The 57671-nt window shown below is 41.5% G+C and carries 57 protein-coding genes, 2 other RNA genes and 3 pseudogenes (1 of these 62 cut by a window edge); 17 read left to right on the forward strand and 45 right to left on the reverse strand.

The features are described from left to right. The 14 genes and pseudogenes from pduL to DFO73_RS01210 form a co-directional block, all read right to left on the reverse strand. Positions 1-445 carry the 5' portion of a phosphate propanoyltransferase gene (pduL, locus tag DFO73_RS01145; RefSeq protein ID WP_110062957.1) on the reverse strand. It extends 209 nt beyond the left edge of the window, so the window shows 445 of its 654 coding nt (coding positions 1-445); its start codon is at positions 443-445; its stop codon lies beyond the left edge, outside the window. A 27-nt stretch (positions 446-472) separates the two neighbouring features. Continuing rightward, positions 473-769, reverse strand: coding sequence for a BMC domain-containing protein (locus DFO73_RS01150; RefSeq protein ID WP_110062958.1), 297 nt, complete (start codon positions 767-769; stop codon positions 473-475). Positions 770-785: 16 nt separating this feature from the next. Next, complete coding sequence (locus DFO73_RS01155) at positions 786-2315, reverse strand: acetaldehyde dehydrogenase (acetylating) (RefSeq protein WP_110062959.1); 1530 nt, start codon at positions 2313-2315, stop codon at positions 786-788. Between the two features lie 69 nt (positions 2316-2384). Then, positions 2385-3038 (reverse strand): ethanolamine utilization microcompartment protein EutL, encoded by a 654-nt coding sequence (eutL, locus tag DFO73_RS01160; protein WP_110062960.1) that lies wholly within the window; start codon positions 3036-3038, stop codon positions 2385-2387. A gap of 12 nt (positions 3039-3050) precedes the next feature. Beyond that, a complete protein-coding gene (gene eutC / locus DFO73_RS01165) occupies positions 3051-4076 on the reverse strand; it encodes an ethanolamine ammonia-lyase subunit EutC (protein WP_110062961.1) in 1026 nt (341 codons plus the stop codon). 12 nt (positions 4077-4088) lie between these two features. Next, entirely contained in the window at positions 4089-5453 is a 1365-nt protein-coding gene (locus tag DFO73_RS01170) for an ethanolamine ammonia-lyase subunit EutB (protein ID WP_110062962.1), read from the reverse strand. A 16-nt stretch (positions 5454-5469) separates the two neighbouring features. Continuing rightward, complete coding sequence (locus tag DFO73_RS01175; RefSeq protein ID WP_110062963.1) at positions 5470-6918, reverse strand: ethanolamine ammonia-lyase reactivating factor EutA; 1449 nt, start codon at positions 6916-6918, stop codon at positions 5470-5472. A gap of 166 nt (positions 6919-7084) precedes the next feature. After that, positions 7085-7585, reverse strand: a complete 501-nt coding sequence (locus DFO73_RS01180) for a EutP/PduV family microcompartment system protein (RefSeq protein ID WP_110062964.1) — start codon at positions 7583-7585, stop codon at positions 7085-7087. Positions 7586-7597: 12 nt separating this feature from the next. Next, entirely contained in the window at positions 7598-7939 is a 342-nt protein-coding gene (eutS, locus tag DFO73_RS01185; protein ID WP_110062965.1) for an ethanolamine utilization microcompartment protein EutS, read from the reverse strand. Between the two features lie 28 nt (positions 7940-7967). Continuing rightward, positions 7968-9227 (reverse strand): ethanolamine utilization protein EutH, encoded by a 1260-nt coding sequence (eutH, locus tag DFO73_RS01190; RefSeq protein WP_110062966.1) that lies wholly within the window; start codon positions 9225-9227, stop codon positions 7968-7970. A gap of 174 nt (positions 9228-9401) precedes the next feature. Next, entirely contained in the window at positions 9402-9974 is a 573-nt protein-coding gene (locus DFO73_RS01195) for an ANTAR domain-containing response regulator (RefSeq protein WP_110063521.1), read from the reverse strand. Continuing rightward, on the reverse strand, positions 9971-11401 hold the full coding sequence (locus DFO73_RS01200; protein ID WP_110062967.1) for a sensor histidine kinase: 1431 nt from the start codon (positions 11399-11401) through the stop codon (positions 9971-9973). Before DFO73_RS01200 ends, DFO73_RS01195 begins: the two co-directional genes overlap by 4 nt. A 195-nt stretch (positions 11402-11596) precedes the next feature. After that, positions 11597-12006, reverse strand: a pseudogene (locus DFO73_RS01205) (ethanolamine ammonia-lyase light chain EutC); the annotation flags it as partial. Positions 12007-12048: 42 nt separating this feature from the next. Beyond that, a complete protein-coding gene (locus tag DFO73_RS01210) occupies positions 12049-13098 on the reverse strand; it encodes a DmpA family aminopeptidase (protein ID WP_110062968.1) in 1050 nt (349 codons plus the stop codon). A 167-nt stretch (positions 13099-13265) separates the two neighbouring features. Between DFO73_RS01210 and DFO73_RS01215 the strand changes: the two genes are divergently transcribed. Then, the gene (locus tag DFO73_RS01215) at positions 13266-14450 is read left to right on the forward strand and encodes an MFS transporter (RefSeq protein WP_110062969.1); all 1185 of its coding nucleotides are present in this window, start codon (positions 13266-13268) and stop codon (positions 14448-14450) included. Between the two features lie 54 nt (positions 14451-14504). On the opposite strand, the gene DFO73_RS01220 is transcribed toward DFO73_RS01215, so the two are convergent. From DFO73_RS01220 to DFO73_RS01270, 11 genes and pseudogenes are all read right to left on the reverse strand, one after another. Then, complete coding sequence (locus DFO73_RS01220; protein ID WP_110062970.1) at positions 14505-15287, reverse strand: SDR family oxidoreductase; 783 nt, start codon at positions 15285-15287, stop codon at positions 14505-14507. Between the two features lie 129 nt (positions 15288-15416). After that, positions 15417-15857 (reverse strand): SRPBCC family protein, encoded by a 441-nt coding sequence (locus DFO73_RS01225; protein ID WP_110062971.1) that lies wholly within the window; start codon positions 15855-15857, stop codon positions 15417-15419. A 15-nt stretch (positions 15858-15872) separates the two neighbouring features. Next, on the reverse strand, positions 15873-16667 hold the full coding sequence (locus DFO73_RS01230; protein ID WP_110062972.1) for an SRPBCC domain-containing protein: 795 nt from the start codon (positions 16665-16667) through the stop codon (positions 15873-15875). 150 nt (positions 16668-16817) lie between these two features. Then, positions 16818-17603: an enoyl-CoA hydratase/isomerase family protein gene (locus tag DFO73_RS01235; protein WP_110062973.1), complete on the reverse strand. Its 786-nt coding sequence runs from the start codon at positions 17601-17603 to the stop codon at positions 16818-16820. Between the two features lie 116 nt (positions 17604-17719). After that, positions 17720-18697 (reverse strand): quinone oxidoreductase family protein, encoded by a 978-nt coding sequence (locus DFO73_RS01240; RefSeq protein WP_110062974.1) that lies wholly within the window; start codon positions 18695-18697, stop codon positions 17720-17722. Between the two features lie 320 nt (positions 18698-19017). Next, entirely contained in the window at positions 19018-19200 is a 183-nt protein-coding gene (locus DFO73_RS29090) for a hypothetical protein (protein ID WP_258309138.1), read from the reverse strand. Positions 19201-19324: 124 nt separating this feature from the next. Further along, entirely contained in the window at positions 19325-19726 is a 402-nt protein-coding gene (locus tag DFO73_RS01250; RefSeq protein WP_110062975.1) for an acyl-CoA thioesterase, read from the reverse strand. A 65-nt stretch (positions 19727-19791) separates the two neighbouring features. Beyond that, positions 19792-20355: a TetR/AcrR family transcriptional regulator gene (locus tag DFO73_RS01255; RefSeq protein ID WP_110062976.1), complete on the reverse strand. Its 564-nt coding sequence runs from the start codon at positions 20353-20355 to the stop codon at positions 19792-19794. 51 nt (positions 20356-20406) lie between these two features. Then, positions 20407-22020 carry a long-chain-fatty-acid--CoA ligase gene (locus DFO73_RS01260; protein WP_110062977.1) on the reverse strand — a complete coding sequence of 538 codons (1614 nt, stop codon included), beginning with the start codon at positions 22018-22020 and terminating at the stop codon, positions 20407-20409. A 93-nt stretch (positions 22021-22113) separates the two neighbouring features. Continuing rightward, positions 22114-22621, reverse strand: a pseudogene (locus tag DFO73_RS01265) (hypothetical protein); the annotation flags it as partial. A 374-nt stretch (positions 22622-22995) separates the two neighbouring features. Further along, a complete protein-coding gene (locus DFO73_RS01270; RefSeq protein ID WP_110062978.1) occupies positions 22996-23475 on the reverse strand; it encodes an SRPBCC family protein in 480 nt (159 codons plus the stop codon). A 158-nt stretch (positions 23476-23633) separates the two neighbouring features. Here DFO73_RS01270 and DFO73_RS01275 point away from each other — a divergent pair, with 158 nt between their 5' ends. Beyond that, positions 23634-24638, forward strand: coding sequence for a DUF3231 family protein (locus DFO73_RS01275; RefSeq protein ID WP_110062979.1), 1005 nt, complete (start codon positions 23634-23636; stop codon positions 24636-24638). Positions 24639-24683: 45 nt separating this feature from the next. On the opposite strand, the gene DFO73_RS01280 is transcribed toward DFO73_RS01275, so the two are convergent. From DFO73_RS01280 to ssrS (DFO73_RS01290), 4 genes are all read right to left on the reverse strand, one after another. Further along, positions 24684-25937, reverse strand: coding sequence for an MFS transporter (locus DFO73_RS01280; RefSeq protein ID WP_110062980.1), 1254 nt, complete (start codon positions 25935-25937; stop codon positions 24684-24686). A gap of 115 nt (positions 25938-26052) precedes the next feature. Further along, positions 26053-27030 (reverse strand): ring-cleaving dioxygenase, encoded by a 978-nt coding sequence (locus DFO73_RS01285; RefSeq protein ID WP_110062981.1) that lies wholly within the window; start codon positions 27028-27030, stop codon positions 26053-26055. A 153-nt stretch (positions 27031-27183) separates the two neighbouring features. Further along, positions 27184-27324 carry a hypothetical protein gene (locus tag DFO73_RS28380; protein WP_181395874.1) on the reverse strand — a complete coding sequence of 47 codons (141 nt, stop codon included), beginning with the start codon at positions 27322-27324 and terminating at the stop codon, positions 27184-27186. Positions 27325-27430: 106 nt separating this feature from the next. Next, a non-coding RNA gene (gene ssrS, locus DFO73_RS01290) (6S RNA) lies at positions 27431-27627 on the reverse strand. A 566-nt stretch (positions 27628-28193) separates the two neighbouring features. Between ssrS (DFO73_RS01290) and fdhF the strand changes: the two genes are divergently transcribed. From fdhF to DFO73_RS28385, 4 genes are read left to right on the forward strand one after another with little or no spacing between them, the layout of a single operon-like run. After that, positions 28194-31184 carry a formate dehydrogenase subunit alpha gene (gene fdhF / locus DFO73_RS01295; protein WP_110062982.1) on the forward strand — a complete coding sequence of 997 codons (2991 nt, stop codon included), beginning with the start codon at positions 28194-28196 and terminating at the stop codon, positions 31182-31184. Then, entirely contained in the window at positions 31159-31665 is a 507-nt protein-coding gene (locus DFO73_RS01300; protein ID WP_110062983.1) for a DUF1641 domain-containing protein, read from the forward strand. Before fdhF ends, DFO73_RS01300 begins: the two co-directional genes overlap by 26 nt. Positions 31666-31673: 8 nt before the next feature. Then, positions 31674-31889, forward strand: coding sequence for a heavy-metal-associated domain-containing protein (locus DFO73_RS01305; RefSeq protein WP_181395875.1), 216 nt, complete (start codon positions 31674-31676; stop codon positions 31887-31889). Between the two features lie 41 nt (positions 31890-31930). After that, positions 31931-32071, forward strand: coding sequence for a hypothetical protein (locus tag DFO73_RS28385; protein ID WP_181395876.1), 141 nt, complete (start codon positions 31931-31933; stop codon positions 32069-32071). Positions 32072-32287: 216 nt separating this feature from the next. Here the strand turns inward: DFO73_RS28385 and DFO73_RS01310 are convergent, their stop codons facing one another. From DFO73_RS01310 to DFO73_RS01325, 4 genes are all read right to left on the reverse strand, one after another. Beyond that, the gene (locus tag DFO73_RS01310) at positions 32288-33553 is read right to left on the reverse strand and encodes an L-lactate MFS transporter (RefSeq protein ID WP_110062985.1); all 1266 of its coding nucleotides are present in this window, start codon (positions 33551-33553) and stop codon (positions 32288-32290) included. Between the two features lie 125 nt (positions 33554-33678). Next, positions 33679-34287 carry a TetR/AcrR family transcriptional regulator gene (locus DFO73_RS01315; protein ID WP_110062986.1) on the reverse strand — a complete coding sequence of 203 codons (609 nt, stop codon included), beginning with the start codon at positions 34285-34287 and terminating at the stop codon, positions 33679-33681. 13 nt (positions 34288-34300) lie between these two features. Beyond that, entirely contained in the window at positions 34301-34726 is a 426-nt protein-coding gene (locus tag DFO73_RS01320) for a DUF5392 family protein (RefSeq protein WP_110062987.1), read from the reverse strand. A gap of 14 nt (positions 34727-34740) precedes the next feature. Beyond that, on the reverse strand, positions 34741-35475 hold the full coding sequence (locus DFO73_RS01325; protein ID WP_110062988.1) for a GTP pyrophosphokinase: 735 nt from the start codon (positions 35473-35475) through the stop codon (positions 34741-34743). Positions 35476-35804: 329 nt separating this feature from the next. Here DFO73_RS01325 and DFO73_RS01330 point away from each other — a divergent pair, with 329 nt between their 5' ends. The 3 genes from DFO73_RS01330 (at position 35805) to DFO73_RS01340 (ending at position 38868) form a co-directional block, all read left to right on the forward strand. Continuing rightward, positions 35805-37076, forward strand: coding sequence for an MFS transporter (locus tag DFO73_RS01330; RefSeq protein ID WP_181395877.1), 1272 nt, complete (start codon positions 35805-35807; stop codon positions 37074-37076). 216 nt (positions 37077-37292) lie between these two features. Next, positions 37293-37652: a MarR family winged helix-turn-helix transcriptional regulator gene (locus tag DFO73_RS01335; protein ID WP_309042957.1), complete on the forward strand. Its 360-nt coding sequence runs from the start codon at positions 37293-37295 to the stop codon at positions 37650-37652. Positions 37653-37656: 4 nt separating this feature from the next. Next, complete coding sequence (locus tag DFO73_RS01340; RefSeq protein ID WP_110062991.1) at positions 37657-38868, forward strand: MFS transporter; 1212 nt, start codon at positions 37657-37659, stop codon at positions 38866-38868. 255 nt (positions 38869-39123) lie between these two features. Here DFO73_RS01340 and DFO73_RS01345 read toward each other — a convergent pair whose 3' ends face one another. Beyond that, positions 39124-39675: a hypothetical protein gene (locus DFO73_RS01345; protein ID WP_110062992.1), complete on the reverse strand. Its 552-nt coding sequence runs from the start codon at positions 39673-39675 to the stop codon at positions 39124-39126. A gap of 13 nt (positions 39676-39688) precedes the next feature. Further along, a pseudogene (locus DFO73_RS29095) lies at positions 39689-39825 on the reverse strand (sulfite exporter TauE/SafE family protein); the annotation flags it as partial. Between the two features lie 77 nt (positions 39826-39902). Here DFO73_RS29095 and DFO73_RS01350 point away from each other — a divergent pair. From DFO73_RS01350 to DFO73_RS01365, 4 genes are all read left to right on the forward strand, one after another. Next, positions 39903-40598, forward strand: coding sequence for a response regulator transcription factor (locus DFO73_RS01350; protein ID WP_110062993.1), 696 nt, complete (start codon positions 39903-39905; stop codon positions 40596-40598). After that, positions 40591-41595: a sensor histidine kinase gene (locus DFO73_RS01355; protein WP_110062994.1), complete on the forward strand. Its 1005-nt coding sequence runs from the start codon at positions 40591-40593 to the stop codon at positions 41593-41595. The genes DFO73_RS01350 and DFO73_RS01355 overlap by 8 nt, the downstream gene beginning before the upstream one ends. 348 nt (positions 41596-41943) lie before the next feature. Beyond that, positions 41944-42705, forward strand: a complete 762-nt coding sequence (locus DFO73_RS01360; RefSeq protein ID WP_110062995.1) for an ABC transporter ATP-binding protein — start codon at positions 41944-41946, stop codon at positions 42703-42705. Further along, a complete protein-coding gene (locus DFO73_RS01365; RefSeq protein WP_110062996.1) occupies positions 42695-44635 on the forward strand; it encodes an ABC transporter permease in 1941 nt (646 codons plus the stop codon). Before DFO73_RS01360 ends, DFO73_RS01365 begins: the two co-directional genes overlap by 11 nt. Before the next feature lie 40 nt (positions 44636-44675). Here DFO73_RS01365 and DFO73_RS01370 read toward each other — a convergent pair whose 3' ends face one another. The 3 genes from DFO73_RS01370 to nagB are packed head-to-tail and all read right to left on the reverse strand — an operon-like array spanning position 44676 to position 46363. Then, on the reverse strand, positions 44676-44849 hold the full coding sequence (locus DFO73_RS01370; protein WP_258309139.1) for an aspartyl-phosphate phosphatase Spo0E family protein: 174 nt from the start codon (positions 44847-44849) through the stop codon (positions 44676-44678). Positions 44850-44869: 20 nt separating this feature from the next. Continuing rightward, a complete protein-coding gene (locus DFO73_RS01375; RefSeq protein ID WP_110062997.1) occupies positions 44870-45607 on the reverse strand; it encodes an SIS domain-containing protein in 738 nt (245 codons plus the stop codon). Between the two features lie 18 nt (positions 45608-45625). Continuing rightward, positions 45626-46363, reverse strand: a complete 738-nt coding sequence (gene nagB / locus DFO73_RS01380; protein ID WP_181395914.1) for a glucosamine-6-phosphate deaminase — start codon at positions 46361-46363, stop codon at positions 45626-45628. Between the two features lie 445 nt (positions 46364-46808). Between nagB and nagE the strand changes: the two genes are divergently transcribed. Next, the gene (gene nagE / locus DFO73_RS01385) at positions 46809-48182 is read left to right on the forward strand and encodes an N-acetylglucosamine-specific PTS transporter subunit IIBC (RefSeq protein WP_110062999.1); all 1374 of its coding nucleotides are present in this window, start codon (positions 46809-46811) and stop codon (positions 48180-48182) included. Positions 48183-48334: 152 nt separating this feature from the next. Here nagE and DFO73_RS28390 read toward each other — a convergent pair whose 3' ends face one another. Both DFO73_RS28390 and DFO73_RS01390 read right to left on the reverse strand, forming a co-directional pair. Next, positions 48335-48475, reverse strand: a complete 141-nt coding sequence (locus DFO73_RS28390; RefSeq protein ID WP_181395878.1) for a hypothetical protein — start codon at positions 48473-48475, stop codon at positions 48335-48337. Between the two features lie 11 nt (positions 48476-48486). Continuing rightward, positions 48487-48699: a hypothetical protein gene (locus DFO73_RS01390; RefSeq protein WP_110063000.1), complete on the reverse strand. Its 213-nt coding sequence runs from the start codon at positions 48697-48699 to the stop codon at positions 48487-48489. A 159-nt stretch (positions 48700-48858) separates the two neighbouring features. Between DFO73_RS01390 and DFO73_RS01395 the strand changes: the two genes are divergently transcribed. Continuing rightward, complete coding sequence (locus DFO73_RS01395; protein WP_110063001.1) at positions 48859-49134, forward strand: YqhV family protein; 276 nt, start codon at positions 48859-48861, stop codon at positions 49132-49134. A gap of 74 nt (positions 49135-49208) precedes the next feature. Here the strand turns inward: DFO73_RS01395 and ssrS (DFO73_RS01400) are convergent. Then, a non-coding RNA gene (gene ssrS, locus DFO73_RS01400) (6S RNA) lies at positions 49209-49405 on the reverse strand. Positions 49406-49645: 240 nt separating this feature from the next. Between ssrS (DFO73_RS01400) and DFO73_RS29565 the strand changes: the two genes are divergently transcribed. Beyond that, on the forward strand, positions 49646-49975 hold the full coding sequence (locus DFO73_RS29565; protein WP_309043008.1) for a CBO0543 family protein: 330 nt from the start codon (positions 49646-49648) through the stop codon (positions 49973-49975). A 15-nt stretch (positions 49976-49990) separates the two neighbouring features. On the opposite strand, the gene DFO73_RS01410 is transcribed toward DFO73_RS29565, so the two are convergent. From DFO73_RS01410 to DFO73_RS01425, 4 genes are all read right to left on the reverse strand, one after another. Further along, the gene (locus DFO73_RS01410; protein ID WP_110063002.1) at positions 49991-50872 is read right to left on the reverse strand and encodes a LysM peptidoglycan-binding domain-containing protein; all 882 of its coding nucleotides are present in this window, start codon (positions 50870-50872) and stop codon (positions 49991-49993) included. Between the two features lie 691 nt (positions 50873-51563). Next, entirely contained in the window at positions 51564-53924 is a 2361-nt protein-coding gene (locus DFO73_RS01415; RefSeq protein WP_110063003.1) for an FdhF/YdeP family oxidoreductase, read from the reverse strand. Between the two features lie 437 nt (positions 53925-54361). Beyond that, positions 54362-55624, reverse strand: coding sequence for an L-lactate MFS transporter (locus tag DFO73_RS01420; RefSeq protein ID WP_110063004.1), 1263 nt, complete (start codon positions 55622-55624; stop codon positions 54362-54364). 528 nt (positions 55625-56152) lie between these two features. Further along, positions 56153-57007, reverse strand: a complete 855-nt coding sequence (locus DFO73_RS01425; protein WP_110063005.1) for a glycerophosphodiester phosphodiesterase — start codon at positions 57005-57007, stop codon at positions 56153-56155. 269 nt (positions 57008-57276) lie between these two features. On the opposite strand from DFO73_RS01425, the gene DFO73_RS01430 reads away from it, so the two are divergent. Beyond that, the gene (locus DFO73_RS01430) at positions 57277-57450 is read left to right on the forward strand and encodes an aspartyl-phosphate phosphatase Spo0E family protein (RefSeq protein ID WP_110063006.1); all 174 of its coding nucleotides are present in this window, start codon (positions 57277-57279) and stop codon (positions 57448-57450) included. Positions 57451-57671: the final 221 nt, after the last annotated feature.

Raw genomic sequence — 57671 nt, forward strand, 5'->3', positions numbered from 1 at the left:
GCGCCATATGAATGTGTGCCTGCGCGATAATTAAACCTTCTTTTTTATAGAGGCTGCCATTTGGCCCGATAAGGGTAATAGGCGCAGAGCCCTCAATTTTGCCAGATTCCCGTAATGGCGGTTTTAATCCCAGCTTAACTGAATCCGTTTGGCTGACCTCAACCTGGGTAATATTACGCGCAGGACCAAGAATGCGCACTTTTTCAAGGCTTCCTCTTGGTCCTGCAATGGTAATGGTTTCGTTAGCAGCAAATTGACCTGGCTGTGATAAATCTGCTTTTTTTGTAAGCTGATAGCCTGTGCCGAAAAGGACTTCCAAATCTCCTTGACTTAAATGACAATGCCGGGCAGAAACAGCAATTGGGATAGAATGTTTTCTCCCAGAAGATCCCTTCAGCCGGGATACAACTTCCTCAACAATGGTTTGAATGGATTGCTCATTCATGTTTCATGCTCCTAACATAGTAGTCTTCTATTCTAGTTCAATGTCAATTTTAGGAAGAATACTCTCCAATTCGTTATGAGGACGTGGGATAACATGTACAGATTTAAGTTCGCCAACACGCTGCGCTGCTGCAGCCCCAGCATCTGTAGCAGCTTTAACTGCTCCAACATCGCCACGAACAAGAACAGTAACAATTCCTCCCCCAACATGAACCTTTCCAACAAGGTGAACGTTTGCAGCTTTTACCATTGCGTCAGCGGCTTCAACAGAAGCTACCAATCCTTTCGTTTCAATCATTCCTAATGCAGTTAATTCTCTAGCCATTTTTATTTCCTCCTAATTAGTTAGTTTGATATTTTTGCATTACCTGATCAACCATTTCTGCAATCATCTTTGCGTCAACCTCGCCTGTTGGCGAAATTTGCTGCAGTACCTGGTCAACAATATGATCAACATCCTGTTTTCCGGTATCTTCTTTTTCAGTTAAAAAAGATGAAGGGGACGGTTTTGGGATGGAGACTTCCTTAATTCCATAAGCTAATCTTTTTATATTAATCAAATGGCGGGCTGTGACATTATCTGAAGTGATATTCCCTCCAAACGAACCGCAGCCAAGTGTAAGTGATGGCATTAAACCTGTTGTTGCCCCTACCGCTCCAATCGAAGAGAGAGTATTGACCATCAGCCTTGATACGGGCATTTCAAGTGCAAAATCCTTTGCAACTTCCTCATCATTAGTATGAAGAGATAAGCTGTGCCCTCTTCCGCCAAGATTTAGAAGCTTTAAGCAAATTTCTTTCGCTTCCTGATAGCTCTCTGCCGTATAAAGTGCAAAGATTGGCGACAATTTTTCAATCGAAAAAGGTATATCTTTTCCAACCCTTGTTTCTTCCGCAACCAGAACTCTTGTACTCTCAGGCACTGCAATGCCGGCCATTTCAGCAATCTTCCTTGCATACTGGCCAACAATATCAGGGTTTAATTTTCCAGGTGCAGGTGAAATCACTTTTTCCAACCGTGCTTTTTCTTCATTATTTAGAAGATATGCACCGTTATTTCTCATCTCTCTCATTGTCATTTCCTTAATATTTCTGTCTACTACGATGGATTGCTCGGTTGCACAAATAGTACCATTATCAAAAGATTTACTGTCTATAATCATGCTTACCGACTTGGCAACTTTAGCTGTTTTCTCAATGTAGCAAGGTACATTTCCCGGACCTACTCCATAAGCTGGCTTCCCGGAGCTGTAGGCTGCTCGTACTAATCCGCCTCCACCTGTTGCCAAGATGAGATTTACATCCCGGTGCTTCATTAATTCGTTTGTGGCACCCATTGAAGGCTGGGATATCCAGCCGATCAGCCCTTCTGGTGCGCCTGCCTGTACAGCAGCCTCACTGCAGATCTTCAAAGCTTCAACTGTACATTTTACAGCGCGCGGATGCGGGCTCACCACGATAGCATTTCTCGTTTTTAAAGCAATCAAGGCTTTAAATATAGCTGTTGATGTAGGGTTTGTGGTTGGAATAATGCCGGCAATAATCCCGTATGGGTAGGCAACCTCAGTCACCTTGCTGACGCGGTCCTCCCGTATAATACCTACAGTTTTTTCATCTTTGATTGATTCGTAAACAGCCATTGAACCGACTTCGTTTTTAATTTTTTTATGTTCCACGATACCCATGCCTGTTTCTTTGACTGCCATTTGGGCTAGCTGAAGCGACTTTGCATAAGCGGCAGCTGCTGCCTTTTGCACAATTTCATCAACCTGTTCCTGAGAAAAGGTCATATACTTTAATTGCGCTTCTTTAGCCCGCTCAACCGCACCGCGCATTTCTTGAACCGATTGGAGATCATGATCTAACTGCACGATTCCACACTCCTTTCAGATAGAGTAAAATTACGAAATTGGCTCGCTACAACTTAAACTTCGGTAAAGTTAATACTTAATTGGGTTTTGTGCGATTTCCATAATCGCATCACGAAAAGCATCTGCTGCTGCTTGACAGGCTGATTGTGAACCAGTAAGCAGCCCTCCGCCAAAATTAGTTTCGGATGGAGGCCCGAAGAATTTAACCAATTCCACATCAGCCGCCTTTAGTGCTGCATCAAGGCCATAAACGGCTTCAAGCGGCGGCGCAATTAAATAGGCAAGAGGTTCGCCTATTTGGATTCCTGCTTCCTTTGAAAGATAAGAACCTGTACGGGAAACCACGTGTGCATAAATAGCATGAGTCTTTTCCGTATCTAGCGCTTCAAAAAAGGCATCCGATTCGGCCGTCTGAAATACAGCTTCCATTCCGCTTTTCACTTCATCAGGTGATGGGCCTGCTATGATGCCAATCATTTCCCCTGATAAAGGCCCCGAAGCATGGGAAACACCAGCATAAAAGGAACGGGCGTACACTACTTCTACATCAGCTCTCTTGGTTGCCTCATCCAGGGCGGTATAGCCAACATCATCCACTGTAGAGGTGAAAATGGCTAAACTTCTATGATAAGGCTTCAGCTGAAATTGCTTAGCAAGGTCCCGGTCTACATTTGGAATGACGCGAACAGCTATGATGTCGGCATAAATACGTTCTAATCCCATTCCTCCACCCTCCTAACTTTCCTTTTGGACAAGCGATACACCGCTGGCTTCATATTTTAGTATTTTTTGAATGACAGTTCCGAGATAAGCTCCAGCCTCTACTGGCGGGATTCCGCCTTTATGGATATTGGATATGACCATTCGGTCAGCTTCAATGGTCCCTTTTCTTGGTTCATAGCATAGATAGGCGCTTAAAGATTCCGCACTTACCAGTCCTGGGCGTTCTCCTATTAATAAAACGACAACCTTGGGATTAAGCAATTCGCCTACATCATCCATAACGGCTACCCTGCCTTTTTCGATATAAAAAGGCGTACCTATATCAAGGTTCAGGCTTTTTAAGGATTGCTTAAGGGATAAGTAGACATCCTCTGCATTTTCTTCAATTGCACTTGAGCTTAATCCATCAGACAAAATGATCTGTACAGTCGGCTTCTTTGCGCATTTCTCTGTGATAAGCTTTTTAGCTTCATCCGAAAGCTTTCTTCCATAATCAGGACGGCGAATGTATACTTCCTTATCGTTCACCATCGTGTTGACTTTAAATAGACCAAGACGCTGTAATAATTCTTCGTTTACATTCCCATATACGGCATCAACAGCAGCTGCGTGATCAAAACGGAATTTTAGCCAAGTTTCTGTTTTTGGACGCAAGCCCGCTCTTCCTACTCCAATTCGAGCAGGAGTTTTATTCATAAGTTCTTTAAGCTCTTCTGGATCAGCTGGATTGACAATACCGGCAGCCTTAAGAGGTTCACTTGCCGAATCTATTTCTCTCCTCTTGCCAGAAGGGGCGCGTGTTTTTGTTTTTGCTTCCTGGTAATTTGTTATTGTTACAAGGTCTCCGGTTTGCTCCGTGTTTTCTAAAACTTCAGCAGCTGGCCTATATGTATAATCCTTTTTGGAGCCTGTGGCATGATCCCAAAATTTCACGGCAGAAGAAGTTCTGCTATTTGACCCAGCTGCTTCCTGCTTTTTTTGAGATTGCAGTTTTTCAACCACTAAACGTGTAACCTTCTCAATCAAATCTGGATTCACTTTCTTCAACTCCTATCGTGAAAAAATGGTTGGATCACCTGCTATTTTGCTCAGCTTTCCATTTTCGAAGATTCCCATTTTCTCCAGCCACTCATTAAAATGTGGTGATGGGCTCTTCCCCATTGTCTGCCTTAAAGTGGCAACATCATGGTAACTCATTGATTGGTAGTTAAGCATGCAATCATCACCCATTGGCGTTGCAATGATGAAGTTAACGCCAGCCGCACTCAGCAAAATACCCAAGTCTTCAATATCGTTCTGGTCTGCTTTAATATGGTTTGTGTAACAGATATCGACACCCATTGGGATGCCTTGCATCTTGCCCATAAAATGGTCTTCCAGGCCTGCCCTTACTACTTGTTTATTGTTGTACAAATACTCAGGGCCGATAAAGCCGACAACTGTATTAACGATATAAGGATCATAATATCTGGCAAATCCATAATTTCTTGATTCCAGAGTCATCTGGTCTATTCCGAAATGAGCTTCCGCTGAAAGCTCCGATCCCTGGCCGGTTTCAAAGTACAACCGCTGGGGTCCAGTTCCTGTTCCCAGCGTTTTTGCCATATCATTTGCTTCTTCAAGCAATGAGGCCGTAATTCCAAAAGAACGGTTGGCCGCTTCCGTTCCTGCGATACTTTGGAAAATCATATCAGCAGGTGCTCCTTGTTCAATAGCCTTCATTTGTGCTGTTACATGGGCCAAAACACAATTTTGAGTTGGAATTTCCCAGTCCTGAATAAACGAGTGTGTTGCATGGAGCAGCCTTTTTACACTTTCTACTGAATCATCCACAGGGTTAATCCCGATCACTGCATCTCCCATTCCGTAAGACAAACCTTCCTTGAGGGAGGCAATCATTCCCTCGACATTATCTGTCGGATGGTTTGGCTGAAGACGTGATGCCAAAGTTCCTTTATATCCAATGGTTATATTGCATTTCGTTAAAATTTCAATTTTATTAGCAGCATGAACAAGATCCAGGTTGGACATGATTTTTGCAACCGCTGCAATCATCTCACTGTTCAGCCCTCTGCTTAGTCTCTTCAGGTCCTCGCCAGTAGTTCTATCGTCAAGGATGTATTCACGCAGTTCAGCAACTGTCCAATTCTTAATTGATTGATATACAGGTTCATTAATCTGGCTTTCGATAATCCTGGATACTTCATCCTCGTCGGGAGAGAGCATCGGATTTTCACGTATTTCAGATAATGTTAATAAACTTAAAACCAACTTAGCCGCAATACGTTCCTGGACTGTTTCTGCAGCTATGCCAGCCAGCCGGTCACCTGATTTTTCTTCATTTGCTTTAGCAAACAAATCTTTAAGATTTGAAAACTGATAAACAGCTCCTAAATAATTGGTTTGCAGTTTCATAAGCAATCCCCCTTTCTTATTGATGGAATGTCAAGGTTTTTACTACTACCGGCACAACATTTGTTTGCAGAAGATGGCCTATATCGATATAATCGCCGTGCTCGACTCGAATTTGGTCGATGCATATAAGGCTTTGTTCCGGTTTTTGAACTTTTATGGTCTGGCCAAGAACTTTGGCATGATCACTTTCCAATACGATGACCATAGGTTGATCGTGTCTGGGCTTTAATTGCATGGAATCTAGCAAAACGCCTGTTAACTCTTGTACATCTCGAAATCCCAGATATGGAATCTCAGTTAAGTACAGGGCGAAATTTTGACCTTCTCTCAGCGGATCATATATTTCGATAGCTTGCTTTATCGCTTTAGACAACTTTTTAAGGCCGCCTGACAAGTCATGTCCAAAACGAACCTGAAAAACAGGAAGATTCCGAATGGGTAAATCATGGATTTCCACATGTATGGTTGAACCGCTTATTTCCGTCGTTTGGGTACCGGCTCCAAGTACAGTGGCCCTAACAGTTTCATCCGGCTTCACCCAGGTCCAATAAGAAAGTTCACTGTTTTCCCTGAGTGACATTGCCAGCATTTCTCCAATATCGTCGTACTCCGCAGGAGAAGATACAGGCTCCTCATAATGGTAAATGCATTCACTAATACCTCCGGAAAACATGATTGCTTCAATTTCCTCTTGCCAATTCGGCTCATTCCCTAAAAGCAGAGGAGAATCGTGATCATTCAATTCTTTCTTAAGCATTCTCGCAATAACTGCTGCCATGTAGTCTGTCAGCTCCTTAATCACGGTATGGCTGCGGCTATCCCCTTCTCTAACGGAAGCATCCCATTGCTGAAAAATCTTATGCACTGGCGGGGAAATGCTTTTAATGGTGCTGTCTTCAAATTCAATTAGCCTGCCGCCGATATGTAATGTACAGGTACCGCAAAGCTTACCTGATTTGTAAACTGCAACATTCGCTGTGCCGCCGCCGATATCTATATTGGCAACTGTTTTCCCTGTTTTTTTTGAATGTTCATAGGCTCCAGAGCCTTTTGCTGCAATAATCCCCTCTAAATCTGGACCAGCCGTTGCTACAAGAAAATCCCCAGCATGATCTGATAAATAATGAACCATTTCCTCTGCATTTTGCTTGGTTGCTGTTTCTCCCGTAATAATAACCGCTCCTGTTTTAATATCCTTTGGCTCAATTCCTGCTTTCACATACTCTTGTCTGACAAGGCTCTCTACAGCCTGGATATCAATATCAGCAGAAGACTTTAAAGGAGTACGATAGATTGGACTTCGGTATAGTACTTCTTTATCAATAATTTCAATTCGAGGCATGTGCGTCCCGCCAGCCATATTCATAAGAGAAAATCTGCTTATTACGATTTTGGTCGTACTCGTCCCAATATCAATTCCTGCACTGAGAAAATCCTCTTTTTGCGCCTCATAGCGTGTCATCATGTTCCCCACCTATTAATGAATTGCGGAAGCTTTTTCTGCCGGCAAAATAAAAAAGGCACCCCATACGAGCCATCAATAGATTGATGGATCGTACAAGGCGCCTTTGCCTGATAAATTCTTTTGTATAATTAGAATATATTCTATTATCTTAATTTTGTAAAGGATTTCATACGAAAAAAACAACATCATCCGGCAGGGTCTCTGCATATTCTTTCATTTCTTCCAAGGAATTGCATTTTAATAGATTCCTTATTTCATTAAGCCCCTTACGCGTTAGAGAAGAGGAGATTACAATAGGTCCTTTTGGGATTGAATTTTTCAGCTGTTTAACGGCTGAATCTATATTAGCATCTTCAGAATCGCTTTTCGTAATTACGCCAATGGGCAGTTTATTAAAACCGGTGCTGAACCCAGGAGGGAATATGTTTTTCTGCCTTGTTGCATCCTGCACATATAATATATGGGTCACTTCGAGTGCGGTAGCCATAATATTTTTATAGAAAAAAGGATTCTCTGTGTACTCTCCGGGTGTATCTATTATCCAATCAAAATAGTTTAGTGCCTGGGTTTTTACCGCTTTCACTTTCCGACCCAGAAGTGCATTTGTGAGTGTGGATTTCCCCGCTCCGATGGATCCTATAAGCATGGCTTTATTCATTTTTTCCATATTTTCATCTCCTTAAGATTTCGTAATATCCGAAGGAGTGTACCTTAATGTTTCAGACAAGAAGCGGTTAATTTCCTCCATCGCCATTTGGACTGCTGATACAGTACCGACGATGACTAGGCTGCCCGTAAACCGGTCCAGGAAACCAATTTGGACATCTGCCGCCTTCGTAGCCAAATCTCCAGCTATAATAACAGTTTCGCTTGGCGTCAAGGTTAGTATTCCTAATGCTCCGGCCTGCTGAATTCCTAGTTTATCAAACATATCAGGATCTGGGTTTGCGATTAAATGACTTAATGTTACTTGTTTTCCTGGCACAAACTCTTGAATAAATCGTTTTTTCTCTTCACTCATTGCTTTGACCCTCCTAGGTGACTGCTGCTTAAATTGCTTTTTTTACTTCATGATTTTTTGATAGGTACTCATCTTTACCAATAATGCCAGCTTCCCTGTCTTTCTTCTCCAATTCAATTGCTTTAGGTACAGAAAGCCAATAAGCAAGACCAATGCCGATTATTCCGGCAGAAATTTTCCCAACTATGATTGGAAGAATTAGTGTTGGCTGGAAGTTGGCTGTAAAAGATAGATGGTCTCCAAGCAAGAAAGCTGCACATACCGCAAAAGAAATATTGATTACTTTATCTTTTGGAGGCATTGTACGAACCAATTTAAACATTGCTAGAATGTTAGCGATGGTTGCAACAATACCTGCGCTGCCTTCTTTGCTTAAACCAACTTTGCGGCCAAGCGCTTCAAGCGGTCCTCCTGCATATTTTTGCAGTAAATAGACCATCGGGAATGCACCAGCCAGCATGATTCCAATGTAACCAGCAGTTTCAAGCGCACGGAATTGATCCTCTGAATCTGCCATAATGGGGTGGAAGCCCCATCCACCAAATACGGTAGAGAATAAACCTGTGAAAATTTCCACGATTGAGAATACAAGCACAAGCTTAATTCCTGCATCCAAAATACGGCCAAACCACATGAACGCATTGATCATTAAATCTGGCATGAAGTATAATCCCAGCGCAATGATGACTACAAATATGAGCAAAGGGCTTAAATTCAATAAAATTTGTCCAAGGCCTAATGCAAATTGGTATTTAGCGTCTCCGGTAGTAGAAATGAAATCACGGAAATTGGAACTTGATAGTGCGATTATCACACTCGATATAAAAGCTCCGATTGGGATTGTTAATACCCCTGACATAACTCCGAGAGCCATATATTTATGGTCGCGTTTATCAAGCATAGCAAGTCCCATCGGGATGGAGAATACAATGGTTGCGCCAGCCATGAAGCCGACAATCATAGCCATGATCCAGCCTTCCTGTGTTTCCTTTAACACCTCTGCTAATTGGTAACCTCCCATGTCAGTAGCAAGTATTGCAGTGGCAGCAATCGCAGGGTCAGCTCCTATAGCTGCAAAAAACGGACCGCATACCTTATCAATAAACCATGAAAGATATGGGATAGATGCCATAATACCTGCAGCCGGCACAAAAATATGACCCACTGCATGAAGACCTTCCATAAATTGCTTACCCAATCCCTCATCACTGTTTCGGATTGCTGCAAAAGCTCCCGCTACTGCGCAAGCCATGATAATGTAGATAACAATCTTACCTACCATCTCCATAAAAACCCCTCCTTGAATTTTTCTATATGTTAACGGACCATGTGCAAATCTTTTTCAAGCGAATAAAGTGAATATAATAGTTTAATGCGCAATAAAAAGACAAAAAGGTGCCGTACGGTTATTTTTTATAACCGCTTGGCACCTTTGCCTAGTCTATTCACTTGTCCGAGATTTTTAAGCGTTATATTTTAATATAATACGCTTTGCCACATTCTCCAGTGTAACCTGTTTATTCATGCTGATTTTTCGCATTTTCTTAAATGCATCATCTTCTGGCATGTTAAATTTTTTCATTAAAATGCCTTTTGCTTTTTCAACCATTTTTCTCTCATTTAGCTGCTGGTTCATAGATTCCACTTGTTCCCGAAAAGCATTTGCATTTTCGGCCTGCCTTAGGGCAATTTCTACTGCTGGAATTAAACTAGCTTCATTGACAGGCTTTACTAAATAGCCCATGATATTAGCCTGTTTGGCCTTGTCGATATACTCACGCTGGCTGTAAGCTGTCAGCAGCAATATCGGTGTATTGTATTTCTTGGAGATAATTTCACTCGCTTTGAGTCCATTTAATATCGGCATTTTAATATCCATAATGATCAGGTCTGGTTTTAATGAAAACGCTTGTTCAACCGCTTTTTCACCATCCCCTGCCTGGCCGACAACATCATACCCTGCTTCCTCTAGCATCATTGTTAGATCCAAGCGGACAATTGATTCGTCCTCTACTACCATAATTCGCTTTTTCACGCCCATTCTGCCTTCCTTTCCAAGGGAAATTGGACTGTGGCAATTGTCCCCGTTTCAGCTTTTTCAATTAAAAAATGACCAGATAGATCATGTTCGATCATCATTTTCACAATATCTAAGCCTAAAGAAGGTTTTGCATTTGGTGAGTATCCTTCACCGTTGTCTTTGACCTGAACGATTATTGCATTTTCTTTAAGCTGGAAGCGAACGTCAATTTGCCCTTCACTCTCCATTTTAAAGGCATGCTTCATGCAGTTCTGAATAAGTTCATTAATTACTAGTGATAAGGAAACAGCTTTATTGGAATCTATTAAAAGCTGAGGTCCGGAATAATTTATATGTATTTTTTTCTTTTCATGTTCAGCCTCGTTGACAAGCATATTCCCTATTTTTTCAATTAGGCTATAAATATCAACTTCGTCCACACTTGAACTGGATAAAATAATTTCATAAACAGAGGCAATACTGGCAATCCGGTTCAAGCTTTCAACAAAGTGAACCTTGCTCTCCTCTGGAAGGCCTCTGCGCATTTGCAGCCTTAAAAGGCTGGCAACAGTTTGCAGATTATTTTTAACTCGGTGATGTATTTCCCTAATAGCAACTGATTTTACAACAAGCTCTCTTTCTTTTTCTCTTAACTCTGTTAAATCCTTAAGAATAACAAAAGTTCCATTCGATCTTTCAGGCTGTCCAAGCTTAATTTTCTTTATACGAAAAACTTTGTTCATTATTTTGATTTCCTTAACAAGTAATTCCTCTGGTTCGTTAAGGATGTCTTTAATACATGGGAAGCAATCAGTAATCTCAATGCCTACCCTGCATTCTACCATTCCTATTTCATGGATGAGATTTGTAGCGGATGGATTGTTATAGACAATCTTATTTTCATGATCAATAAAAAATAATGATTCCTCAATTACTTCTGGAATTATCGGTCTGTTTTCCGCCATTCCAATCAAGATTCCGCTCAATGTTTCTGTTGCTTCTGATAGCGCTTCCAATTTCTGTTGACGCTGAAGTTTTTCGCTGATGTCTTTCTCCATTATTAATGCTCCAATAACACGATTACAAGAGCCCATTATGGGAACAACACTTTGCTCAACCGCCTTGCCTTCCTGTGTCAATGCTCTATTTAGAAACATATGTTTTCCTGTTCTTAACGTATAAAAGACTGAAGGTTCAAAAGCTTCGTAGGCAAACTTTCCAGCAACAGGCTTTTGATAGACAGATTTTGCAGTTGTAGGGGCGGCTTCAGCTACAACAATTGCATGTTTTCCTTCTTTCGTAGGACAATCCACAAACACATTTGCCTGGTTTAAATCAGCTATTAACGGAAGATTAACAGCAACTTCCTTAATTCTATCTACTTCTTTCTCTGAAAGATTGGTATGAAGAGAGCATAACTCTTCAACATAGGTGTTGGTCATATGATGGTAACTCCCAATACGTAATAAAAAGTCAGAATATATAAAAATATTAAATGTAACCAAGAAGAATGTCAACATAGTTTTGAATAGTTTAATAGGAAATTTGGTACAGATATGGGTTGAAAGTGGATATAAAAAAACAGGTAGCATTATTATGTCATGTTTTCATTCTGCTACCTGTAAAAATGATTTTTATTATAGCTGGGCAAATTTTACTCCGCTTGCTTTATGCTTCAACATTTCCTCGATTAGGACTGCCAGATGTGCGCCAGCTTCAACAGGCGGAACTCCACCATTATGGATATTGCTAATAACAGCGCAGTCCTCCTACATTGTTTCATGATTGGGGCGATAAATTAGATAGGCACTAATACTTTTAGAAGTAGCCAATCCAGGACGTTCACCGATTAAGAAATTGACGACATCACAATTACAATGGAAGCCAGATCATCCTGTATCCAAACACGGCTGCGTTTAATAAAAACCGGATCACCCATGGAAATATTCCTTGATATCAAACCTTGTATCAAAGCTGGAAGCAAATCCCTTATGTTTGATTCAACTCCACTTGAATTGAGTCCATCTGAAACAATGATTTGCAATAGATTATTTTGTGCGAAAATGGCAAGATAGCTTTTAATTATTTCTTACCTTTTGCTAAACATCCCCTCAACCACTCGTCCATTTCGCCCTTTCGTAGTCTCTGCCTGGGAAAGTGAATTGAGGATGGCTTCTTCGGCTGCTTCAGCTGCACCTTGAAAAAGCTGATTCATAATGGGATGATCATCCCTAAGAAAATGGGCAGTTTCAATCATATGGTTGCTTTGATGGGAAACTTTGTTGGCGGTTGAAAACGCAATGACAATGTCGCCGCTGCCATTGCTGAAGTGGCTTCCCGTCCGGCCGAGCCCGATTCCACATCTTTTTGCCAGTCTTTTTAGCTGCCTGTCACTGACAGGTGCGTTTGTTGCAAGGACAATCATGATGGAACCATCTGGCGTTTCATTAACCTCCTTTACAACCTCTGCAAACAGACCATATTTACTAAATGGGAAATCGTCTTTATTGCCAAAATTGGTGACAACCAGGCAGCTGATTATGTATTCTGCAGGCTTTGTTTTCTCATTAATTACGCGTGATGCCGTTCCGACGCCGCCTTTATAGCCAAAGCAGACCATCCCTTTGCCAGCTCCCACTGCACCTTCAACAGCACTCTCCTCTTTCGCACTTTCAATCGCTTCGATGGCATGCTCTGGCTTAACCGGCAATTCCCGGATGGAATTTAAATACCCGTCATTGCATTCTCCAACGACAATATTGATGGTTCCGGTTGTACCTCCTATATCAGGTGTGCTTTTTAGCATGTATTGCAAGGTACCTTGAGTGACAGCCGGAACGCCAAATGTATTGGTCAGCATGATCGGTGATTCAATCAAACCTAATTCTTCTATCTGTATAAGACCAGTTGTTTTGCCAAAGCCATTGATGACATAGCTGGCTGCAGGTACTTTTTCATGAAACAGATTTCCGCCATGAGGCAAAATAGCAGTTACGCCTGTGCAGGCATATTCGCCTTCTCCGTGGAGCGGATCATCTAAAGTGATATGTCCTACCCGGACCCCTTCAACATCTGTCATGCAATTCTTTTTGCCGGGCCGCAGTTTGCCTATTATAACGCCTCTTTCTCTTATTTTCATATGTTCCTCCAAACGAAATTTTTGATTCAAACGCAAATACCTGGGTATTTTATTAAAACAGATCCATTCATTAGAATTTCCAAATGTTATCCTTTATAATAGATAGGTATTTAGGTTTCCTAATTATTTTATTATAGCTTGCAGAGTTTTTGGGAGGATTTTTTATTATGAGTCAGTCTTTAGCAAAAGGGGCACGCAAACAGAGTGCGAGCTCAGAAAAAATATGGTCACGGGATTTTGTGCTGATTCTCATGTCCAATTTCTTTATATTTCTAGGATTTCAAATGACACTTCCCACCATACCTTTATTCGTTGAAAAATTAGGCGGAAATGATCAGCTGATTGGAATTGTGGTTGGAATTTTTACTTTTTCGGCACTTCTGTTGCGCCCTTATGCAGGACATACCCTTGAGACAAAGGGAAGGCGCTTTGTCTACTTAACTGGCTTGGCCATTTTCGTCCTGTCCGTGGGCTCTTTCGGATTCGTGAATAGTTTGATTTTCTTATTTATTCTAAGAGTTGTCCAAGGATTTGGCTGGGGCTTTTCGACAACTGCCTCAGGTACAATAGCCACTGATTTGATCCCTGCTAAACGGCGCGGGGAAGGAATGGGGTATTTTGGGCTTTCCGGGAATATTGCACTTGCTTTTGGTCCAACCTTGGGACTTGCTTTAGCTGGGATAATTTCTTTTAAGCTCTTATTTTTATTTTGTGCACTTTTAGGAATGACAGCCCTCCTCCTATCCTCAAGAATCGAATATAAACAAGTTGAAAAGCAGGCTGTTCCGATGAAAAGATGGGATATATATGAAAAAAGTGCTTTAAAACCATCCCTTCTTTTATTTTTTATCACGGTGTCCTTTGGCGGTATCGCTTCTTTCCTTCCGATCTACTCTGCTCAAAAGGGTATAGGCGGAATACATTGGTACTTCCTTTTATTTGCCATTGCATTAATGGTTTCACGGACATTTGCGGGAAGATTATATGACCAAAGAGGACATCAAGCGGTATTTATCCCGGGCGCTTTTTTAATTTTAATTGCCATGGTCCTTCTGGCCTGGCTGCCAAACAGCAATGTTATGTACACAGCTGCCATCCTTTATGGCCTTGGGTTCGGCTCCGTCCAGCCTGCACTTCAAGCCTGGTCTGTAAAGGAAGCCCCTGCCAATCGCCGGGGCATGGCAAATGCCACCTTTTTCTCCTTTTTTGACCTTGGTGTCGGTATCGGGGCTATTGTTTTCGGGCAAATAGCTCACCAATTTGGCTATAGTACAATTTACCTGACAGCTGGTGGCTCTGTTCTAATTTCGATCCTTCTATATATAGGAATTCTGGCAACAAAACGGGGTTAAAAAGAAAGACGATTTACCTTTTCACTAGGAAATCGTCTTTTTTATATAAAAAATTTATAAAGCCTTCACCATGCCGCCATCAACGAGAATGGAGCTTCCGGTTACATAGCTGCTCGCATCGGAGGCAAGGAAGGTAACCACATTTGCAAACTCTTCCGGAGTTCCGTATCTTCGCAATGGAATCATGCTTTTTGCTCTTTCTGCAATTTCTTCCTTGGAGACGTTCTGTTTATCGGCATTGTGCTGATCCAGATAATCAACCCTGTCTGTTGCAATACGCCCTGGAGCTACGGTATTAATCAAAATATGATAAGGTGCCAGCTCCTCTGACAGCGTTTTTGTCATACCAACGATTCCTAAACGGAATGTATTGGATAAAAGAAGGCCCGGGATCGGCTGCTTAATGGAAGAAGATGCAATATTAATGATTCTGCCGCCATTTTTCTTCAGATCAGGAAGTGCTGCACGAATTAGTCTTACGTAACTTAACAGATTTAATTGAAAAGCCTTTTCCCAATCTTCGTCGGTAAAGGTTTCAAATGTCCCGCCAGGAGGGCCGCCAGCGTTATTAACAAGAATGTCAATTCCACCAAGTGTTTCACTTGTATGCTTGATTAGTTGTTTAATATCTTCTGGATTGGTAATATCCGCTCTAAAATATTCAACTTCTATGCCGTTTTCACGGAATTCCGTTTGTACAGACTTCAATTTTCCTTCATCCCGGCTTGTAATCATAACGCGTGCGCCTTCTTTTGCCAATTGGGCAGCCACTGCTTTTCCAAGGCCCTGACTTGAAGCAATGACCAGGGCGTTTTTATTTTTTAGGTTAAGATCCATATTGTTTTCCTCCATTTATTTTATTAAATCTATTATAATATAAAAGAGTGAATTTTTTAAAAATAAAACTTCAAACTAAAAAGGCGGAGCTGCCTTTGATAGTCAGAACCGCCATTCCATAGCTTTTATTTATGAATTTATCTCTAAAATATTTTTTAGTTTATCCAGATCCTTCTTATTTGCTTTTCTCATCATGGCAGACATAATCGGTGCAGCCATTTTTGAAAAACCAGTGGGGTTTCCCCTATTGCGAAGGGTCATCTGTGTGGTGTTTTCGTCAACGGCTTCCCATGTGTAGGTTGTTTCCATAGGAAAGGGTCCTTGTGCAGTTCTCATGATCATTTTTTCCCCGGCGATATATTCCACTATTTCATATACATATGCTAATTCTCTTCCCAGAAATTGAGCCTTAAAAGCAATTTGGGAACCTACACTCAAAGGCTTCTCTGTTTTCCACTCTGCTGATTGAATATTAACGTACCATTCAGGAGCATTGTCCGGGTTTGCAGCATACTCCGCCACTCTTTCAAGAGGAGAATGGATATTCCTTTTTGTCACTACATCAACCATGCTTTTCCTCCACCTTTAATTTGAATCGTTAGATTGTTCCAAGTAATTTTTCAGGAGGGTTCCCAAAAGGTATTTCCAGCCTTCTGTGTGTTCCTTTTCCCAGTTATCCTCTAAAATACCGGACGCAGTATGAGAGAGCTGAAGAGTGGTAACACCATCTTTTTCTTTAAGCCGATAAGTATATGCGCTTTGCACAGCTCCCTGCATTCCAAGATGGCCATGCATCCTGATTTCTTCAGGCGCATTCACATAATAAACATTTCCCCAGACGGCACCCTCGTTTTCTCCCCATTTTTCCACAAAAAGGCCACCAGGCACAGGGTCAAAGGAAAAGTTTGATTCTGTTCCCTTTGGAGCTAAACGAAATTCCCACCAGTCCCCTGCATTTTCGGTTAAAGCTTTAAAAACCTGATGACGAGGTGCGTTAATGATCACTTCTTGTTCAATTTGAAATACCTTTGCTTCTGTATGTGCCATTTCTTTTTCTCCTCCTAATTGTTCAGCCGCTAATTTTAAATTAAGCAAAGATGAGGCTGATGATTCCATGTACTTTCCCACCCAGCGGTCATGCATTTCCTGTAGAGGTACAGCATTCAGAAAGTTAAGTCTGTACCTTCCCTTCCTGCGGACAACAACCAAATTTCCTTCCTGTAAAGCAGATAAATGTTTCATGATTGCGTACCTCGAAACTTCAGGAAAATATTCATCTAGCTCTCCTGTCGTACGGGGTGAATGGCGAAGAATATCAAGAATCTTTCTGCGTATAGGATGTCCGAGTGCTTTAAATAAGGCTGAAAGCTCATCTTCCATAACTAAGTATCCTTTCGCTGTTGGAATTCTTTACATGTGACAAAACAGTAACATATTTAATGTGACCTAATGGTAACATTAGATTTTTTTCAGGTCAATAGGGCGAATAAAATAGCCCAGGCAAATAAAGCCTAGGCTGTTTTCGTTTATTTAATCTTTAAATTTAGCTTCCCTTTTTTCTAAAAATGCAGCTATTCCTTCTTTTCCTTCCGCACTTTTCGCCCTTTCCGCAAGAAATACAGTTTCCATCGCCATTTGGGATTCAAGCGTTTCCTGCAGAGAGTGGTAGAATAACTTTTTAGTGGCTCCAAAAGCATTCATAGGTCCTTCTGCAAGAGCTTCAGCCAGGTTGATGACAGCCGGCATCAGTTCTTCTTCAGGATGGACTTGATTGACAATACCCCACTCTGCAGCTTCTTTCGCATTTAACATTCGGTTTGTATACATCAGCTCCAGCGCTCGGTTCATGCCTACTTTTCTCGGTAAAAAGTAACTGCCTGATCCATCGGGAGTCAAACCAATTTTATTGTAAGCCATAACAAATTTTGAACCTTCAGCCGCATAAACAAGGTCGCAGGAGAGGGCAAGGCTCATGCCTGCACCAGCTGCAACACCATTCACCGCCCCAATAAGAGGCTTATTCATTCTGGCAAAATGCGAAACAGCCCCATGCAAATAAGCGGTTACCATTTTTAAGTGAGTGGGCATCTCTGCCCCTTCACTTGAAAAGCTTTTCAAATCGCCGCCGACAGAAAACTTATTGCCGGCACCTGTGATCACAACTGTCCGTATCTCCTCATTTTCCGAGCAAATAATGGCTATATCCAGCAAATCTTTTGAAAGCTGCAGATCAATTCCATTGCCTGCTTCCGGACGGTTTAATGTAACAATCCCAACGTTATTTTCAATGGTTAAAAGTACCTTTTTATTTTCCAATTCCTATCCTCCTCATTGAATGTTCCTAATAGATTTCTATTTTATACGCCTGTATTCCTGTAGAGTATATTGGAAAAATAAAAGAAGCCCGCCATTTGCGAATGGCAGGCTCCCTATTATCTTGTTGGTTCCAGAATCACTTTTCCCTTTGTTTTTCGGGACTGCATGAGTGTGTGTACCCTTGCTGCATCCTCCAACGGATGGACTTCTCCAATTGTAAGTTTTAGTTTCCCTTCAGCCACATATGTCATCAATTCCTTCATGCTTGGCTGCAGGAGTTCAGGTTTTCTCATAATTTGCGGAAGGAAGAAGCCGATAACGGACTGGTTTCTTGCCATTAAGGATGATGGATAAAACCTGCTTTGCTCTCCGCTTGCAACACCGTAAATGACAAGGCGGCCAAAAGCAGCAAGGCACTTTAATGTTTTATTAAAAATCTCCCCGCCGGCCATTTCGAGTGCTACATTGACACCTTTTCCCCCTGTCGCTTCCAGTACTTCCTTTTCCCAGTCCTCATTTGTATAGTTAACGAGCACGTCGGCTCCCATTTCTTTTGCAAGCTGAAGCTTCTCATCGGTGCTGGCGGTGGCAATTACTTTTCCCGCCCCAAATAACTTGGCGAGCTGGACGGCTAAAGTTCCCACACCTCCTGCAGCTGCATGCACGAGAACGCTCTCTCCTTTTTCAAGCCTTCCCATGGTTTTTATAATGTGATATGCGCTCAAGCCCTGAAGCGGAAGAGCAGCGGCAAGCTTGAAATCCAAACCTTCCGGAAGCGGAATCAGCCCCCTTTCATCCGCTGTCACATATTCCGAATAACCGCCTGATTCGATTAACGTAACAACTCTTGTTCCAGGCGTGATGCTCGCCTTTTCACCAGTTGCTACGACAACACCCGCCACCTCGGCGCCCGGTATAAATGGCAGCGGGGTCGGAACCACATATTGCCCTTCCCTTCTGGCTGTATCGGCATAATTCACGCCAATCGCATGGACTTCGATTAGGACTTCATGCCCTGCAGGTACTGGTTTCTCTTTTTCTATTACTTTAAGAACTTCCGGTCCACCGTATTCTTTTAGCTGAATGGCTTTCATTGTATACACTCCTTTTGTAAAATGGGTGCGAAAACTCGTTTCGCGGATAAAAAGATCTAACGCCTATAAAAATGGTTTCAAATTGATCTATTTGTTTTTTTCCACTGTAAAACTAGCAATCATACTCCGCACGGTCATAAAATTTCTCCGCAATGCTTCTATTTCTTGCAATTCCTTTCCCAAAAGAGCTAAAAAGGCTGCATTCACGAATGACCAATCCCAGCAGATGATTCCTTTTTTCATTAAACGCTAGTTCTGGCGGGAAAGGCGTTCTGCATCCCAGACAGCGCCATCAAGATAAGTCCTGGTTAAGTGAATCTTCATTCTTCTTTTTCTTCGCCATTTCTCAGAATCGCTTTATAAGTCCGGTATACAGCCGATTCTGCTGCAGATAAGGCAATTGCCAAGTCAGCGAGCTTCATAAGTGTTTCCTGTTCATGAACGATGGAGCTGCCAAAAGCTTCATAAACTAGTCCGGCGTTTAATAGGAATAGATTTCTCATCGTATCGATAGCTGCTTTTTCTTTTTCAAAAATGCCCTCGCCGGCTTTTTCCGAATGGTATTCAGGCTTATTTGCCGCGGCATATTGTTCCTCCTTTTTTATACGAAAATTCAGTTATATCATTCTAGGATTCAACCAAATTCTCCCTCAAGCCTTGCCGGAGCAAATCCGGGATGACGGCACTTTCCTGTTTGTCAAAATCAAAATAAACGACAACCGCATGCCCCCTGGCAATCAGATCGCTTCTCTGGGAGCAGACAATTTCATGATCCAGCTGAAAGCTTTTGCTTCCAATCCTGGATACCCAGGTTTTAACCGTTAGGATTTGATTAAAATACCCCTGGCTTAAAAAATCGCACTTGGTGGAGGCAAGAATGAAATTCCATTTTTTCACGTCCATGCTGTAGCCGAGCGTTTCAAAATACTTTACACGTGCTTCTTCCAGGTAAATAAAATAACTCGTATTATTGATATGCCCAAGTGCATCCGTCTCCCCAAACCGGACGTTTACTTGAAATTCATGCATGTTGTCACCCTCTTAACTCAAAAACGAGAATTTCGCGTTTATTAAGGTGTCCAGACTTTAAATGTTTACATTTCAATCCCTTTTAATATCATTTCTGTAAAAATTTCCGCCACTTCCCGATCAGAAACCTTGCCTTGCGGATTGAACCATTGGTAACTCCAGTTTGCGGCGCCTAAAATGCCAAACGTAACAATAGACGTTTTTAAATCGGCACGGAACTCACCGTTTTGCTTTCCTTTTTCAAGCAGTTTTTCGATGTTGAGCCTGAATTGGTCCCTTTTTGGGATGATTTCCGAAAGCCTTTCGTCACTGAGATTACGCATCTCCCGGAAAAACACCTTGGCGCTGGCTCCCTGTGTTTTAATATTGCTGATAAGCATATGGACAATTGCAAAGAGTTTGTTTTTACAGTTCTGCGACTCATCCTTTAAGATTTCGTCCTGGTTTACTAGCAGGTAATCAATATAGCGAAGATGGATATCCATCAGGAGCTCTTCCTTGCTTGAAAAATAATAATAAAACGTACCTTTCGTCACACCGATGCTGTCGACAATATCCTGAATCGATGTCTCACTAAAGCCCTTCTGATCAAATAGCTGGATACTCTTTTCAGTAATTTTCTCTTTCAATGTTAGTCCCCGCTTCTGTAAGAAAATATCGACAGAATTATATCATTAATACTAGTTTTTCAGGAGTTCTTCCCGTAAAGCCCTTCTCAGGATTTTCCCGACATTGGTCTTCGGAAGTTCATCGCGGAACTCGACTATGGCCGGAACTTTGTACGAAGCCATGTTCTGTTTGCAGTAGGAGATGATGTCTTCTTCCGAAACTGTTTTGCCAGCTTTTAAAACGAGTACTGCCTTTACGGTTTCACCGCGGTAAACATCCGGCACACCAATGACAACAGCCTCCTGGACAGCGGGGTGTTCATATAAAACCTCTTCTATATCACGTGGATAAATATTATATCCGCTTGCTATGATCAGGTCTTTTTTTCGATCAACAATATAGAGGAAGCCGTCCTCGTCCACACGACCAATATCACCTGTATAAAGCCAGCCGTCCCTTAATGTGTTGGCTGTTTCCTCAGGCATATTCCAGTATCCCTTCATAATCTGTGGACCTTTGATAATGACTTCACCTAACTCCCCGGCCGGCACCTCTTTCGACCCGGTTGCCAAATCAACTACTTTATATTCTGTTGATGGATACCCGATTCCTACGCTTCCTGGCTTTCTTTCTGAAAAAGGCGGATTGCAATGGGTAACAGGCGAAGCTTCAGAAAGACCATAGCCTTCAAGAATTTTGGCGCCTGTTTTCCGTTCGAAATCACGCAGCAGCTCGACAGGCATTGGGGCACTGCCGCTATTGCAAGTTTCAATGCTGTTAATGCCATATTCCTCTGCACGAGGATGATTGGTAATCGCCACATACATCGTCGGTACACCCGGGAAAACGGTCGGCTGCTCATTTTTGATTGTATTCAATACTTCCTCCAAATCAAAACGAGGGAATAGGATCGACTCATTTGCTGTATAAATGGCAAAGTTCATGCAGGCAGTCATTCCGAATACATGAAACAATGGGATGACAGTTAAATATTTTTCCTGGCCGATTTTTGTTCTTTCTTTAAAAAATTCATACGACTGAATGACATTGGCCAAAATATTGCGGTGTGTGAGCATGGCTCCTTTGGAACGGCCTGTCGTTCCGCCTGTATATTGAAGGACTGCAAGGTCATGTTCAGGTTCGATATTTACCGGTGTAAATTGCCCCTTTCCTTCCTTTAAAAAGGCATCAAATTTTTTGTCCGGAGAGAATTCGGATTCCGTTGGCTGGAGGCTCACAACAATTAGATTTTTCAACTTTGTATTACCTTGAACGCTCTTTACGCGCGGATATAAAGCATCAAAAACGACAAGACTTTCTGCACCTGAATCATTCATAATATGTTCGATTTCCCGCTCCACCAGCATTGGATTCACCTGAGTGACGATTGCTCCAGCTGCCAGAATGCCATAATAAGCAATCACATATTGCGGACAGTTTGGCAGCATAATAGCAACACGGTCACCCTTTTGTACTCCATTTGCCTGCAAAGACGCGGCAAAACCATAGACCGCCTTCTGCAGTTCCCCGTAGGTCATTTTCCTTCCATAAAATGATAAGGCATTGTTTTGAGGAAACATCGCTGTGACTTCCTTCAGCATCTCCGGCATTGATTTACTTGGTATGTTCACTTCGGTTGCAATTGATTCAGGATAGTGGGCAAGCCAGGCTTTTTTCTCACTCATTAAAAATCCCTCCATATTTTGCAATCTTTTGGCCAATCCTTCTATAGTTATTTCTTGGAAGTTTTTAAATCAATTAGCTTACTGGATCCTTTGCTTTTTACATACTACTCGACTTTGTACACGCTTACATAGTTCTTCAAGCGCGCGCTCGGCAGCCCCAATCAGACGCATGCAATGATGGATCCGCACTTGACCGAGCCTGCCATGTGCAATGGCAATTCCCTTTCCTTCACCCAAAATAATATTTTCAGCAGGAACCTTGACATTGTTGTATGTAATTTCGGCATGTCCATACGGGGCATGGTCATACCCAAACACCGGAAGCATCCTTTCAATTTTGACACCAGGGTATCAAGCGGTACCCGAATAATGGATTGGCTTATGCCGGTTTCTCACTTTCAGGCAAAAACAAATTCCATAATCCAGTTTCTTTAGCTTTGAGCTCCAGCTCCTCCATAACCGTCGGAATCGTACTCCAGCGGTGCGTTTGTTCATTCAACTGCTGCTCATACAATGACTCATTCGGATGAATATATTCTTCCATAAACGCATTAAGTTTTTGTTGCAGCTCTTGTACCTTGGATGAATAAGAAAAATTCAAGCTTGTATCCCTCCTTTACTAACTAACCGGTCGGTATGTTACAATTTTAGTATAAACAATCTCGAAAAATATTCAACTGTTTTTTTCTGAAAATTCGTATTTTAGTGAGGAGCAAACGTTCTTATTCGGTTTATGGCGGCTCATGGCTGATAAGTGTCTTTTATTTTTAAAAGTTTGTCGTCGAAATGCCCATCTGAGGACTCAATATAGAAAGTGATTTATTCGATTTTTATTTTGTTCATTAATTTTATTCGCGAGGTCAAATAGTTTATTCGCTATTAAATAAGCTTTGTTCGCAAATTTTAAGAATATATTCGCAAAGATCACATTTTTAGCCTTTATTTGTAAGAAAAGAAGCCCATTCAGGGCTCCATCTATTTTTGTACTGAATTTACAGCTGTTTTATATTCCTCATACCACTTTTCCCATTCTTCCTTACGAGAGCCGATGTTATTGTCATCTAGCAATCGTCCAATCACATCAAGGCATACATGCCAGCCGGCAAGATCCCTTGGCGTATCGCCGGTTATTTCACTTATTTTTTCGATCAGCTTTAATTGAGTATTGCCGTTTTCCTCATCCAATTCAAAACGGACAATATCGTCGCCCCATGTGTATTCGAGGATAGCAAACTGTTCAATTCCCAAAATCTCCATCTCTTCAAAGCTGCCATCCCCCATATCAAACTTGAACGATCCACCTTTCTTAAGTTCGTCTACTCGAAGCTCTGGGAACCATTTTTTCAATTGGTTATTATCGGTCAGCATCGCCCACACTTTTTCCCTTGGATGATCCAGATTTCGTACAAATGTGGCTGTATAGCCGTTTGCTGTTTTATTAATTAAAGCCAACAAGGTGAGAAACTCCTTTACAAAATATTTTACGTTTTCATATAGGATAGACAAAATGTATTTGCCTCAACATTTTAATTCAATTTTTAACGTCAAAATCCTTTTATTTAAGTATCATACACCAGAGAAAATTAGGAAATACTGTAATTTGAGGTGATAAAATGAGTAAGGAAGATTTAAAACTGACATCCTCCGAAGTCGGTACTCTATGGGGTGAGTATATGAATGGGACTATGACAGATACTGTGAACCGTTATATGTACTCCATTATTGAAGACGATGCAATTAAACAAATTTTTGATGTTGCTATAAAGACTTTTGCTAAACAAAAAGAGCAACTAATAAAGTTTTTTAAAAGCGAAGGCTTTCCAATCCCCATCGGATTTTCTGAGGCAGATCTAGTAAAAGGAGCACCTAGACTTTTTACTGATATTTTTTGTTTAAATTATTTACATATTATGACCCTGCATGGCTTACTGGGACATAGTACTTCATTGGCTGTCTCTGTTCGAAAAGATTTACGTTATTTTTATGATAAATGTGATAATGATGCAAAAAAGATGTATCACCAAACAATTGATCTGCTCCTTGAAAAAGGAAGTTTTCAGAGAGATCCGCTGTTTTATCCTGAAGCAGCCCCTGAATTTATTGAGAGTACTGATTTTACCGATGGAATTTTTGGTAAAGGCAGAAGGTTGGCAGCAACTGAAATTATCAGTATTTCTTTTAATATGAAAAAAAGTATTATGTCCAAAACTCTTTCCATTGCATTTAGCCAAGTAGCGCAAACCAAGGAAGTAAGAAAGTTTTTGCAGGATTCCCAGAAGACAGCAGATGGGCAAATTCAGAAACTTTCGAAAATCATGCATGCGGATAATTTGCCATTTCCGAAATCATGGGAGACAGAAATCACAACCTCAACGGAAACACCTTTTTCCGATAAGTTAATGCTCTATCATATTGGTTTCCTGTTTCAGGCTGCCCAGGCGTATCATGGTACTGGTCTGGCCTCAGCGATGCGAACCGATCTGGTTGCTGTTTATGAAAGCACCATTATAAAAAATCTAATGGTTACGAAAGAGTGGTTTAAACTGATGGTGAAATACAAATGGCTGGAGCAGCCGCCGCTTGCACCCAATCGGAAGGAAATGGCACAGGATAAATAAAAAGATGCCTGGTATCCGCTTTGGATAACCAGGCATACATTTTATTTAAACTGCCATTTCAGTTGGTTTCTTTCTTTCGTGGGCCTTATCCTTAATTAATGCTGCACCAATCAACCCAATCAATGAAAAAACTACCGGGATCATAAATCCATACCGATAGCCGTCCTTGAAGCTGTCGAGCACCCTTCCAAAAATAAATGGCAGCAGCACCGCGCTTAAAAATCCTCCGGTATTGGCAAAACCGGAAATAACACCAACATCCTTGATATCAAAGGATTGGCGGACAATGGCAAAGGTTAACGTGCTGGCTCCGTTTCCATACCCCATGATCAAAAAAAGGACAATCAGCAGCGGATACGGCGGCTGGCCTTTAAAAATAAGAAAAGCAGCCCATCCCAAGAACACGATAGAGTGGGCGAAAAGATAGGGGCGTTTGATGGAGCCAAACCGTCCGGAGATCCAGCTCATTAAAGGGGCGCCAATAATGGCGCCAATCAAACCAATCATGATGAGCTGGCTTGATTCTGAGCGTGTTAATTCATACATATCCATCCCATAGGGTACTGCCCATGTTCCAATGAAGCCTACATAGGTGCCGACCAGGCCAAAATGGCAAAAAAACGTTGCCCATGCCTGCCGGTCAGAAAAAACCCTTTTCAATATGGAGACCGATTTTTCTCTGGGGTTCTTTTTACGGGAGGAAACCTTGGAAACGATCCCCATGCGTTTAGGCTGCCAAATTAATATCAGATACAGCAAAATACCGAGAATCGTAAGAATGACTCCGACTGCAAAAAAGGGCACACGCCATCCCCAATTCGAAATCCAAATGGAGAATGGCACTGTCGCCAGTAAAAACCCAAAGCTGCCAGACATTCCTGCGATACCGAGCAATTTCACAAATTCATTTACTTTGAACCACTGGCTTAAAATGATCACCACGTTGATCCAGATGGTTGCATCACCAAAACCGACGAGCAATCGGGCTGCAAATAGGACATACTCATTTGGCGCAAAGCTATATAGGAGTGTGCCTGCTCCGTTTAAAAGGGTGCCGGCAATGAGGAAAACATTCGGGCCAAAACGGTCTGATAGAATTCCTATCGGAACCTGCAGGCTGGCATATGCAAAGAATTGAACACTTGCCAGCAGCCCAATGGCAGCGGCAGTCACCCCAAAATCCTTCATTAATTGATCTGTAATTAAACCTGGTGCTGTCCTTTGACTAACGATTAAAAAGTACGCAAATAATACCGACGCAAAGACAACCCATCTGTACTTGCTTTTATGTTTCTCCACTGACCTCTGCTCCTGTTGTGTATTAATGCCACCTATTATACGCTAAAAAAAAGCACCTGTCCTCCAATGCGTTAAATCATTAAAACACATGGAGGTTTAGGCGCCATTTTTAACATTATTCTTTCACAAATTCTTTCGTGCTTCTGACTGTATCTATCGGCCGGACATAGCTTTCAATTTGTTCCCTTTTTGGTTCAAGGAACGGCGGCAGAGACAGTTTTTCACCAAGTGTTTCGTAAGGCTCATCACCCATAAATCCTGGACCGTCAGTTGCAAATTCGAACAGAATCTGCGGTGCTACTCTTGAATATAAAGAACCGAAGAAGAAACGGTCCACAAAGCCTGAAGTTTGAAAACCAAAGCTTCTCATATGCTTATCCCATTCTTCTAATACAGACTTATCCTCAACACGGAATGCAGCGTGGTGGACCGCTCCATATCCCTGGCGTGCCTGCGGAAGAACCGTATTGTGCTCAACCACTACCTGTGCACCATTTCCGCCTTCACCCACTTCGAATAAATGGAAATCTCCTTCTTGTGCGATTTCTTTGAAGAGCAGCACTTTTTCCATCATTTCTTTAAAATAATCAAATTGGGCGATCCGGACAAAAAGCGGTCCCAATCCAGTAATGGCATATTCGAGCGGGATTGGCCCTTTTTGCCATGGTGTACCGGATGCTGCGCCTTTGTTGTTTTCATCAGAAATTAATTGATACTGCTGATCATCGAAATCAGCAAAAGACAGCGTTTTTTTGCCGAATTGTTCCTTAATGCCTGTGTGTTTAACTTCCAGGCGATCAAAGCGTTTTACCCAGTAATCCAGTGCTGCATCAGTTGGCACGCGGAAAGAAGTTTTTGAAATTTCATTCGTCCCGTGTGATCCCTTAGGAATTCCAGGAAAATCGAAGAAGGTCATATCCGTACCAGGGCTCCCCGTGTCATCCGCAAAAAATAAATGATACGTTTGGATATCATCCTGGTTGACTGTCTTTTTGACAAGTCGCATTCCCAGTACATAGGTGAAAAACTCATAGTTCTTTTCTGCGCTGCTTGTAATGGCCGTTACATGGTGAATACCTTTTAAGTGATTCAAAGTAAAGTTCCTCCCTTTTCTTTTTCAAAAAGCCATGTGTAGATCCAAATGGCTTGTGTATTTATCTTAAAATAAAATATCTTTAATTCGAGATATTTTTACTTTATCATGGGTGCAGGATGGTGTCAATAAATGTAACTAGCCGAATATTTTTTAGAAAAATGACTTAATGATATCTTCTTCATGATTACATTCTTTGCAGACATACTCAATTTCCAGCGCATCCTCCCTTGCGATATGTTCTGTCTCTTTTCCACAAACCTCACAGTATCTATTTTCAGTGATCTCTTTCATGTTTTCATCTCTCCTATTAATGTCGTTTATCTTGGTTTAACCATAATCCCGGATTCTAAACACAAAAAAACCAGTACCCGTTTGGGAACTGGTTTAGTGACATTATGTAACAGCCGCCTTTGCCGTAAATAAGTATAAGAAAGTTTTAAACCACCACTCCTCAAAGTGGGTGTTCGCAGAAACATTCCTGCCTGTCCTCCTTGTCTTATAGACAGAGGCCTGTCATTCCCGTTTCAATGTTAAACTCCCTGTTACAGCTTAAAGGTTAAAACTTTATTATGGTTACGAACAATGCAGCTTGTATTTATATATTAAATCATTTGGATCATTTTTTCAATGGTAATGGCTCCTTGTGTGAGCTATTTTTTTATTTTGGGTGGTATCTGTTTGTTAGTGAGGATCATCCCACTTATAAATTGCATTCTGAGTGTAATCTGGATATTAACGACGGTTTTTCCTCTTCTGCCTGCAATATGGGCGCTAATCCGGGGTATTAACGACGGTTTTTCCTCTTCTGCCTGCAACATGGGCGTTAATCCGGGGTATTAACGACGGTTTTTCCTCTTCTGCCTGCAACATGGGCGTTAATCCGGGGTATTAACGACGGTTTTTCCTCCTCTGCCTGCAATATCGGCGTTAATCCGGGCTATTAACGACCGTTTTTCCCCCTCTGCCTGTAATATCGGCGTTAATCCGGGCTATTAACGACCGTTTTTCCCCCTCTGCCACCTACATGGTCGTTAATCCGGGCTATTAACGACCATTTTTCCTCCCCTTCCCTCCTTCAGTTAAATCCGGGAAATCTGTTATACAATTTCCACTTTTAGCAAATACTTTTTTGTAAGGTACTTTTGATTAGGTGGTGTCGTATGGGCGAGGAAAGATTTACTTTTTATATCGATGATAAGGAGATAGAGGCTCGGACGGGGCAATCGATCTTTGAAGCTGCGCGGGATTTTAATCATTTTTTGCCGGGAATTTGTTCGACTCAGCCTGATTTGGGGGTTGGGGTGATTCAGACCTGTGATACGTGTTATGTGGAGATTAATGGTGAGCTGAGACGCTCCTGTGCTACGCCTGCAGAACCGGATATGAAGGTAAGCTCTGTTTCCGAGCTGGCAAAGGGAGCCCAGCTTGAGGGGATGTCCCGGATTTTAAAAAACCATGAGCTTTATTGTACGGTTTGCGACAATAATAACGGCAACTGTGTGGTACATAATACGGCAGAGCATTTTCAGATTGAGCATCAGAAGTATGAGTTTAAACCGAAGCCTTATCCACAGGATAATTCAAATCCCTTTTACCGGTATGAGCCGGATCAGTGTATTCTGTGCGGGCTTTGCGTGGAGGCGTGCCAGGATCTGCAGGTCAGCGAGGTGCTGAGTATCGCATGGGACCGGGAGCAGCCGCGCGTCATTTGGGATAATGATGTTCCGATTAATGAATCTTCCTGTGTTTCATGCGGTCATTGTGTGACGGTATGTCCTTGTAATGCGTTAATGGAAAAATCAATGCTCGGCAAGGCGGGTTACTTAACCAATATTCCAAAGCCGCTTCTTGAGCCGATGATTGATTTAACGAAAGAAGTTGAACCAGGATATAAGGAGATTTTTGCGATTTCCAATGTGGAAGCAGCGATGCGTGAAGCGCGGATTGAGCGGACAAAGACCGTATGCACTTATTGCGGAGTCGGGTGCAGCTTCGAGGTTTGGACGAAGGATCGGGAAATTTTAAAAATCCAGCCGCTGCCTGATGCCCCTGTTAATGGCATTTCTACCTGTGTAAAAGGAAAGTTTGGCTGGAGCTTTGTGAACAGCAAAGAACGCTTAACAAAACCTTTAATCAGAAAAGGCGAGAAATTTTATGAAGCGACATGGGATGAAGCCCTTTCTCTTATTGCTGAAAAATTCCTAAAGATCAAAGAAGAAGATGGAGCAAATGCACTCGGGTTTATTGCATCCTCAAAATGTTCAAATGAGGAAAACTATCTATTCCAGAAGCTGGCCCGATCTGTTTTTAAAACAAATAATATCGATAACTGTTCAAGATACTGCCAAACGCCTGCATCCATGGGGCTTATTCGTACAGTAGGCATTGGCGGCGATTCTGGAACAATGAAGGATATCGCAAGCTCTGAGTTAGTTATCGTAGTTGGTGCCAACCCGGCCGAATCCCACCCTGTTCTGGCAACCAGAATTAAACGGTCTAATAAACTGGCAGATCAAAAGCTGATTGTAGCGGATCTTCGGAAAAACGATCTGGCAGACAGAGCGGATTTGCACATCCATCCAAAGCCGGGAACGGATCTAGTATGGCTTTCAGCGGTCACCAAATATATCGTTGACCAAAGGTGGGAAGATCGCGAGTTTCTCAATAACCGCGTTAACCATGTTGATGAATATACCAAGTCGCTTGATAAATTTACCCTTGAGTATGCAGAAGAAATCACCGGGATCTCAAAGGAGACCTTAATTACAATTGCAACCATGATTCATGAGTCCAAAGGAACCTGTATATTATGGGCGATGGGCGTTACGCAGCACTTGGGCGGTACGGATACAAGTACAGCGATTGCCAATCTGCTATTAATTACAGGCAATTTTGCAAAACCTGGCGCTGGCGCTTATCCGCTGCGCGGCCATAATAACGTTCAGGGAGCAAGTGATTTTGGCACGATGCCATCATGGCTTCCTGGATATCAGCCGATTGAAAATGATGAAATCCGCAGCCGTTTTGAAAAAGCGTGGGGAACGGACCTTCCTAAGAAGCCTGGTTTGAATAATCATCAAATCGTTGAAGCAATCCAGGCAGGCAAAGTAAAAGGAATGTACCTATTTGGCGAGGAAATGGGCTTGGTTGATTCCAATATCAACTATGTCCATGAGGCGTTTGAAAAACTTGAATTCTTTGTTGTGCAGGATATTTTCTTCTCAAAAACGGCCCAATTTGCAGATGTCGTTCTTCCTGCAGCTCCAAGCCTTGAGAAAGACGGTACGTTTACGAATACGGAACGGCGCATCCAAAGATTTTATAAGGTTTTTGAGCCGCTGGGTGACAGCAAACCGGATTGGCATATTTTCCAGGAGCTTGCAAATAAACTGGGAGCCAGCTGGAATTATAAAGACCCGAGCGAAATTATGGATGAAGCCGCAATGCTAACCCCTTCATTTGCCGGAGTTAGCTACAAACGTTTGGAAAATTGGGAGAGCCTGGTGTGGCCAGTGGCTGCCGATGGAACCGATACACCCTTGCTCTTTACTGACAGGTTCGGCTTCCCTGACGGAAAAGCGCGCCTCATTACAGTGGATTGGACACCTCCATTCACAGCTGGCGAGGAGTACGATCTTCACCTGAACAATGGACGGATTCTTGAACACTTCCATGAAGGCAATATGACCTTTCAATCTGAAGGCATTTCTTATAAAGTGCCGGAGCTTTGGCTTGAAGTATCACCAGAACTGGCAGAGGAAAGAAATATTCAAACGGGCAGCCTTGTCCGTCTGACCTCCCCTTACGGCCATGTTAAAGTAAAAGTTTGGGTGACAGATCAGGTTAAAGGCAAGGAACTCTATTTGCCAATGCATACAACCGAAGGAAAAGGTGCGGTCAACAAGCTGACAAGCAGCTATCATGACAAGATCACACATACCCCGAACTACAAAGAAATGCAGGTAAAAATGGAAGTGCTTGAATTGGAGGGCGATTCCCCGCTTCCGCACCACAATTTCCGCTTTGGCAACCCGCAGCCGCATATTGGAGTTGAGACGGAGAAAAAATGGAATCGCGATGATTTTATCTCCATTCCAGAAATGCTGAAAAGGGAGGGTCTCTACGATGGCGAAAGCGATCAAGCAAATTGAGCTGGTTCAGCCATCAGCTCAGGAAGAACAGGCACAGGATATAGCAGCACTATTGGAGCAGCTCGCCGAAAATCGTGAAGCAATCTCTAGTGCCATTGATATCATCAGCCAGCTTCAAAAGGCAGGTATACTCGATATCATCCAGGGCTTTTTGCATTCGAAGGAAAAAGTAGCTGCCATTGCTATTGAGCAGGTAAACCAGCCCAATATGCACAACATTATCCGCAATGGGTTTAACACAGTCGATTTCCTTGGCTCTCTCGATCCACAGCAGATGAATATTATGATGAATGCAGTCACGAAAGGCCTGGATAAGTCTGCCGATGTCATGAAGAAAAACGAAAAACGCAGCATGTGGGGACTTATTAAAGCGCTGCGGGACCCTGATGCCAATTTGGCGATTAATTCGATGCTTGGTTTTCTAAAGGGGATGGGCAAGGAAATGGGCAAAAAGCATACACATTATAAAACAGGAGAGTGAATGCTGCCTTGATTACACGAACAATATCAATTGAAAATTTGGATATAGGTGATGAAGAAAGATTAAATCAGGCATTGAACGATGTATGGGGTGTCCGCAAAGTAAAGCTGAATCCAAAGAATGGCGAAGCGGTTATCTCCTTTGATGAAGACGCTGCCTCCTTTATGGATTTTGAGCAGGCGGTAAAAGATTGCGGTTATAACATTCTTTCAACTGATCAATAAGATTCAAACGAAGAGGATCTTTACCCTAAGGAGGGGTTCATTTGGCAAGAGTATGTGAAATCTGCGGCCGCAGAGATGAAACTGAAGAAGATGAATATAGCTTTGATATTTTGGATGTGTGTCCTGATTGTACCCATGACCGAATTCATCCTTTGACTCTCGGTAATCGAAAACAGGAATAAGGTATCAGCAAATTCAAATTCGTTAAAAGGATCCATGTGGAATCGCTTATTTAATTTTTGGCAATCAGCCAAGTTTAAAGGATAAATGCGGTTTTTGTATATCCTTATTCAGTTCATTCCAAAACGGAAAACATCTGCCCCTTTCCCCTGCTTTTCGGGAAAGGGGCTTACCTTTTTTACAGAAAAAAGACTCTTAACTCGGAAGGAGCCTATCTTTTATTCTGTGACAAGCTGCTGGCTTGTCCTTTTTTGTTTTTTGGTTGCTCTGATTTTTTTAATGTCGCGCTTCATTAGGAGCGAAACAATGAAGCCGATTGCTAGCATGGTTCCGAATACATAGAATGTAACGGTGTAGCTTTGGGTTGCTTCGTAAATATTGGATACAAGCATGGGCCCTACGACACCGGCGATGGACCAGGATGTCAGGAGGTAGCCATGGATGGCGCCAAGCTGTTTGGTTCCGAATAGGTCGCCGATAAAAGCTGGAAGTGATGCAAATCCTCCTCCATAGCACGAAACGATGATGTAGAGGAAAACGGAAAAGACAAATGAGTTTGTGATAAACGGAAGAATGAAGAATGCTGCAACCTGGATCAGAAAGAAGGTCATGTATGTATTGCCTCTTCCGATATAGTCGGATGCGGATGCCCATCCAATTCTTCCACCGCCGTTAAAGAGTCCCATAATGCCGACGATGCTTGCCGCGGTGATGGCACTGGCACCGGTGATTTCCTGGGCCATTGGTGCAGCAACCGATAAGATCATGATCCCTGCTGAGATGTTAATGAACATCATAATCCATAGAAGCCAGAAGCGTCTTGTTTTGATGGCCTCATTGGCAGTCAGCTGGGCAAGGTCAGCCTTTACCGGACGTTCTTCGTTCTTTTCTTCCATCCCTTCCGGCTTCCATCCTTCAGGCGGCTTCGCGATATAAAGCGCCCCTGCAATCATAAGGATAAAATAACTAATTCCCAGGATGTAAAAAGTGGTTGGGATGGATGTAGCAATCATCAATCTGCTTGCGATTGGGCTTGTAATAAGAGCTCCTGCACCAAAGCCCATTACGGCCATTCCAGTTGCAAGTCCCCTTCTGTCTGGGAACCATTTTACCAATGTGGATACAGGTGCAATATAGCCGAAGCCTAGTCCTAAACCTCCGACGGCCCCAAAAAAGATAAGAAATAGAATGTAATTTTCCATTTGTACGGCGAAACCTGCTCCAACTGTTCCGATGCCGAAGAATACCGCGGCAATCATGGCAGACTTTCTTGGTCCATTTTTTTCAACAAACCGGCCAAAAAAGGCAGCAGCCACACCAAGAATGAATATGGCAATCGTAAATGCCAGGGAAACATCGGTTTTTTCCCATCCCAACGCTTCCTTTAATGGATTCTGATAAACACTGTACGCATAAACGGATCCAATGGATAGATGAATGGCTACAGCCGAAAGGGCAATCAGCCATCTATTCTTGTTAGCCATAAGTAACCCCTTTCCCACATATATTATTTTATTTATCCCCTAAACAAGGAATAAGCTTAATGCTACTTTTTACCTTCCCAAAAAAGCCTGTCTCTAATCCTTTTAGAGACAGGCTTTTTGTTAAATTATCTTGAAATAAAACCTTTTTTTAATAAATGGATTTCCGTTTTATAATTATTTAGGGCTTCTTCAAAGGATAATTCTCCTGCAAATTTTTTCACGAAATTATGAAAAGTGACGGAAGAGATAATTTGCATCATATGAAAAAGTTCGTGCTCGTCTTTGATATTGAGGTTTTCGTGGTTGATCAGTATGCTGATTTTTTTAAAGTCCTCGTTGAGATCAGTTTCGCCAAAGCTTCTGGCAAAAACATTTTCAATGCGGTGCGTCATGTTTAGAAACAGATTTCGCAAAAACTGAAGGTTTTCTTTTTCTTCCGTAATGATGCTTTTGTAAAATTCGATCATCGCTTCGAAAATGTCACCTTTATTATTTTTAAGCGTGTCTACAAAATGGCTTTTATACGAAGCAACATGGTTATTTAATAAGAAGAAAAAGGCATCTTCTTTGTCTTCAAAGTATTGATAAAAGCTCCCTCGTGGAATTTTTGCATCTTTAATAATATTGGATATTGAAGCCTGATAAAGCGGGACACGGGCAAATTCCTTTTTGGCTGCGCTTATTAATGTTTTCCGCTTATCATCAGGCAAATTAAAAAAAGTGATCTTGGGCATGTATCGTGCCTCCTTACGGCCAAACTCTTTTTTCCTCTTTTAAGAACTGGATAAAATATGGAATCGCTTTCCGAGGTTGTTCTTTGATGAGTGCCTGATATCTTGACTTCAGATCATCAGATGCCCATTGGCTTTTATTAATCCGTTCTTTTATATACCCAGTACTTATTTTTTGGATTTCCTGCTGCTGGTGCTTCCCCTCTTTAGAAAGGGCGAAACCCAGCGCCCCCATAATGGCATACATGAGAATAGCCAGCGGCGAGGTCTCCTGGTCAGGCATGGCAAAGAACAATGTCATTAAATTGATTACTGATAGGATAATTAAAGGCGTAGACCAAAAAATATATCTGGCTGCTTTTTTTGTGAACGGTGAAACTTTTTCTTCCAGCTGTTCAAGCTCTCTTTTTACAAAATTCGGCATGTCCGTCCATATTTGCATGCAACTGCTCTCCTTTATATTTTGTTAAATTTATTAGTTAGTAAACGCTGTATGGTCTCATGCTGGAGCGGAGTTTGTGCATTTGATTCTTCTTCCGCTGCAAGCTCCTTCAGCTGTATCATTTCTTTATGGATCGTCTCCATTTTCCGATCGAGGCGTGCGGCAGTACCGGCAGCCTCTTTCAGTTCATTCACTATTCTTTGCGGGATTTCCTTATTGTACTTATAGTAAATCTTGTGTTCCAGGCTGGCCCAGAAATCCATGGCAATTGTGCGGATCTGGATTTCGACAGGAACAAGCTCTTCTCTGTCTGACATAAAAATCGGAATTTGGACAATCAGATGCAGGCTTTGATATCCATTTGGCTTTGGATGCCGGATATAATCCTTGCATTCCAGAACGGTGATATCCTTTTGGCTTTCAAGCATATTTTTGATTTCGTAAATATCGGAAACAAAGGAACATGTAATGCGTACTCCTGCGATATCCCTGATATTTTGCTGGATGGAATCAATGGAAATCTCCAAGCCTTTTCTCTGCAGTTTGTTTAATAAGCTTTCTGCCGACTTCACACGGGATTTCACATGTTCGATCGGGTTATAGTCGTGTACGTACTGAAATTCCTCTTTTAAGATATTTATTTTTGTATTGATTTCCTCAAGAGCAAATTTGTAGGACATCATAAATCGTACTAAATCTGTCCTTAGTGTTTTCATCATATTGTAATGATCCGGTGTTTTTGTAACCATAATGGCTCCTTTATGTTTTTGCCGTGTTTTTAATTAGTCCGGAAATGGCTGGCCTTTTGCATAGGGAAGCATTTACTCCCTGCTTCTGCAATTTCATAACCAGCGCTTGTATTTTTGACTGATTCAAAGCTTCCACCTCGGTATGACACAGTGTCATCTCTATACCTGGATTGTATATGACATATTGTCATACGTCAATCGAATATGACAATATGTCACAAAATATACTTAAATGCCATTCTAAAGTGAATGAAATTCATAATTATTTAATTATTTTGTAAATATGTTACAATTATAGTAATTCCACCACCACTTTAAAGGAGAAAACGGTGAATATAAAAACAGTACATAGGGGCTGGCTAATACTATTATTATCAGTTTTAACAGGGCTGGCATGCCTTGGTTTAGGGAGGTTTTCATATGGCGCTATTCTACCATTTATGAAAGCCGGACTAGAACTGAACTATATTGAAACGGGATGGGTAACCTCTTCCATTTTCCTGGGGTATGTTTTGTGTGCTTTTACTGCAGGCTATTTTGTTAATAAGTTCTCAGCAAAGAAAGTGATTATCGTTTTTTTATGGGTTATATTCCTGGGTATGATTGCAACGTCTTTAAGTACAGGGTTTATTTCAGCCTATCTTTCAAGCTTCTTCATTGGGATTGGTTCAGGAGGGGCGAATGTTGCCTCAATGGGGGTAGTGTCTTCTTGGTTTTCTCCGCGAAAAAGAGGTATGGCTTTAGGCATTCTGAATGCCGGCAATGGTTTGGGAATTGTTTTCTCTGGGGTAGCTGTTCCGATGATCGTCACTTCGAGTATTGGTTCTGGCTGGAGAATCAGCTGGGTGCTTCTGGCAATCCTGGTGCTGGCTATTTCCATATTGAATATTTTCTTTTTAAAAAGCCATCCAAGCGACATAGGAGATCTGCCTGTTGGCCATTCAAATGAAAGTATAAATAAAAATGCTTCACCCAAATTAATCACCAGCAGCCTGCACTCTGTTTACAAAAATCCTATGGTATGGATAATCGGTATTTGTTATTTCTTTTGGGGATTCAGCTATATTATGTTCACGACCTTTCTGGTAGACTTTCTGATTGACTTTGGAATTAGCAGTCTCCTTGCAGGAAGAATATTTGCGATAGCCGGTTTTATCAGTATTATCAGCGGATTTTTGTGGGGATCGATTTCAGACCGCCTCGGTCGGCTGACTTCATTATCTCTTGTTTTCTTTCTGCAAATGCTTTTCCTGCTGGGTTTTAGTTTTTCCGGGAACAGCAGCGATTTAATGGCACTGGCGATTCTTTACAGTATTACATTATGGGGAACCCCTGCCATTATTCTGGCAAGTACAGCGGAATTTGTTAATCAAACACAAGTATCAAGTGCGATCGGGTTTTTAACACTTTTCTTTGGTATCGGGCAATTAGTTGGCCCTATCATCATCGGTTATATTCTGAATTTAACAAGCTCCTATGCACACGCCTTTGTTCTTTCCGCTTTCTCCTGCTTATTGGGTTCCCTGATCAGCCTTATACTGCATCATTATCTAAAAAAAGCAAAACTGCATACAGCACAGCACATTAAAAGCGGAGCGTAATCACTGGCTGCTTAGCCTAAGATTAGGCTTTTTTTTTGCTTTCCAGCCTATTTACATTTCCCTATTTGCAGCTGTATAATAAAAATTATTAATTTAGTTACTCTTCGTAACTATTACTTTGAGTAACTATTTTAGGAGGTTGTCCAGATTAAGACTTTTCAAAAATTCTTCCACCGGCTTGTTTTAATGTACCGCCCTTTTGAAAACAGGCTGAACGTGGAGCTAAGCAAACACAATTTATTCAGAGCACAATGGTCCATCCTGTATTACTTGTTTAATGAAGGTTCTGCAACACTTGTAGGGCTTTCTAACTACCTCGGGGTTGAAAAACCCACTGTAACAAGGACCATTAATAAATTGGAAGAAATGGGCTATTTGGAACCTGTTCCAACAAAGGACAAACGAGAAAAAAGAATGCAGCTTACCGAAATCGGGAAAAGAATCTACCTGGAAGTCCGTGTGACAATTGATGAATTCGAACAGGAAATTTTAAAAGGAATAACTGAGGAGGAACTGCAGGAGGGAATTCGCCTAATGAGCGAAATTCGGAAAAATTTAATGCAGCAGGGAGAGTGAAAAATTGAATCAGCCTAGACCTAAACTGTGGACAAAAGACTTTATCATTGTTTCATCGGTCAATTTTTTCTTAACACTAATTTTCTATTTATTGATGGTGACGATTGCCGTTTTTGCAGTCAATCATTATGGTGCAACGACAAGTCAGGCTGGACTCGTAACCGGTATTTTTATTATTGGAACGCTGATTGGCAGACTATATATCGGCCGTGCCATTGATGCAATTGGACGCAAAAAGACGTTATATATAGGATTAATCTTTTTTACACTGACCACACTATTATATTTTGTGAATATCGGCATTACTTTTCTTTTGATTAACCGATTCGTTCACGGCATTGCACTGGGAATGGCAAGTACAGCGACCGGAACCATCGTTGCGCAAATTATTCCGGCTATGCGTAAAGGAGAAGGAATTGGCTACTACAGCATGAGTGCCACACTGGCAACTGCCGTTGGGCCATTCATAGGATTATTTATGATGCAGCAAGTATCGTTTCAAACGATCTTTCTCTTCTGTCTGGCTTTGGGCGTTTTTGCGCTATTCACCGCATTCTTCTTATACGTGCCGCCAATTGAAGCTTCTTCAAATACTACACCAGAGGGAAAAACCTTCAAAATTTCAAACTTTGTTGAACCAAAGGCAGTTCCGATCGCATTTATAACCTTGGCGATTGCATTCGGTTATTCCGGCGTCCTTTCGTTTATCAACTTTTACGCGATGGAGATTGATTTAGTAAGCGCTGCAAGCTTCTTCTTTCTGGTATACTCTGCAGCGGTTTTAGTTTCCCGCCCTTTTACTGGCCGCTTGATGGATGTAAAAGGCGCCAATTATGTCATGTACCCCGCTTTTGTCATATTTGCAGCAGGTATGTTCGTGTTAAGCATAGCCAGCAGCAGCTTCACCCTGCTATTGGCAGGAGCGTTGATCGGATTTGGATTCGGAAACATGCAATCCTGCACCCAGGCTGTTGCAGTTAAACTGACACCCACCCACCGAATGGGATTGGCGACTTCAACCTTCTTTATTTTTCTTGATGCTGGATTGGGATTCGGCCCTTATTTGCTGGGATTCATCATCCCAGTTACGGGGTACAGCGCACTTTATAGCATGATGGCCGTTTTAATACTCTTAACATCTGGACTATATTATGTTCTTCATGGGAAAAAGGAAAGTGCAGGGAAAGCAAGTTTTGATACTTCAGCATCCGCGTAATAAAGAACCGGGTATGGGACCCGGTTCTTTATTACGCGATTACAGGCTGTGATAGCAGAGTATGATGAGTTGGTGTTCATTAAAATCAATTAAATTGTGTAACTTATGCCAATAAAAAAAGAACTGAATCGATCAGTTCCTAGTTTTTATATTCCTATATAAAATGACAAAGTACACATTTCAAAAACTAATAAAAAAGGGTATGGACTCTTGATGAAGGCACGACGGAACACAGTGAAAAATCTTTTTTCCATATTATGATTTTTTCCACACGCCGGCATATTTCTTTTTATATTTCTCGTCTTCCTCCCTTTCCATTAACTCAAGTGCAAGTTGCTTTACGTCTTCTTCCTTCGTTACATCATACAAGTTCCGCAGCCCCTGAATAATATCAAAGCGAATAAGCGTGTAATTCTTTTCGTCCCTGCAATTTTTATAGCGGTCCGAGAGTTGCTGTAAAACCATTTCTTTTTGCTCCGGTCCAGCAAGGGCGATTCTCCAAATGGCCTGAAGAGTGTGTCTAGCGGTGACAAATTTTTTGTCTTTTGTCACTTCCCAGACCTCTGGAAAGTCTTTTAGCATTCTCTTTTCAGGGTCACTAATCGCTAAATAGCTCAGAAATTGCGCAGCTCGTGAACGGGCGTGATTGTCTTTATGTGTAAGGTCTCCCTTAAGGCCTTCCCATACTTCATAAGCCCAGTCCGCTTTTTCCATGGCGGCCTTTATTATTTGATTGTACGCCTCATATTGGGCATTTTTATCCTCGGATTGGAGGTCGTTAAAATAGGCTTCTATTTTCTCTTCCATCTTTTTTCCTCCCTTATTTTAAACTTTCAGCAAGCAGGTAAAGTCCGGTAAACAATAATATTATGTAAGTGAAAATCCGAAAAAACGTTGATTTATTTTAGCAAATATTATTTGCCCGGTAAACAGGCCCATGAGAACTAATGGCAATGCCAGGCTTCTGAATCTGGCACACCTCCAGGTTTTCATATACAATAATGGAAAGAATAAGCAAAAGAGTGGTGCGTTCTATGTTTAAACTGTTATTAGTTGAGGATGATACCTCGCTTTTTAACGAGGTTAAAGACCGGTTGTCACAATGGTCTTATGATGTATATGGGATTCAGGATTTCAGCAAGGTGATGCAGGAGTTTTCCTGCATTGAACCGGATTTGGTGATCATTGATATTCAGCTGCCGAAGTTTGATGGCTTTCATTGGTGCCGGATGATTCGCTCGCATTCGAATGTGCCAATCATTTTCCTGTCATCGCGTGACCACCCTACTGATATGGTCATGTCGATGCAGCTTGGTGCAGACGATTTTATTCAGAAACCCTTTCACTTTGATGTTTTAATTGCAAAAATACAGGCCATACTTCGCCGCGTTTATAACTACAGTGCGGTACAAAATAGACTGAAAACATGGTGCGGTGCGACTGTAGATTATGAAAAAAACACGGTCACAGCTGAAGCCGGGAGCATTGAATTGACTAAAAATGAAATATACATATTAAAATTGCTGATTGAGCGGAAAAATCAGATTGTCTGCAGGGACGAGATTATCAATAGCCTTTGGGATGATAAGCGGTTCATCAGTGATAATACACTGACAGTGAATGTAAACCGTTTGCGAAAAAAGCTGGATGAAATTGGGCTGGGAAGCAGGATTGAAACGAAAGTCGGACAGGGTTATATGGCGACCGAAGAGGATCCATCACATGTTTAGCAGATATGTCAGAGAACGGCTGAGCTGGATCCTGCTTTTTTTGTTTCTGCAGATTCTTGCTGCTTTTATCATTTTCATAGATTCTGCAATATCCCTAAAGCCTTTCCTATACTGCAGCTTTTTATCGCTTCTAATTTTTATCGGATTTTTCATTCTTCGTTTTCAGAAAGAAACGAAATTTTATAAAGCGATTGAGGAACGTGAGGAAAATCTGGATATGGCTAGCATGCCTGAACCAGGCAGCCCTTTTGAAGAAATTGTTGAATCTAGTATTGTTAATCAAACTGAACGATTTAAACGAGAGCATACCCAAAATCGTACGCTGCTTGAGCAGGAAAAAGATGACTTGCTGTCGTGGATCCATGAGGTTAAAACCCCGCTGACAGCGATGCACCTCATGATTGACCGGCTCGGTGACCATAATCTAAAGACAGCATTAACCTATGAGTGGCTGCGCATCCACCTGCTTCTTGACCAGCAGCTTCATCAAAAGCGAATTCCTTTTATGGAAAATGATTTATACATTGAAAGAACAAATTTAGAGGATATTATTTTCACAGAGATAAAATCTCTGCAATCCTGGTGCATGCAAAAAGGAATCGGATTTGAGGTTGAGTTAGAAGAAACCGAGGTTCTTAGCGATGCAAAATGGCTCAGTTTTATCATCCGGCAGATTTTGACCAACGCTGTAAAGTATAGTGAAGAATCAGATATCAGCGTCTTAAGTTTTCAAAGAGACGGGCAAGTGATCATGGAGTTCAGGGACTTCGGCAGGGGCATTGACCCAAAGGACTTGCCGCGCATTTTTGAAAAAGGCTTTACTTCAACAGTAAACCACCAGGACAAAGCTGCTACCGGAATGGGCTTATATTTGGCGAAAAAAGCAGCGGAACCTCTGAAGATAAATATACTGGTGGAGTCCGAGCCAAGAAAAAGTTCAACTTTTACGCTGATATTCCCTAAACGAAACGAATTTGTCAGCATAACAGGCATGTGACAAAAATGTCACATGCTTTTGCTGTTTGTTCGCTCAATCGAAGGAAGTGCGTAGTGATCGCTTTTATAATAAAGCTATCAAAGAAAAGCGGAAGCGCCTTAAATAGGGACTTCAACTAAGAGCCGCCACGTCCTGTGGCGAACGTTGACGACAACACATCCGTGCAAATCCGAAAGGCATAAGACGAATCACGCAGGAAATCCTGATTTCTGAAGTGATTTGGCTTATGACCCCGAGCTGCTTGAAGCATCATTCTTCAAATCATGCTCCTTGCAAGATATTCAAGAATGCAGTTCAGGATGAAAATTGGCAAGGCGCCGGAGCTAGACAGTAGAAAGGATGGAAAATATGGCAGTTCTAGAAGCCAACAAAATTTATAAAAGCTATGGCAATAAATTTAATAAACAGGAAGTCCTGAAAGGGATTGATCTGCAGATTGAGACAGGTGAATTTGTCAGCATTATGGGTGCTTCGGGTTCGGGTAAAACTACGTTGCTAAATGTGCTTTCCTCGATTGACCGTGTGAGCTCCGGAGAAATTAAGATCGAAGGAGAAGAAATGACCAGCCTGAAGGAAAAGCAGCTGGCCCAGTTCCGCAAAGAGCATTTAGGCTTTATATTTCAGGAATATAATCTCCTGGATACGCTGACTGTAAAAGAAAATATCCTCCTTCCCCTTTCAATCAGCAAAACGTCAAAAAAAGCAGCAGATGAAAAGTTTGCAGCTGTAGCAAATGAGCTGGGCATTTTCGAACTCAAAGATAAATACCCAAATGAAATTTCCGGCGGCCAAAAGCAGCGGACTTCAGCTGCCCGTGCGTTTATTCATGAACCAAGCATCATCTTTGCTGATGAACCGACCGGCGCACTTGATTCGAAATCCGCTTCCGATTTATTGAATAAACTTAGCGATTTGAATCATAAGCGTAACGCGACGATCATCATGGTTACGCATGATCCGGTCGCAGCGAGCTACTGCAGCCGAGTGATTTTCATAAAAGATGGCCAGATTTATACGCAGCTGAATAAGGGCGGCCAATCCAGACAGACCTTCTTTAAAGATATTATGAAAACGCAGGGCGTATTGGGCGGTGTCCAGCATGAGCATTAATACACTCATACTCCGTAATCTGAAAAAGAATCTTAAAAATTACTATCTCTATGTGTTCGCACTTATCTTCAGTGTTGCTCTTTATTTCGCTTTTGTCACACTGCAATACGATCCTGCGATGACTGAAGCGAAGGGCTCCATCAAGGGTGCTGCTGCAATCCGAACTGCATCCATTCTGCTTGTCGCGATTGTTTCTATCTTTCTTCTTTACGCCAATAGTATTTTTATAAAAAGGCGGAGCAAAGAAATTGGCCTCTTTCAACTAATCGGGATGACAAAGAATGAAATATTTAAGCTTCTGAGCCTTGAAAATTTGCTGCTGTATTTCGGTTCTCTTGTTATCGGAATCTTTATTGGATTTTCTGTTTCAAAATTGATTCTTATGATTCTTTTTAAGATGACAGGAGTTACAGGTGTCGCGGCATTGCACTTTTCCGTTGAGGCACTTTTGTTGACAATGATTGTTTTTACAGTGATTTATGTTTTGATCATGCTGATGAACTTCACTTTTATTAAAAGACAAACCATCCTCTCCCTATTCAGGGTGGTTTCAGTCGCTGAAGGAAAAGTTAAGAAGCTTTCACTTTGGGAAATGCTTATGGGTGTCTTGGGGATTGCCATGATCATTTCCGGCTATTATGTCTCTTCCCTGCTTTTTGGCGGTGATTTTACAAGCATGAATGAACTCTTCCTGGCGATGACATTCATTCTCGCATCAGTCATTATCGGTACGTATCTTTTCTATAAAGGGTCTGTCAGCTTTATTGCCAACATGATCCGTAAAAAGAAAGATGGCTATTTGAATGTAAATGAAGTTTTATCATTATCATCGATTATGTTCCGTATGAAATCGAATGCGTTGTTATTAACAATCATTACAACTGTATCTGCATTGGCCATTGGGCTGTTGTCACTGAGTTATATTTCCTTTTATTCGGCGGAAAAATCGGCAGAAGATAGCCTTCCCGCCCACTTTACGATGACAAATCATGATGATGCAGCAAAGTTTACAAAAGCTCTTGAATCAGCAGGAATGGACTTTATGGAAAAAAGAATTGAGGTCCTGCAGGCAGAGGCCAATATGGAGAGCATACTGGATGTAAATCTGGATGAAATGAATTTAAAGTCATCCAATATGATTCTGCCGGTTGTAAGTGAAAAGTCCATTCCTGGCATCGAACTTGATTCTGAAGAAACGTTGCTGACGGGTTATAATGATATGCTGCAAAAATTTATGACGCTCAAGGATACCGGCGAAATTGAATTTAAAGGGAAAACTATCCGTATTAAACAAAACTATTTGGGCTTAAACGAGGAATTTGTCCTTCCTTTTTATTTTACAGGCGGCGGCATGCCGGTAGCTATTGTGGATGACACAGTATACTCACAATTAAAGGCTGATCTTAATCCCGAAGTCCAGCTTGAGCATTCCGTATTTATCGGAATTAATTTGACTGATAAAAACAATGTTGAAAAAGGAAATGAGCTATTCAAGGAAATGGAGTTCAGTGGAAGAACTGATTCCCAGCTGGAGATGAGCAACACCCAAAAAGCAAATATGGGATTAATCATGTTCATTGTCGGATTCCTTGGATTAACCTTCCTGGTTACATCGGGCTGCATTCTTTATTTTAAACAAATGGATCAAAGTGAAGATGAGAAACCAAACTACACGATTTTGCGGAAGATTGGTTTTTCTCAGGGAGACTTACTGCGCGGAATTCAAGCGAAACAGGTTTTTAACTTCGGGATTCCCCTTGTAATCGGATTGATGCATAGCTATTTCGCCGTAAAGTCTGGCTGGTTCTTCTTCGGAAGTGAACTTTGGACGCCGATGATTTTAGTAATGGTGCTATACACCATCCTATACTCGATTTTTGGTATTTTATCTGTGTTATATTCGAAAAAAGTCATAAAAGATGTGCTTTAGATGGAAAAACCGCTCAGGATCTGCGTCCGGGGCGGTTTTTTTAATATCGGAACCTTTTCATTTTTTGGGCATAAAAAATTAGGTCATCCAACTGCTGGCTTAATTCCAAGGTCTGTCTATCTGCCAAGCCCCTGGATTTTATACTCTCGATCATAGCTTGTCTGGCTTCTTCAATTTCTTGGATTAATTTCATATTTTCATATCTATTCTTCATAAATTACCCCAAAATACAAGTTAACCTTCCAGAATCGGAATCCTCTTTTTATACTTTTCAACCAGTTCCCGGTTATGGTCTTCCGCTCCATCCACATTCCCGCTTTTGAAGACAGGTGGCTCATACTGATTCTCAAGCATAATTTCAACGGCGTCAACCATTATACTGTTGACGATGGCAAAACCGGCAATGGAGGATGCTGAGCCAAAACTGGCACCCATGGATGGGTGTTTCATCAGTGCATCCCCTTCTTCAATATGATTATCAATGGCCAAATCCACGGAGGTATACAGGTACTTTCCGCTTTTATGCCGGGAGGATTGAGTTTCAGCATAGCGTGGAGAAGTTACAGCAATGACAAAAGCTCCCTTCGCCTTTGATATTTCAGCAACATCGATCGGAACAGGATTTCTCCCAGATGTAGAGGCGACAATCACTGCATCATTGGCTCGTATATCAACGTTTTGCATAAATTGATCAGCATAATCGTTTTGTTTTTCGAAAGTCGAGGAACGGACTGCCCCTTTGTGGAGCATTAAATCCTCTATTAAAATAGGGTTAATAGGAGCAAGCCCTCCTGCCCGGTAAAATAGCTCTTCTCCGAGCATATGGGAGTGCCCGCAGCCAAAGACATGAATTATCCCATTGTTTTGGATGCATTCCGCAACAGCCTTTGCAGCTTTTTTCAAGTTTTGTTCTTCATCTTTTTCAATTACGTCTAATAGCCCCTTAATTTCTTTCAGGTATTGTCCAAGCATGATCAAAAACCCCCTGTTTTATACTTTCACCCTTGAACCGGCAAGAGCGGCTTCATCGACGATAATTTTGACATTGGGATGCAGTCTAAGAACAGACGCTGGAAATTGTTCATCTATCTCTCCATACAAAAGCTGCTGGACAGCTTCACTTTTTGATTCTCCAGAGACAAGCAGAAGGATTTCCCTGCTTTGCATAATGGTCGATATCCCCATGGTGATCGCCTGGGTCGGCACTTCATTTATATTTGAAAAAAATCTGGCATTCGCTTCCCTTGTAGAAGGAGCTAAATCAACAATTTGAGTTTTAGAAGAAAATGGTGTACCCGGTTCATTAAAGCCGATATGGCCATTGCTTCCAATGCCCAAAATTTGAAGATCAATGCCGCCATGGTGTTTCAGCATACCTTCATAATTCAGACATTCCTCTTGCACATCCTTGGCGACACCGCTTGGAATATGTGTATTTTTCTTTTGAATATCCAAATGATCGAATAGAATCGAGTTCATAAAATAGCGATAGCTATTTGGATTCTCCCCGGAAAGCCCGATATATTCATCTAAATTAAAGGTGGTAACATTGTTGTAGGATGTGCCGTTTTGGATGTGGTCTTGAATCAGATTCTTATAGGTTCCAACTGGCGAGCCTCCGGTTGCCAACCCCAGCGTAATATTAGGGTTTTGGCGAGCTTTATTAATGATATAATCAGCGGCAGTTTTGCTCATTTCTTCATAATTTGTCACTTTTAAAATGTTCATCATTTATTTCCTCCTTGCTTTAGGCGATTTTTCCCCTGCAAATTGTCATATTTGGATCTATTTGATCTTCAAGAATCAAACTTTCCTTTAAATTAGATTGAATAACAGAAGGCGTTCAACATTTCTGGCTCGATTTGCCTTTCCATTTTCGCTATCTTCCGTATATATTTCCACATCTTTATACAAGATAAAATGATCTCTATTTTTTTCTTTCATTACTTTACGATATGTATAGTATCACCATTCAGTATAGTTGTCTATACCAATTATTAAATTGGGATCTTTTCTAAGAATGTTCTACCTCAACCTCCCTGTTTTACAGATGATAAATTTTAATTTTTTCTTTGGATATTGGTATAGACAACTATATTAATATTTTGGTATGATAACGACAGTTCGATAAAACGCTTTCTTAATTTTACTTTATAATAAAGGAGAGATAGACATGTTAGGATTTTTACAACGGATTGGAAAGGCATTGATGCTTCCAATTGCCGTCCTGCCCGCTGCAGGCCTTTTACTTCGCTTTGGACAAGAAGATTTATTAGGCATAGAATTTATCGCTAATGCAGGTAATGCTATTTTTGCCAACCTGGCATTGATTTTTGCTATAGGGGTAGCAATGGGATTTGCAAAAGACAATAACGGCGCTGCCGCCCTATCCGGAGCAATCGGCTTTCTAGTTTTAACAGAAGGTGCAGCTGCGATCGATGAAAACATCAATATGGGTGTGCTTGGCGGGATTATTGCTGGTATTATTGCTGGATTATTATACAACCGCTTTCACGATATTAAGCTCCCGGAATGGCTTGGTTTCTTCAGCGGCCGCAGATTCGTGCCGATCATCACATCTGTTACAATGATTCTTTTGGCTGCCATTGCCGGCTTTGCTTGGCCTCCAATCCAGGGTGCCATTGACGGATTGGGCAACTGGATTATTGGATTGGGTGCGGTAGGATCAGGACTTTTTGGATTCTTAAACCGTTTGCTTATACCTTTAGGCCTTCACCATGTATTAAACAGCCTGTTTTGGTTCCAATTTGGGGAATTTGAAGGGGTTAATGGAGATATCGCCCGTTTCTTTGCGGGAGACCCATCAGCCGGAGCATATATGACCGGATTCTTCCCTGTTATGATGTTTGGACTGCCTGCTGCCGCATTTGCCATTATCGCTGCGGCAAAACCGGAAAAAAGAAAAGCCGTGTCCGGTATGTTTATCGGTTTGGCTTTAACCTCTTTCCTAACAGGTATAACAGAACCGATTGAGTTCTCATTTATGTTCATTGCACCGCTTCTTTACGGTGTGCACGCGCTTTTAACCGGGATCTCTATGTGGGTGACAACCTTATTGGGAATCCGCGATGGTTTCACCTTCTCGGCTGGAGCTATTGACTTTGCCTTGAACTTTAATATTGCCGAAAAGCCTGTTTTACTGCTTGGAATCGGTGCTATATATGCGGTTCTGTATTTCGTGATTTTCTATGGATTAATTAAAGCGCTCAACCTGAAAACTCCTGGACGAGAGGATGATGACATTCAGGAAGATCAGGAAGCAAATGTTGTTGAAGGAAATAACAAATATGAAGTTATGGCCAGCCATTTTATCAATGATATTGGCGGCAAAGAGAATATCACTTCAATTGATAACTGTGCAACACGCCTTCGTCTAAACATTAAAGATATGGATAAAGTGCAAGAAAACTCTTTAAAGGCACATGGCGCAAAAGGGATTATGAAGCTTAGCAAAACCAATTTGCAAATCATTGTCGGTACCGAAGTAGAGTTTGTTGCCGATGCTATGAAGAGGAAAAAAGATTAATATTTCAAAAAAACAGTGTCCCCTCCCGGACACTGTTTTTTATTTATTTTGACCACACCATTGCCTTCTGCTCTATTTCCAGAACATAATCTTTGTAACAAAAACGCAATAAAACCCTTAACCTTTACAGGTATAAGGGTTTCTTCTTTTATTTATTCATAAATCTCATCAGCATTTTTATAACGCATTTTTTCAGACTGAATTAAATTGTCTTCTTTTCCATGCTCATGAAGAGCCCGGTTGGCCGGTTCAGGCTTATTATTCTCTTTTGTGCTGGTATGATCTTTTTCCAAATTCAGGCCTCCTATTGTTCAAGGATATGCAAGCCATGCTGCTGAATTCTATTTTTTATTTGTTCCTGAGCAACTTGGCTTCCATTGTATGTAATCTTTACTTCCCCATCCTCTATGTCGACCAAAGCCCTTTCGATCCCTTCCATTCCCATTAAAATGGTTTCGAGGGTCTGGATAGGCTCTTCACTAACTGCTTCTTTTACAAAAAAGGTTATATCCTCCATACTAATCTCCTTTCAGAAATTCCATCTATGCTTATAATTCCCGTATTAACTTAAAGAATTCCCTGAAGATGAAGCATTTTTTTGAAGAAAAGTGGAAATTCTGTCCTGCTAGCGGGGGTTTGTACATATATTAAGACAGGAAGCTTTAGGAGGGTTCGTATGTTTTTCTTTTTAGATAAGGCTATTCTCGGGATGGCGCTCCTGCGCATAATCTCAGGGTGCCTTGAAATTTTTGTGGCTCTTTTAATTATAAAATTTAATGATATTGAAAAAGCTCTTATTGTAAATAGCTCGCTCGCCCTTGTTGGACCGCCGATCTTGCTGATTACGACTGTCATAGGGCTGACCGGCATGGCAGACAAAGTTTCTCTTACTAAGATATTATGGGTGTTAGGCGGAGTTGGGTGTATCCTCTATGGTGTTAAAAGCAATTAAACCGGCCGCTCTAAGCGGCTTTTTTTCATTATAAAAAACCAGCCCCCGATTGGAAACTGGTTTGATAACGTTAGTATGTAGCCGCCCTTGCCGTAACTGGTTATAAGAAAGTTTTAAACCACCACTCCTCAAAGTGGGTGTTCGCAGAAACATTCCTGCGTGTCCTCCTTGTCGTATAGACAGAGACTTGTCATTCCTGTTTCAATGTTAAACTCCCTATTTCAGCTTAAAGGTTAAAACTTTATTATGATTACGTACAATGCAGCTTGTTTTATTATAATAAGATAATTTCGCCTTGATTTCAATAGAAATGTTTGCTATTTAGCGTTTAACCCGCTGATTTACTTCAGGTTGGACTTTAATTGGGCAGAAGGTTTTAAAGAAATCTCTTACATTTTTTATTTATATTTGCGATTGCTTTCTTTAATCTGATTAGAAAGCCCCCTAGTAGGACCGGCTCATTATCTTCTTTTTAAAAAACTATATTGCCACATTTCTCGATCATCTTCTGCTGCGGAAAGGATACCTGAAATATCCGGTAAATCTGTTTAAAACCTTTGACGTAAGTGTATTGTTCAGCTATATTATTTTTCCAATAACTTGTGTTTATTTCAATCAGCTAACCAGAACTTCCGGCAAAACGGATATTTTGCTGAAATGCCTATTCTTTACTGCTCCTTCGGCATTTGCAGAACTTATCTTGAAAAGAATACACATTATTATTCTGGGATTACGTTACATATTCCATTTTTACAAAAGGCTTTTTATTCCTCGAATCAACAAAGTGCCAAAACCAACAGTGAGCTTTAACGCAGCCTTAAAAAAAAGAGGAGGCGTTTGAACCCCCGACTGGCTATTAGCGGTAAATTAAATTAGTTAACTCCATAAATTGAACCGTTGAACCATCACGGTCAATTCGCACTTTAAGTTCATGATTATCAAGCTGATAGGTTAACTCCTCGCATATTGCTGATTCGTAGCAAGTTATAGCCTCACTTTTATTTGCCTGGCCATATTCCTTTATAACCTGTGACTTGGTAAATGGCATTGCCGGAAACATCCGTTCACTTAAATATTCCGGATAAACTGCCAGACTGCCAATGGTGCCATCCTTCATATTCATCGTCACCTTAACCCCGGCTCCATCACTTTGGTAATAAAGACTTTTAATATTAAGGGAAGTTTCAGTCATTTTCGGCTCGCCCAATCTGGATTCGATGTCATCATATGCATCACCAAGTGCTAAGCCGAAAAGATGAAGCGGCTCTTCAGCGAGAATGTAAGCATCTTTTATGCCTGCTTTCTTCACTGCTTTTAATTGCTTCTCGGCATTCTTCTGATTTTTAAAAGCACCTGCCTGTACACGGTAATGCGTTTTGCCATTGAAGACTACCGTGCTCATAGCTGCTGGAATATCTTTTTTCAGTAAAAAATTAACTCGGTTTGCCGCATTTTCTTTTTTACTAAAAGAACCAGCCATAATCTTATGATACGCCTCCTCATCTTCTGAAAGAATCAGGCGCTGCCCGGGATAAATGGTGGTGCCCTCAAGATGATTCAGCTCTGAAATACGGGCAATACTCGTATGATACTTTTTTGCGAGCGCATAAAGAGTATCCCCTTTCTCAACCACAGCCACCTCTCTATCTCCGCTGTGATCCGCCTGAACTGCTCCCCCTGAAAAAATAACCGCCAGAGAAATAATACCTGCTGTAAATACCTGTTTGAATTTCCTCATTATTTTCACCTCACTACAATAGACGAAGGGAAATAATGGATGTCGCAGATAGACAAGCCCATTTTTGTTTATTAAGGCATATTTGGGCTTACTCCTAAAATGAGTATTAGCGTGTGGTTTCTGAAAAAAGGTAACTACAATGCCTGCTTACCTGTAAAAAGACATAGCCTATAACATAGAAATATCGGGGCATAATGGGGATAAACTTTCTATCACATAGATAAAAAATTTATATTGCTTTTTTATATCGGGGATCAAGGCTATTTTTAGGGTTAACTTTTTATAGAACTGCTATTGGGGAGTAATACTGACTTATATTGACTTTAAAAATTATATGAATAGCAAGACCCGCTTTAAAAAATAGTTCCATAACACCGATTAACTACCTTTTTTTCGGCTCCTGCTTCGTTTTCGTCGTTAATCTCTTTGTTTAACTACCTTTTCTTCAGCTGCTGCTTCGTTTTCGTCGTTAATCTCTATGATTAGCTACCTTTTCTCTGGCTGCTCCTTCGTTTTCGTCGTTAATCCCTGCGATTAACTACCTTTTCTCCAGCTGTTGCTTCATTTCGTCGTTAATCCCTGCGATTAACTACCTTTTCTTCGGCTGCTCCTTCGTTTTCGTCGTTAATCAGCCCCCCTAATACTTTTCAACATAAAAGAAAAGAGATGGCCCAAAGCCATCTCTTTCCTCTTATGCCGGTGCATCAATTTCGTCATCAGCAAGGTGCCGTTCATTATATTGTACATCTTTCCGGGCATTGTATCGATCTGCTTTTTCCAGGGTTACAGTAATATTGTAGTCTGGAATTCCGGCGAATTTTTCATAGCGGCCTCTTGGCAATAGGAAATTTCCTTCAGGGAAGTGGACTTCAACGTTGCCGCGGGCGATATCTACAAATTTGGCTCTTCCCTGGAATACGCCGAATCCATTATAGAGCACAATTCCTTCGCCTTCAGCGATGCTTAACTCATGTGCATCTTCCGCGCTCATTAGTACATCAAAGCGGCCGGCTCCATTCAGCGGGTCTACCTCTTTGTACACCATGGAGTTGAACTGCTTACCGCGGCGGGATGTAACGATGAACTGTCCTTCTTTTTTGCCAAGGTCAGGAATATCCACGGTAATTAAATGACCTTTTCCATCCGGAGTCGGGCAGATTCCGTCCTCGCATAACCACGCTCCGCCCCATTGGAAGACATCTCCCGCTTTCTTCAGATGCTGAATGCCATCATAGCTTGGATTTGCCAGCGCAATTTCTTCGCGAATTTCCTGTGCATTTTTAAAATCAACCAAATGAGATGTCTCCGGCTTCACGCGTTTTGCAAGGTCAATATAAATCTTCCACTCTTCACGGGCTTCTTCAATTTTATTTTTATTCCCCTCAATTTCAGGGCTGAAGTACACCATGCGCTCTGTCGAGGTAGAAGTTCCGCCGCCCTCTTGCTCATAACGTGTTTTCGCAGGAAGAACGATAACAGCCTCTTTGGCGTCAACCAAAGTGGAAGTGTTTAAAATAATATCCTGGTGGACACGGATGTCCAGTTCAGAAAGTGCTTTTTCGATGAAATCTGGATCAGGCATCGTCTCAAGAAAGTTACCGCCGGAAAGATAGTATAGCTTAATTTTGCGTTCATGGTCTTCAGGCAGCATAATATTTTCCAGGGTTACACCGACTATATCGCCCTGCCATTTTTGCATTTCAAAGCCCCAAAGGTTTTGGATGCGGTTAAAATTGTCCCCGTAGAAATCTCCGCCAGGAAGCACGAAAGGATCCGCTCCCATTTCTCCGCTTCCCTGTACAGATGAATGGCCTCTAAACGGCATTAAACCATTATGTTTTCTTCCAAGGTGGCCGCGAAGCAATGCAAGGTTGGCAACCTGTGAAATATTATCTGTTGCAAAAGAGTGCATAGTTAAGCCCAGTGCCCATGCATAAACGGCATTTTTACTATTAGCCAATAACTCAGCAAGCTCAATCATGCGCTCTCTGCTGATACCGGAGGATTCCACAATATCCTCCCATGATTGTTCCCTTACTTTCTTCTTCAATTCCTGATAGCCATTCACATGCTCGTTCACAAAAGAATGATTAATCGCAGATCCGTACTGCTCCTTTTCCATGTCAAACCAGTGCTTCATGATTCCGTGCATGAACGCAATATCACCGCCAATGTTTACCTGATAAAAATCATCCGCAATTTTGGTTCCGAATAACGCTGATTCCGGGTTTGAAGGAATCCAGTATTTATCCATTGCAGGCTCTTTATATGGGTTTACGACAATGATTTTTGTACCGTTTTTCTTCGCTTCAAGCATGTACTTGGATGAAACCGGCGAGCTATTGGACGCAACGCTGCCCCAGAATAAGAGCACATCCGTTCCAATCCAGTCCAGATAGTTTGCTGTGGAAGCGCCGACTCCGATTGAACGCTTTAAAGCTGTTTTTGAAGGTGAATGGCATATGCGGCTCGCATTATCAATATGGTTTGTGCCAAGGAAACGGGCAACTTTGCCTGCAACATAATAGGACTCATTCGTTATCCCTCGGCTTGTCAGATAAAACGCATACTGCTTGGGATCAAGCACTTTCATTTTTTCTGCGATCATATTCATGGCATCATCCCAAGTAATTCTTGAGAACTTGCGCTCGCCCTTTCTGCGGATCATAGGGTATGGAATGCGTCCCAATTTCCGAAGCTCGGTGCTGTCATATTTTCTTAACTCATCAATATCCGCATGCAGAATTTCAGGCTTAATGGCCCCTGCAGTATTTAAACGCAGAACATTTAATCGTGTTGTACACACATGCGGGCCTTTCAAGGTTTGGTCATAAAGCCCGGATACACCAAGCGCACAGCCGTCGCAAACACCCTTTGTTAAAATATTGGTTGCATAACCGAGATTATCTTTGTTTTCCCAAAGGATTTTCGCTGTATCTCTCATATGCTTCGGCTTTATTTTACCGAGTCCGAATGGTACAGGGCTTACCCAATGCTTCGGATCTGGCATAGACTTTTTCTTTTGTGGTCCTGGATGTTTCGTTTTTCCCACTCGTAACACTCCTTTGATTTATTGCTTAGTCCTATTATTTAATAGAAAGAATATCTCTCTGAATTCTCGATGGTTAAATTAGCTTTTTAGTATTGTATATGGGTAAATAATGCAATCATGACCGCATTGCCCCTTTAAAAGAAAAACCACCGGAAACAGGCTTCTTTTCTAGATGCGAGTTTCTGCGGTGGTTAGTCTTTAGCAGGATCGCTGCCAAGTGCCAGACCATTAGAAAAGCGGCAGCGCCTTGAATTCAAAAACTTCAACTTAAAACCGCCACGTCCTCCCAAAAGCTATCGCTTTCGGTCGTGATATGATAATCCTCGAAAAAAACATTTGCTGCAGAAGATTCCTTGTCCTGTCGCGAACGTTGAAGTCAGCACAGCCTGTTCAAGCTAGGCGCTGGAGCTGGACACCTTTCTAATTGTTTATAAAAATTAACTTGCTAAATGCTCATTGGCTTCATTTTTCTTGCGCAATTTTTTAATATCAAATCGGATTAAAATGGATACGGCTAATGCTATAACAAAAAGTACGGCAAAGCTTGTTAAGCTGGATGCATAGCTTCCTGTTGAATCCTTCATCCATGCTGCGAACATTGGACCTGCCAGGCCAGCTGCTGCCCATGCTGTAAGGATGTATCCGTGGATGGCGCCCAGTTGCTTCGTTCCAAAAACGTCTCCGATGAATGCCGGGATAGATGAGAATCCTCCCCCATACATCGTATATACAATTGCCAGCATGATTTGGAATAACATCGCTTCCTTTGTGTGAGGCAAAAGCAAGAATAAGGCAATTTGGGATACAAAGAAAATCGTATACGTATTCGGGCGGCCTATAAAGTCGGAGATGGATGCCCATGCAAGGCGGCCCAGTCCATTGAATATGCCCAGAACCCCAACAAGCGTTGCTGCTTCTGCTGTTGTTAAACCGATGCTTTCCTGTGCCAATGGCTTCGCGGCTGATAGGATCGCAATACCGCAAGTTACGTTGATAAATAGCATCATCCACAAATAGTAGAAACGGGATGTTTTTACTGCTTCATTCGCTGTTAACTGTGCCAAATCCTGTTTGATTTTGATTTTGCCGGCTTTTGCTTTTTCCTTCATGCCCTCTGGTGCCCAATTTTCAGGCGGTCTTTCTAAGTATAAAGAAGATAATGTCATGATGATTAGGTACGCGGCACCTAGAATATAGAACGTATTAGACGTGCCGACAGATTTAATAAGTGTATCCATGATTGGGCTTGCTACCGCTGCTGCAAAACCAAATCCCATGATGGCAAGACCTGTTGCAAATCCTCGGCGGTCAGGGAACCATTTTACCAATGTGGATACAGGAGCAATATAACCGACTCCCAATCCGATTCCGCCAAGCACACCATAGGTTATGTACAAAAATGGCAATGAACCCATGCTTACCGCGAGGCCAGCGCCCAGCATTCCTGCTCCGAAAAATCCTGCTGCAAGCAGCCCTGCTTTTTTGGGACCATGCTTTTCGACGAAATGCCCCAGAAAGGCTGCAGACAACCCTAAAAATAGAATGGCCAAACTAAAGGTTAATTGTACCTGCTTCGATGTCCAGCCAAACTCTTCAATCAATGGATTGGTGAAGTTGCTCCAAGCATAAACGGATCCGATTGAAATGTGGATCCCCACTGCTGAAGCGGCAATCAGCCACCGATTTTTTGTCTTTTTCACTTCTTTTCCCCCTCAATAAATAGTTCTCCCTTTTAAAAAGAACCTTGTGAAGCTCAATCCCTGTGTTTATGTAAGTAAAACGGTTACAGGAAAAGTTTCTTGAAATAAAAAAACCGCCAATCTCTCCGGCATACACATTTTTGGTATGCAGAAGAAAGATTGACGGTTAGTATCAAGCAGGATTCGCTACTTAAGGACCAACAGTTAATCGTTTTCAAATCTTGTGACACTTTAACCGACGACAGGTTCGCTATCTCAAATCAAAATGTGACAGATTTATGAACTTAACTTCAAAAAAATCATATCACTTTGAAAAAACTTGTTCAAGTCCTTTTTAAACTTTGTTATATCAATTTTTCACTATTGTGAAGTTGGGAAACCGTTTTCACTTTTTCTGCAAAAGACCTTATATTAGCAACATTGTGCATTTTATTAGTAACTTACAGGATATATTAGCAGCTCTATTACGGAACCCTTTTCCAGTACCAAAAAATGGCCCGGTGAAAAATCACCAGAGCCATTCTTTAATTATTTCCCCTTCTTCACTTCATGAAGCAAATCAGGATAGTTTGTGAACATGCCGGTTACACCCCAATCAATCAACTGCTGCATTCTTTCCTTGTCATTGACTGTATAGGGATGCAATTCAAGTCCGCTGTTCACGACCTTTTGTACATATTCTTCATTTAGATAAGTATGGTTCGGGCCAACACCCATTGCATATTGCTTCATCTCTTCAATTTCTGCGTCGGTAATCGCTGCATTCGTTTTATAAGAGAGTAATTGAACCAGTTTAATAGATGGATCTAAATCATGCATCACTTTTAGGCTTTCCGCGCTGAATGACTGAACAAGAAGCTTTTCTTTGTTGATTTCATACTTGTCGACAAGGCGAATAAGCTCTTTTTCCATGCCAGGGTACACATCCGGTGACTTTGTTTCTATGTAATAGCTCTTATTTTTGCCGAACTTCTGAAAAACCTCCTCAAGTGTTGGCACCTTTAAACCTTCATATTCCGGATTAGCGAATTGCGGATATTTTTCATTAAACCAGCTGCCGGCATCAAGCTGCTTGATTTCTTCAAGGGTAAAATCTTTTACGAGCCCCGAACCATTTGTAGTGCGGTCAACCTTTACATCATGCATCGCAATCAGCTGCCCATCATTCGTCATCTGCAGGTCAATTTCGATATAATCACCATGCATTTTTTCTCCCATTTCATAGGAAACCATCGTATGCTCTGGTGCATAAGCCGACGCGCCGCGGTGCGAAACATTCACGATTTCTTTATACTTATCTTCCGCCATCGCCGCTCCTCCCCCAACAGTAGCACTAAGACCAATTACAACTGCACCAATCGCCGAAATCATTTTCTTTTTCAAATTCCCCATCTCCTATGTCTATAATTCATTACATATTAAGAATAGAGACGAAGTATTAAGTCTATTATAATCTGATGTAAAAACTGGAAGAATAATAGATTACAAGAATATTAATGTGCGTAAAATGGCATAGGCCATTCATGCTAAATGCTGCTTTTGTTGAAGATTGTAATGTTTTTATAAGTTTTGTCGAATCCGTTTATTTACAGTTTAATTTGTCGATAATAGAATATAGTATTTTATCAATCCCCGGATTAGGAGCCGAGTATATGACCACAACTTCGACTACTATAAAACAACTTTATATTGAAATCGATCACCTGCGACAAAAGATGATTTCTGTTGGAAAAAGAAAGGGATTGTCACATCCAGAAACGCTCATGTACAGTGAAAAGCTCGATCAGCTTATCTATAAAGTACAGCGAAGCAAATACATCCTCTAGAGCGTCCCCCCATTTTTTACGCAACTGCTAGTTAAATAATCCAAAAAACGCACACTCTTTTAATAAGGAGTGTGTTTGTTATGACTGCACGTTTATTCGTGTTCATTAATGAACTCCATCTATATCAGCATCCCAGTTATCTCCTTTTTCCTGAACTTAAAGTGCATCTTAGTTGAGAAAAGATAAAAAGATTGCCATAATGATAAGAGCATTTACATAAA

The organism is Cytobacillus oceanisediminis (assembly GCF_003182355.1).
Taxonomy (GTDB): domain Bacteria; phylum Bacillota; class Bacilli; order Bacillales; family Cytobacillaceae; genus Cytobacillus; species Cytobacillus oceanisediminis_A.

Excerpts from the sequence above, each read along its gene's own strand:
- DFO73_RS01150 (WP_110062958.1), bottom strand. The coding sequence starts at position 769 with ATGGCTAGAGAATTAACTGCATTAGGAATGATTGAAACGAAAGGATTG.
- eutL (WP_110062960.1), bottom strand. The coding sequence starts at position 3,038 with ATGGGATTAGAACGTATTTATGCCGACATCATAGCTGTTCGCGTCATT.
- DFO73_RS01170 (WP_110062962.1), bottom strand. The coding sequence starts at position 5,453 with ATGAAACTGCAAACCAATTATTTAGGAGCTGTTTATCAGTTTTCAAAT.
- DFO73_RS01175 (WP_110062963.1), bottom strand. The coding sequence starts at position 6,918 with ATGATGACACGCTATGAGGCGCAAAAAGAGGATTTTCTCAGTGCAGGA.
- DFO73_RS01180 (WP_110062964.1), bottom strand. The coding sequence starts at position 7,585 with ATGGAAAAAATGAATAAAGCCATGCTTATAGGATCCATCGGAGCGGGG.
- eutS (WP_110062965.1), bottom strand. The coding sequence starts at position 7,939 with ATGAGTGAAGAGAAAAAACGATTTATTCAAGAGTTTGTGCCAGGAAAA.
- eutH (WP_110062966.1), bottom strand. The coding sequence starts at position 9,227 with ATGGAGATGGTAGGTAAGATTGTTATCTACATTATCATGGCTTGCGCA.
- DFO73_RS01200 (WP_110062967.1), bottom strand. The coding sequence starts at position 11,401 with ATGACCAACACCTATGTTGAAGAGTTATGCTCTCTTCATACCAATCTT.
- DFO73_RS01210 (WP_110062968.1), bottom strand. The coding sequence starts at position 13,098 with ATGAAAATAAGAGAAAGAGGCGTTATAATAGGCAAACTGCGGCCCGGC.
- DFO73_RS01215 (WP_110062969.1), top strand. The coding sequence starts at position 13,266 with ATGAGTCAGTCTTTAGCAAAAGGGGCACGCAAACAGAGTGCGAGCTCA.
- DFO73_RS01220 (WP_110062970.1), bottom strand. The coding sequence starts at position 15,287 with ATGGATCTTAACCTAAAAAATAAAAACGCCCTGGTCATTGCTTCAAGT.
- DFO73_RS01225 (WP_110062971.1), bottom strand. The coding sequence starts at position 15,857 with ATGGTTGATGTAGTGACAAAAAGGAATATCCATTCTCCTCTTGAAAGA.
- DFO73_RS01230 (WP_110062972.1), bottom strand. The coding sequence starts at position 16,667 with ATGGAAGATGAGCTTTCAGCCTTATTTAAAGCACTCGGACATCCTATA.
- DFO73_RS01240 (WP_110062974.1), bottom strand. The coding sequence starts at position 18,697 with ATGAAAGCCATTCAGCTAAAAGAATACGGTGGACCGGAAGTTCTTAAA.
- DFO73_RS29090 (WP_258309138.1), bottom strand. The coding sequence starts at position 19,200 with ATGAGAAATCTATTCCTATTAAACGCCGGACTAGTTTATGAAGCTTTT.
- DFO73_RS01250 (WP_110062975.1), bottom strand. The coding sequence starts at position 19,726 with ATGCATGAATTTCAAGTAAACGTCCGGTTTGGGGAGACGGATGCACTT.
- DFO73_RS01260 (WP_110062977.1), bottom strand. The coding sequence starts at position 22,020 with ATGAGTGAGAAAAAAGCCTGGCTTGCCCACTATCCTGAATCAATTGCA.
- DFO73_RS01275 (WP_110062979.1), top strand. The coding sequence starts at position 23,634 with ATGAGTAAGGAAGATTTAAAACTGACATCCTCCGAAGTCGGTACTCTA.
- DFO73_RS28380 (WP_181395874.1), bottom strand. The coding sequence starts at position 27,324 with ATGAAAGAGATCACTGAAAATAGATACTGTGAGGTTTGTGGAAAAGAG.
- fdhF (WP_110062982.1), top strand. The coding sequence starts at position 28,194 with ATGGGCGAGGAAAGATTTACTTTTTATATCGATGATAAGGAGATAGAG.
- DFO73_RS01300 (WP_110062983.1), top strand. The coding sequence starts at position 31,159 with ATGGCGAAAGCGATCAAGCAAATTGAGCTGGTTCAGCCATCAGCTCAG.
- DFO73_RS01310 (WP_110062985.1), bottom strand. The coding sequence starts at position 33,553 with ATGGCTAACAAGAATAGATGGCTGATTGCCCTTTCGGCTGTAGCCATT.
- DFO73_RS01315 (WP_110062986.1), bottom strand. The coding sequence starts at position 34,287 with ATGCCCAAGATCACTTTTTTTAATTTGCCTGATGATAAGCGGAAAACA.
- DFO73_RS01320 (WP_110062987.1), bottom strand. The coding sequence starts at position 34,726 with ATGCAAATATGGACGGACATGCCGAATTTTGTAAAAAGAGAGCTTGAA.
- DFO73_RS01325 (WP_110062988.1), bottom strand. The coding sequence starts at position 35,475 with ATGGTTACAAAAACACCGGATCATTACAATATGATGAAAACACTAAGG.
- DFO73_RS01345 (WP_110062992.1), bottom strand. The coding sequence starts at position 39,675 with ATGGAAGAGAAAATAGAAGCCTATTTTAACGACCTCCAATCCGAGGAT.
- DFO73_RS01350 (WP_110062993.1), top strand. The coding sequence starts at position 39,903 with ATGTTTAAACTGTTATTAGTTGAGGATGATACCTCGCTTTTTAACGAG.
- DFO73_RS01355 (WP_110062994.1), top strand. The coding sequence starts at position 40,591 with ATGTTTAGCAGATATGTCAGAGAACGGCTGAGCTGGATCCTGCTTTTT.
- DFO73_RS01360 (WP_110062995.1), top strand. The coding sequence starts at position 41,944 with ATGGCAGTTCTAGAAGCCAACAAAATTTATAAAAGCTATGGCAATAAA.
- DFO73_RS01365 (WP_110062996.1), top strand. The coding sequence starts at position 42,695 with ATGAGCATTAATACACTCATACTCCGTAATCTGAAAAAGAATCTTAAA.
- DFO73_RS01370 (WP_258309139.1), bottom strand. The coding sequence starts at position 44,849 with ATGAAGAATAGATATGAAAATATGAAATTAATCCAAGAAATTGAAGAA.
- DFO73_RS01375 (WP_110062997.1), bottom strand. The coding sequence starts at position 45,607 with ATGCTTGGACAATACCTGAAAGAAATTAAGGGGCTATTAGACGTAATT.
- nagB (WP_181395914.1), bottom strand. The coding sequence starts at position 46,363 with ATGAACATTTTAAAAGTGACAAATTATGAAGAAATGAGCAAAACTGCC.
- nagE (WP_110062999.1), top strand. The coding sequence starts at position 46,809 with ATGTTAGGATTTTTACAACGGATTGGAAAGGCATTGATGCTTCCAATT.
- DFO73_RS01390 (WP_110063000.1), bottom strand. The coding sequence starts at position 48,699 with ATGGAGGATATAACCTTTTTTGTAAAAGAAGCAGTTAGTGAAGAGCCT.
- DFO73_RS01395 (WP_110063001.1), top strand. The coding sequence starts at position 48,859 with ATGTTTTTCTTTTTAGATAAGGCTATTCTCGGGATGGCGCTCCTGCGC.
- DFO73_RS01410 (WP_110063002.1), bottom strand. The coding sequence starts at position 50,872 with ATGAGGAAATTCAAACAGGTATTTACAGCAGGTATTATTTCTCTGGCG.
- DFO73_RS01430 (WP_110063006.1), top strand. The coding sequence starts at position 57,277 with ATGACCACAACTTCGACTACTATAAAACAACTTTATATTGAAATCGAT.